This is a genomic window from Pseudomonas zhanjiangensis (assembly GCF_041027545.1).
GTDB lineage: Bacteria > Pseudomonadota > Gammaproteobacteria > Pseudomonadales > Pseudomonadaceae > Aquipseudomonas > Aquipseudomonas zhanjiangensis.
Genome location: NZ_JBFTEG010000001.1, coordinates 336,472 through 394,142, shown reverse-complemented (window position 1 = coordinate 394,142; position 57,671 = coordinate 336,472). Strand labels below are relative to the sequence as shown.

The following is a 57,671-nucleotide window of genomic DNA, read 5'->3' as shown; positions in this document are numbered from 1 at the left end:
CCCATCTCGGCGGTGCCACGGGAGACCGCATCGAACACTTCCAGCGCCGGCACCAACTCGCCAGCGGCATAGATCTTGACCTTCAGGCGGCCATTGCTCATTTCCTCGACCAGCTTGGCGAAACGCTCGGCACCGACCCCGACGCCGGGGAAGTTCTTCGGCCAGGAGGTCACCATTTTCCAGTTGAAGGTCTCTGCACCCGCGCCTTCTTGAGGCTTGGCAGCGGTCTCGGCCTCCTTGTTGCAGCCGGCCAGTGCGGTGGCGGCCAGGCCTACCCCCGCTGCTGCGAGAATTTGACGACGTTTCATGCAATGACTCCTTGTTGTTTTACTTAGTGAACTGAACCTCGGGATCGCCGGCATTCAGCCAGTCCTGACTATCATAGGGTTTAGCATCCCTCAAGCGCGCTGACTACGTACGTAGTGCTGTCGGTTGCGACGCCTTCGCCCGGCCACCTAGAATCACGCGCCTTGCTGGCCATAACAATAAGGAACCGCCATGACCCATCGCCCGCCTCCCTTACTCGGCCTAGCGCGGCTGATCGACACGCTCAACACCCGCTTCGGCCAGGCCTGCGCATGGCTGACCCTGCTGCTGGTCGTCGGCACCGCCATCGTGGTGGTCTTGCGCTATGGTTTCGGCATCGGCGCCATCGCCCTGCAGGAGGCCGTGCTCTATGCCCACGCCCTGGTGTTCATGGGCGCCTCGGCCTGGACCTTGCAGCGCAACGCCCACGTGCGCGTGGATATCTTCTATCAGAAGTTCAGCGGCCGCCGCCAAGCGCTGGTCGAGCTGCTCGGCAACCTGCTGCTGCTGTTGCCGCTGTGCCTGTTCCTCGGCTGGAGCAGCTGGGACTACGTGGCCAACTCCTGGTCGACCCTGGAGGCGTCCAGCGAATCGGGCGGCCTCAAGTTCGTCTACCTGCAGAAGAGCATCATCCTGGTGCTGGTGGTGAGCCTGCTGCTGCAGGGCATCGCCGACCTGATCAAGGCCGCCTACGCCCTTGCCGGTCGCCTGCCGGAGCCGGAGGTGAAGCATCATGGCTGAGCTAATGGCGATCGTTCTGTTCATCAGCATCTGCCTGGCCCTGATGGCCGGCTACCCGGTGGCCTTCACCCTCGGCGGCGTGTCCCTGCTGTTCGCCGGCATAGGCGCACTCACCGGCACCTTCGACTCGGGCTATCTCAGCGCCCTGCCCAATCGCCTGTTCGGCATCATGAACAACCAGACCATGCTGGCGGTGCCGCTGTTCGTGTTCATGGGCGTGATGCTGGAGAAGTCGCGGGTCGCCGAAGACCTGCTGGAGTCGATGTCGCGGCTGTTCGGCACCCTGCGCGGCGGCCTGGCGATCTCGGTGTGCGTGGTGGGCGCGCTGCTCGCGGCCAGCACCGGCATCGTCGGCGCCACCGTGGTGACCATGGGCCTGATGGCCCTGCCGACCATGCTCCGGCGCGGCTACGACCCGGCCATTTCGACCGGAACCCTGGCGGCCACCGGCACCCTCGGACAGATCATTCCGCCGTCGATCGTGCTGGTGCTGCTGGGCGATGTGATGTCCAGCGCCTATCAGCAGGCACAGCTGCGCATGGGCATCTTCTCGCCGAAGACGGTATCGGTCGGCGACCTGTTCGTCGGCGCCTTCCTGCCCGGCATGCTGCTGGTCGGCCTGTACATCCTCTACATCATAGGGGTCGCGGTCTTGCAGCCGAAGAAGCTGCCGGCGCTGCCGCAGGACGAGCTCGGCCCGATCGAATGGGGCAAGCTGTTCAGCGCCCTGCTGCCCCCGCTGCTGCTGATCGCCGCGGTGCTTGGCTCGATCCTCGCCGGCTATGCGACGCCGACCGAGGCGGCGGCGCTCGGTGCCCTGGGCGCCATGCTGCTGGCCTTCGGCAAGCGCCAGCTGAGCTTCGCCCAGCTACGCGAAGTGGCCTTCGGCACCACCGAAATCAGCGCCATGGTGTTCATGATCCTGATCGGCGCCTCGCTGTTCTCCCTGGTGTTCCGCGGCTTCGGCGGTGAAGTGCTGATCGAGGACGTGTTCGCCCAGCTGCCGGGCGGGGTGCTCGGCGCATTCTTCGTGGTCATGCTGGTGATCTTCCTGCTGGGCTTCATCCTCGACTTCATCGAGATCACCTTCGTGGTGGTGCCGATCGTCGGGCCGGTTCTGCTGGCCATGGGGCTGGACCCGATCTGGCTGGGGGTGATGATCGCCCTGAACCTGCAGACCTCCTTCCTCACCCCGCCATTCGGCTTCGCCCTGTTCTACCTGCGCGGCGTAACGCCCTCGAGCGTGGCGACCAGCACCATCTACAGGGGCGTGCTGCCCTTTATCCTGATCCAGCTGGTGCTGCTGGTGCTCGCCTACCAGTTCCCTGGCCTGATCACCTGGCTGCCGGAACAGGTCTACGGCAAGTAAGCGAACGGCTGCGCCCCGCCCGGTTCACCGGGCGGGGCGGCACAAGGCCTTCGACATCTCAGTTGAAGCCGAACCAGTATTGCTCCCCGCCATGGGAGAACACGATGCCGTCGCGGGTGATCTGCCGCAGCGTCAGGCCAGTGGCGAGCTGATCGCCCTCGTGCAGGGTGCGGCCGCTCACGCGAATGAACCGCGCATCCGCCTTGCTCGAATAGATATGCGCGGTGAAGGCCAGCTCGCGCAACTGCTTCTGCACATCGCCCGGCAGGGTCTTCCAGTGGCTGACGCCAGTGAGGTCCTCGGCCGGCGGTGTTTCATCCACTGCCGGGGCGCGAACGGGCGCAGGCGCTAGCGCGGCCTGCACTTTCGGCGCCGGCGCGGGGACCACACCGCGGCTGACTGGCAGTTCCAGCACCACCTTGGGTGGCGCCGGCGCGGATACCGCGGCATCGCCCGACTCCTCTTCCCCCAGACTGACACGCACCCCCGCCATTTCCGCCAGGGCCGGTAGCCCCGGCGCGGGTTCCGGTGCCGGCGACGCGGCCTCGGCGGACGGCTGGACAGCCGCGATCCCGGCGGCAGGCTCGACGCTGGGCGGCACTGCCACTTGCTCGGGCCCGGACTCGCTGGCGAAGCGCATCCACGCCAAGCTCAACAGCAAGCCGAGCACCGCCGCCAGCGCCAGCCACTTCCACAGCCGCTCGCCCCATCGGCTCGGTGCGATCTTGACGAACTCAGGCTGCGAGTCGATGTGCGGAATTTCTCCGCGGTTGCGCTGACTTTCCGAGTGCTTGAGCGCGTTGAGAATGTAGGACATGGACTCACTCCGGCTCTGTGGGCGTCAGCAACGGAATGTCCGACTCGGTCAGGCTGCTGAGCTGGATCAGGGTTTGCGGCCCGACCACCGCGTCGGTCACCAGACGGTAGTGATGCTGGAAGGCCAGGACCTCCAGCTGCAGGTCCTGGTCGTAGTGCTCGCCGCGGCCGCTCGCCGGCGCGCGGCCCTGCAGCCAGGCCAGCTTGGCATCCAGCCAGGGCACCAGGGCACTGCGCGCCTCCGGCCGCAGCGGCACCTGGTAACCGGGTGGCATGCGCCAGAGCACCAGCTGGTTGTCCTGCAGCCAGCGACGCAGCTCGGCCAGTTCGACCGCACGCACTTCGCCGGCGATGTTCAGTCGCGCAAAACCCTGTTCGGGCTCCACGCCGACCAGGGTGGCATGGAACCTCTGCCCGGCGGCGTTGGACAGGCTGATCACCGCGGGCTGGTTCAGCTTCAACAGCTCGTCGAGATCGACCGGCTGGAGCAGACAGCCGAGGTTGTGCAGACGGGCGAACTGGCAGACCACCGGAGCACCAGCCGGGTTGTATTCGATGCCCCACTGGCGGAACAGCTCCTGGTAGGCCAGGGGTTCGGTGGCGTCCAGGTCGGTGCCCTCCGGCCATTGCCAGTCGGCCGGGCTGGACAGCGGCGTACGCGGCGGGATCAGGGCCTCCAGGCTCTCCGGCGCAACGCTGTCGAGCACCGGCGCGGCCTCTGCGACGGCCGTCGTCGGCTCGCCCGAGGCCGAGGCCTGTACCTCACCCGGCACGGCCGGCAGCAGGCCGGCCAGCTCCGGCAGCGGCAACGGCGGAGACCAGATCGCCCAGCCCAGCAGCAGACCGAGCAAGGTCAAGCCGAGCAGCCCCAGGCGCCAGCGCGGCGCCGTCCCCTTCGCCTGGCCACGCACCTCGCGTGCGGCACGGTTGAGTACGCCCCAGCCAACCGTCCGGCGGCGCTCGACGAAGGCGCCGAGCAAGGCGCGGTCACAGATGATATTGACCTTGCGCGGCACCCCGCCGGTCAGCCGGTGCAGGCGCCATAGCGCCAGGCGGCTGAACAGCGGCGCCTCGCTGCCGCCCACGGCGAGGCGATGGCTGACGTAGGCGGCCAGCTCGCTGCGCGACAGCGCATTGAGGTGATAGCGTGCGGTGATCCGCTGGTCGAGCTGGCGCAGCTCGGGGCGCGCCAGCTTGTCGAGCAGCTCCGGCTGGCCGATCAGAATGATCTGCAGGAGTTTCTGGCTGCTGGTCTCCAGGTTGGTCAGCAGGCGGATCTGCTCCAGCACATCGAGACTAAGGTTCTGCGCCTCGTCGATGATCAGCACGGTATTCACGCCCCTGGCGTGCGCCTCCAGCAGGTGCGCGTTGATCGCATCGATATAGCCCTTGATCTGGCTGCGGCTGTGTTGATAGGCGATCTTCAGTTCGTCGCAGATCGCCTCGAGCAATTCGGTGATGCTGTACTTGGGATTGAGGATGAAGGCCACCTCGGCGCTGGCCGGCAACTGCTCGAGCAGGCAGCGGCAGACGGTGGTCTTGCCCGTGCCGACATCGCCGGTCAGGAGGACGAAGCCGCCGTTGCAGTTGATGCCATACAACAGGCTGGCCAATGCCTCGCGATGCTGCGCGCTGAGGTAGAGGTAACGCGGGTCAGGCGCGATGGTGAAGGGCAGATCTGAGAAGCCGAAATACTTGCTGTACATGGTTCATCGAACCTCGCCAAGCGCAATGGATTCGGCCCGCGACACAGCCGTAGCCCGGATCAAGCCGGAGCCGGCGATGCGCCGGATGGCCTCCGGTTTGCCACGCCAGTCCGTCAGGCTCATAGGAGACTATAGAGGCCTGGGCGCCAGTTTCCAGTGCGTGGCGGGCGCGGATGGGGGTAGTAGCCGAGCGCCAGCCTTTCGTCGCCTGGCCTGAAAAACATCAACGCTGAAACTATGCTTGTAACGTGTAGTAACGGTAGGGAAGTGCTGTAACGGAAATGTGTATTAGGGGCTTAACAGATGCCTGCCACCGCCCGTCAATTGCCCGAAGAACCACGCCGCGCCCTGCTTTTCGACCCCTCCAACGACGAGCGCCTGTACGCCAGCCTGCACGTCGACGACTGGGTGTTCGACAGGATCACCTCGTCGAGTAACAATCTGGCGCTGCTGAAACAGCGACCCTATAGCGTCGGGGTCGCCCTGCTGCCCAGTGGCCTGAGCGAAGAACAGCGCGAACGGGTCGAAACCCTGCTCGGCGTCGATGAGCACCTGTCCTGGGTCGCCCTGACCAACCCGGCCAACCTCGACGACCTGGAGTTTCGCCGACTGATCTACGAACACTTCTACGACTATTTCTCCTTGCCGCTGAACAACAGCGACCACCTCCGGTTCGCCCTCGGCCACCTCGACGGCATGTCCAAGCTGCGTGGTGTCGAAGACCAGCTGCAGCCGGTCGAAGAGTTTCACATGGTCGGCGCCAGCAAACAGTTCCTGGCCATTTTCGAGCAGATCCGCCGGGTCGCCACGGTCGACGCGCCCGTGCTGATCCGCGGCGAAACCGGGGTCGGCAAGGAGATGATCGCCCGCGCCATCCACCAGCGCTCGCAACACCGCGGTGGCCCCTTCGTCGCGGTGAACTGCGGCGCGCTGCCGGAAACCCTGATCCACGCCGAACTGTTCGGCTACGAGAAGGGTGCCTTCACCGGCGCCTACAAGCGCAAGATCGGCCGGATCGAATCGGCCCAGAACGGCACCATCTTCCTCGACGAAATCGGCGACCTGCCACAGCAGCTGCAGGTCTATCTGCTGCGCTTTCTCGAACAGAAGACCATCGAACGACTGGGCGGCAACCAGAGCCTGACCAGCAACGCGCGGGTGATCGCCGCCACCCACGTCAACCTGGAGGAGGCCGTCAGCGAGGGCCGCTTCCGCGAGGACCTCTACTATCGCCTCAACGTCCTCAACATCGATGTGCCGCGGCTGTCCGAGCGCGAGCATGACATCGAGCTGCTGGCGCGCTTCTTCCTGCACAAGTTCGCCAAGGAACAGGGCAGCTCGGTGCGCGGCTTCACCCGCCAGGCCATCACCGCCATGCAGCATTACGACTGGCCCGGCAATGTACGCGAAATGATCAACCGCATTCGCCGCGCCCTGGTGATGAGCGAGAACCGCATGATCACCCCGCGCGACCTGGGCCTGTCGGACATCGACACCAGCATGGAGATCGAGCCCCTGGAACAGGTGCGCGCCCATGCCGAGGAGGTCGCCGTGCGCAGCTGCCTGAGCCAGTCGGGCAACAACGTGTCGCAGGCCGCCAAACTGCTCGGGGTGTCCCGCGTAACCCTGTATCGGATGATGGATAAGTACGGCATCCGCTAAGCACGCTGTAATGCCGGCTTAACAGTCGGCTATCGGCGTACGCCGCACCTCACCCGCAATCCCTTGATTTTCAACATATCAGCCCGCTTGGCGGGCTGTTTGCATCTCTGTTTCCATGCGGGGAGGAAACGACCATGCACGAGCGCCGCTCGACCGACCGCGAAACAGCACTGAGCATCCGCAGGGATGCCTCCGCCTCAGACCAGGAAATGGGTCAGAGCGCCTTTCCTGTATTCGCCGATCCGCCCTTCCTCGCCTGGCAGGCCTTGCACCGCAAGCAGGAGCTGTTCCAGCGCATTCACCCCAGCAGCCAGCCGGTCATCCTGCTATGGGACGAAGTCGACGACTACGAGCTGCTTTCCTGACCCCTGATGGCACTGTGACACAGCTCTATTTCCGCGAAAAACACCGATAGACGGTCGATTTACCCCCTCCGCCCTCAACTCCCTCCGAATACCTCTATTCCGGGCCTCACGGCCAGTCCGGCAAAAGTTCCAGATCATTTTTCAACCAAACTGCACGATAGTTATGCCTCAACTGTATAAAAAACGCACAGTCAGCGTGCTAGATTTCGCTCCCATTACGCATGTACAGAAACTGAACAGTAGTTGATGCGTAACTGAAACAGGAAACACCCCCGCTGCCCAGGCAGTGAACAGTGAGGTTTTCAAGATCGACCGGCTGACATTACAGCTGGACCTGATCGAGGGGCTTAACCGGGTAGCTCGCTACCCCGTGTAACAGCGATACAGAAAGCTCCTCTCCCGACAAAGGCAAAGCCAGGGCAACTTGGCGACGCAAAGTCACGGGCCCCCCAACGGGGGTCGCCGGACTGCCGAAGGAGAACCTCCCTCATGGACAGCCGTGAAGAGGATCTTTTCTGACTCGAATCAGGAGAGACCATGCGCACGTCCATGCCCTACGCCACATCCCTGCTCTGCATCCTGGCCCTCAATGCCGGCTTGACCTTCGCCGCCCAGCCGCATAGCCATGGCTCCAGTGAAGTCCGCCCAGCGATAGAGGCTCGCGACGCTGCGATAGCACGCACCAACGAACTGATCAGCTTGAACAAGCGCTTGCGCACCGCCGCAGCCGGCGAGCGCGCGCAGTTGCGCGAACAACTGATCGGCAAGGCCGAGCAACGTCGCCAGTTGCTTGCCGAACTGGCCCAGAGCAACCCGGCCGAGGTGCTGCGCGTCGCCATCCCGGACGACAAGCAGAGCGGCCTGCCGGCCGAGGTGCTGGCCAAGCTGGAACAGAACGTCGAGCTCGATGGCGAGTTGCAGGTGGTCTACGAAGACTACGAGAACGGCGATCACAAGCTGCGTCACTTCCTCAAGACCCCCTTTGGCGAGCGCTTCGAACTGCGCCTGGCAGGCGCCAAGCGTGAATGGCGCAGCGGTCTGAGCGTACGCGCCCAGGGCGTGCTGCTGGAAAAGGCCAACGGCCTGAATGCCCCGGTCCAGGGTGATCTGGTGGTCAATGACGACGACAGCGGCCTGCTCCTGCTGGCCGACGGCGCCACCACCAGCGCCAGCGGTGAACTGGCCTACGACCTGCCCAACACCACCGGCGCCCAGCGCACCCTGGCGATCCTGGTCAACTTCCAGGACAAGCCGGCAGACAAGCCCTGGACCACCAGCCAGGCCAACAGCCTGGTATTCGGCGACGTCAGCAACTTCTTCCGCGAGAACTCCAACCAGCAGACCTGGCTGACCGGCGACGTGGCCGGCTGGTACACCATCGCGGTCAACAGCAACCAGTGCGACGGTTTCGCCATCGAGCAGAAAGCCAAGGCCGCGGCCCAGGCCGCCGGCTACAACCTCGCCAACTACGAGCGCTTCCTGATGATCTTCCCGCAGAACAGCGCCTGCGGTTACAGCGGCATGGGCCAGGTCGGCGCCATGCCATCCAGCGCCTGGATTCACAACAGCCTGACCCTGCGCACCGTGGGCCACGAGATGGGCCATAACCTGGGCCTCTACCATGCCCATGCCATGGACTGCGGCGATACCACCCTGGGCAGCAGCTGCAGCAACCAGGAGTATGGCGACACCGTCGACATCATGGGCTACACCGGCACCGTCGGCCATTTCAACGGCTTCGCCAAGGAACGCCTGGGCTGGCTGAGCGGCGGCAACGTCGTCAACGTCAACAGCGCCGGCAGCTTCAGCCTCAAGCCGAGCAGTGCGACCAGCACCGGCGCCAAGGTGCTGAAGATCGCCAATGGCGTGACCAGCACGGGCGCCCCGCGCTATTACTATGTCGAATACCGTCAGCCCCAGGGCTTCGACGCGCAGATCAGCGACCGTGGCGTAATCGATGCCAGCAACATCTTCAACGGTGTGACCGTGCGCCAGGCCGCCCCGAGCGACGGCAACAGCGGCTACCTGCTGGACATGACCCCGGGCAGCAACTTCATCGACATGAAGGACGCCGCCCTCACCGGTGGCCGCAGCTTCAGCGACAGCGGCATGACCCTGACCACCCAGGCGACCGACGCCAGCCAGGCCCTGGTCACCGTCGACTTCGGCGGTAACGGTGGCGGCAGCACGCCGACCTGCACCCGCAATGCGCCTACCGTCAGCATGACCCCGGGCCAGAGCACCTGGCTGGCCGCCGGCAGCAGCTTCGACTACAGCGTGACAGTCACCAACAACGACAGCTCGGCCTGCGCCAGCAGCAGCTTCAGCCTCAGCGCCGGCAAGCCCAGCGGCTGGAGCACCAGCCTGCCCAGCAGCCTGAGCCTGGCACCCGGGGCCAACGCCAGCGTGAGCCTGCGCGCCACCTCGCCAAGCAGCGCCGCCGATGGCTTCTACAGCATCAGCGCCACCGCCAGCGCCAATGCCAAGAGCGCCAGTGGCAGCGCCAGCTATGTGGTCAGCAACCCGACCACCTCGACCAACAGCGCTCCGGTAGCGGCCAACGACGGCGTGACCCTGGCCAGCAAGTCGGCGGTGACCATCAATGTGCTGGCCAATGATCGCGATCCGGACGGCGATACCCTGAACATTGTCGCCTTCACCCAGGGCAGCAAGGGCACGGTCAAGCTCAACAGCAACGGCACCCTGACCTACACCCCGGCCAAGTCGTTCAAGAGCAGTGACCAGTTCAGCTACACCATCAGCGACGGCAAGATCAGCGCCTCGGCGACGGTGAGCATCGCTCTGCAGGCTGCCAGCGGCGACAGCGGCACTGGCGGCAAGGGCAACGGCAAGGGCAAGCCGTAAGGCGCAAAAAAAGCGCGGGGCCAAAGCCCCGCGCCATGCGGTTTATTTAGCGCCCGGGGTCTCCAGCCCCGGGCGTTGTGGCGTTAGAACGAGTTATCGTTCGGCAGGTCGCAGCCCAGGTTGTTGTCGGCATCCAGTGCCGAGTGCAACGCCAGGATGATGGCCCGATCCTTGGTGGCCAGCGCCGCGTTGACGTCGGCGATCACATCGGCCGTCATCCGCGGGAAGTCCACTTCCGGATGGGCGCTGTTGATCAGCGAGGCCACTGCCGAGCGCAGCAGGTTCTGCGCCGCACCGAGCAGGTTATCGCCACCGCCGTAGTTCAGCGCATCCATCAGGCTGTCGCCGCCCAGGTTGTTGTTGATCACGCCGTTCGGCAGGCTGAACACCGAGGTGATCAGCTGATTCGGGCTGTAACCGCTTGGCGGCCAGCTTCCCGGGCTGTTTTTCCAGAAGCCCGGAGTGCAGCCTTCGAAGTCAGGCGGCGGCGGTACATCGCAAGTCGCCTGAGCCGGTACGCTTTCCACCGGACCACTGGTCACGGCGTCGGTGGCACTGGCCACAACGGTATTGGTGTAGGTGCCAGCCAGGGCTGGCGTGTAGCTACCGTTGTAGTTGGCCGAAGCACCCGGGGCCAGATCGCCGATGTTGAAGGTCACATCGTCCGAGGTATCGCCCGGGGTGGCGTTGTCATCCACGATGATCACGCCAAGCAGCGCCACGTTGCCGTTGTTGGTCACGCTGCCGTCGAACAGGATCGCCTGGCCGAAGGCCGGGGCGTCTGTGCACTGCTTGGTGACCAGCAGGTCCGGACTCACATCGGCCAGACAGGTGGCATTGGCAGTTGCCTGCACCGGACTGCTGGTAATGGCATCGGTACCCGATGCGACCACCACGTCGGTGGAGCTGTTGGTGGCCAGAACGCCGAAGCCGCCGTTGTACGGAGCCGAAGCTCCCGGCGCCAGGCTGATCGGGCCGAGCACGGTGACGTCGTCAGCCAGGTTGCCTGGCGTGCCGTTGTCATCCACCACGGTGACATTGTTCAGCAACACGTTACCGGTGTTGGTCACCATGCCGTTGAACAGCACGTCGATACCGGTACCGGCGCCGTTGATGCTCGCGGTGCAGAACTTGTCGACCGCGATATTCGGCAGTACATCGGCCAGGCAAGTAGCTTGTGCTTTGGCCTGTACCGCATCGCCGCCGAGCACGGCCGTACCGCTGGCGACCACATGGTCGGTGGACGTGTTGCTGCCGCTGACGCTGAAGCTGCCGTTGTAAGGTGCCGAGGCACCGGCGTTCAGCTTGCCGATATTGATGGTGACGTCGTCAGCCAGGTTGCCCGGGGTGCCGTTGTCATCCACCACTGTGACGTTCTCCAGCGCCACATTACCGGTGTTGGTCACCATACCGTTGAACAGCACGTCGATGGCGTCACCACTGCCGTTGATGCTGGCGGTGCAGAACTTGTCGACCGTGATTGCCGGGTTGAGATCAGGCGCGCAACTGGCATCGGCCGTGGCCGTGACAGTGGTGTTGGCCCGATGGCCTTCGGCGGTCACCCGGTCCTCGGCCGGAATGGCCATGGTGCTGTAGCTGTCGCTGTATGGCTTCGACTCACCTGGAAGCAGGGTCGCCGGACCGAACACCAGGACGTCGTCGCCGGTGTCGCCCGGGGTGCCCATGTCATCGGTGACGGTGACATTGTTCAGGGTCAGGCCGCCGTCGTTGGTGACCATGCCGCTGAAGTTGACCAGGATGCTGTTACCGCCGTCATTGGCGTCAACCTCAGCCACGCAGTTCTTGGTCACCGCGATGCTGCACAGGTCAAAGTCACCCAGCACGAAGTCCTTCAGCTGCGCGGTTTCCGAGCGCGAGGAACGAGTTTCGGCGAGGAAGCTGCTGAAGCAGGGCACATCGCCCCCCAGCAGCGCGGACACGTTGATGCCGCCCTCGAAGAAGCTCTCGAAGGGGATCCCGGCGTAGCCGTTCTTCGGCGTGTAGCTCCAGGCCGGCTCACCCGGCAGGTTGCCGACGTTGGTGATGGCGCAGGCCAGCTTGTTGCCCGTGCCATCGCACTTGGCGTTGCTGGAGCTGTAGAGCTCGTCCAGGTTGTCGGCCACGTTGTCGTTGTCCGCATCCAGCGGGTCCCATTCGTAGACCTTGATCTCCGGCTGGGCGTTGGCGCCCTGGGGATATTCCACCAGCACCAGCAGGTCGCCCCGTTGGTTGCCATTACGCCCCACGTGCTTGCCGATGAACTTCTTGTCCGGCCCCAGGCCGACGTTGTCCTGGAAGAACCAGAAGCCGGCGAAGGCGTCACCGTTGTTGGCGAAGCGGTCGAGGCCGAAGTAGATGATCAGGTCGCCGGCCTTGTGCACCGCCGTGGCTTGCCCGGCTTGCACCGTGTAGCCGGCCGCATAGGCGTTGGTGATGTCGTCCTTGTCCGGTACAGAGCCATTGGTATGGCGCCACTCCGTGACGTCGCGGATGTCCTTGGAACCGCCCTGGGTGAAGATCGTCAGCGGCGCCTTATCGGCGAGGATGCCGGTGAAGGCGGCCGAGCCACCCGGGAGGCTATCCCAGTCGTCGCCGGCCGCTAGCGAGTTGACCGTGTTGCCGTCGAGTTCGAAGAGTCCTGGCGGGTTTCCGTCCACGGCAAACACCCCGGCCGTGGTCGTTATCCCCGCCACCAAGGCCGCGCCGAGCAAGCAGCGCGGTAGTGATCGCAGAAAATTATGCGTTTGCATAGCCGTACTCCCACGCCTCCGCTCTGCGAACCCTGCCGGCGAGAGGCATTGAGGCCTTGCCGCGGCGAACCCGATATCCGAACCGGGAGTGGCTTGATCTTGCAAAGCCGGACGCTACGAAAGGCATGCGTACCCTCGGCTTCCCTATGTCGCAACCACTGCATGGCCAGGGGGAGCCGAACCGGAGACTCTCGTCTCCTCGACAAGAACCATTCAATTACCAGGCCATAACTTCAAGCAATTGATTTATAAGCAGATAATTCACGAATCTAGGAAGAACCGCCCTCGGCCGAAGCCTGGCCAGCCAAAGCCGAGGCGATTTTTGTCCAGCTCACGAAACAGCTGGGAGAGTGGTTCACCAGGCAATTCCCGTCTGGGCCACTGGTCATGGGGCCTTGCGCCCGAAACAGAATCGGCACACTTGTTCAGACGTGGATACAGAAACGCCCGCACAGCCGCGAACGAATACCGACAGAACCTCAGTCAACCGCCGAAAGCCTCGATTTAGAGCGTTAGAGTTCGGTCTTATGCAAATCGACCCATCTTTAACATGGCAATCTGCCAGCGTTGCCGCGGCTTAAACCGTCATGCCGATCTGTATGGCTGGCGAACGCTGATCAGGCCTTTTTTTCAGACTTTTGACAGGCGCATCAAAAGCGAACGGCAGTTATGCAACATTGATACAGCGGCTGCCAGAGTGTTAGGGCATATCGCCGGCCTGGCGCGTCGCACCCCATCCCCTCCAGCCGGCGCGAGAGTGTGCGTCGCGGGACAGGAAGCCTGCACAGGAAGGCGGCAATGCGATCAACCGCCGCCCGACACAGCGGCAGTGCCACCAGGCCGCTGCCCTGGAGCAGCCTCGAGGTGGCTCGGGCTCAGCGCCCGAAAAGCCCGATTGCCCGCTGCGATGAATGTGCAGCGAGGGCCGATCACAACCTGTGCCGCTACTATTTCGGCGGCCATTGGCGACGCACTCACTCCATCACCCGCGCGGCCTTTCCCGCCAGCGCCACGGGGCCCGTGCACACAAAAAAGGGGCGCTGCTGTCAGCAGCGCCCCTTTGGGTCTTGCGAATGGCGGCCCTTTCCAGGGGGCCGCACGATTCAGGACTCCCTAGGGAGTCGGGCACAGTGGGCAATCGGCATCATCCGAATCCGAGGATGCCCCACCACTGAACACGCCATTGGCAGTCACGCTGGCCAGATCGCTGAACTCCAGCGGAGTCAGGTTGGTCAGGTCGACATCCGAGGACGGATAGTAGTAGCCATTGACGGTGAACGAGGCGTTCGAACCACCTGCCAGGGTGGCCGAATAACTGTCGAATACCACGGCCGGATCGTCGCTGAGGACGATACCGCTCAGGTCTTCATCACCGATATTGGTCACTTTGGCAGTGACCTGCACCTTGACTACCAGCTTGCCGTTTTCGGGCTCGAGGATCACCTTGTCGCAGTCCTTCTCGACCAAGATGCCGCGGGTGAAGCTGCCGGGGCAGTTGGCGGTCCAGGACTCGTTCACAGCGCCAAGCTCGACATTGTTATCACCCAGCGCCTTGGCCGTTACCGTGGCCTTGTTGGAATGCTGCAGGCTCACGGTCACGACACCATTCGCATCCGGCGCCGACTCGCTCACTCCCAACGAACTCTTAGGCACGCTGACCGTATCGCCGAACGCCACTTCACCACTGCCTACGGCAAGCGTGGTTGGGAACGTCAGGGTACCGAAGTCGCTGTCGACCAGTTTCACCTGGCTCAGCGGCACGTTGCCGGTGTTCTTCACATAACCGCTGTAGGTCACCTTGACGGTGTCGCCCTCGACGAAGGCTACGCTGCACTCCTTGAAGATCTCCGCCGAAACGGTGACGTCGAATGGGCAGGTTGCGGTATCCGAATCGTCGACAATGACCAGCGCCGGATTGGGCTGCTGTCCGGAGGCCGGCACATCCGCCACCTTGGCGAAAGCCAGGGCTTTGACTGTGTCACTCGTGGTGCCGCCGCCAGGAATGCCGCTCGTCCCATAGTGGCCCTCGTAGAACACGGTCGCCCCGCCAGCCAGCGGGAAGTAGGCGCTGCCATCGGCCTGCTTGACCAGGCCGGTCACATCCGGATCGTCGCTGCAACCGATGTCGCCGGTGTCGATGCAGACATGGTCGATGCTGGCACCGGCCACGCTGTCCTTGAGGTAGGCGATGTAGGCGCCGGCCCCTTCGTTTTCCAGCGTACCGTTGAAGCTGACATCGAGCCCGTTGCCGCTGCTATTCACCTTGGCCGCGCAGAACTTCTCGACGTCGATACCGCAAACCGGGAAGCTCGCCAGCACGAAGTCTTTCAACTGTGCGGTCTGCGACTCGGAGGAACGGGTCTCGGCGAGGAAGGAAGCGAAGCAGGGGCTGGTACCCAGCAGGTTGCTGATGTTGATGCCGCCCTCGAATACGCTCTCGAATGGCAGGCCGGTACCGGACTTGGGCGTATAACCCCAGCTCGGCGCCGGCAGGTCGATCAGGTTGGAGATGGCGCAGGCCACCTTGCCGCCGCTCTGATCGCACTCGGCGTGGTCGGAGGACAACAGCAGGTCCAGCGGACTGAACTTGCCACCCTTCTCGGCCGGGTCCTTGTTGCCATCTTTGTCCGCATCATTCGGGTCCCACTCGTAGACCTTGATGATCGGAAACGCATCGCTGGCTTGCGGATACTTGACGATCACGAAGACATCGCCGGGGAGGAACTTGCCGGGATTACCCGGGTCCGCACGCATGGCCACGTGCTTGGCCGGATTGCCGGCACTGTCGACAAAGGTGCCGCCGGGCCCTGCCTTGACCTCGTTCTGGAAGAACCAGAAGCCGGCGTTGGCGTCACCGTTGTTGGCGTAGCGGTCCAGGCCGAAGTAGATGATCAGGTCGCCGACCTTGTGTGGCCCGGTAGCGGTCGGGTTGATATAGGCCGCCGCATAGGCGTGGGTGATGTCGTCCTTGTCCGGCACCGAGCCGTCTGTGTGCTTCCAGTTGCTCACGTCGAGCACGTCCTTGGAGCCGCCCTGGGTGAAGATCGACTTGGGCGCCGGGTCGGACACGATCAGGGTGCCGAAGGTGCTGCTGCCTGCATTTTCATCTTCGGTGGTGGCGATGGGGGCGCCGTTGACGCTCTTGGCAGTGCCGTCGAACAGCGATTCCCAGTCATCACCGATCGTGTAAAGGGCATTGGGTAACACCCCCTTGGCCTCATCGGTCACGTTGCCTTCCAGTTCGAACAGGCCCGGTGGATTGCCGTCCACGGCGTTGACCATGGTCGTGCTGGCGACGCCAGCCACGAAGATAGCGCCGAGTAGACAACTCGGCAGCTTCCTCAACAAATGTTTCGTTTTCATCAGTCTGCTCCTTCACCACCGGCCGTAGCCTGTGATGTGCAGCCGTCCATTCATTCCGTCTGGAATGGCGCCGGCGCCGGGACTACCCGTGGACCGACTGGATGACTGTGCCTATGTGCAGGGTGCTAGCGGACTCCGACAGGTCTTGACTCACAACCAACAACAACCACACCACCGTCGAAATCCCTCTCCGGAGGACTACCGACTCTCCTCGCCACATAAGCAGTCAATTCCCGTGCCATAACGTTAAGCCATTGTTTTAATTGCTGTTTTTCTACAGTAAGAGGCGCAAAGCGCCGCCACAATAGCTTCCGGTAAACAATTGCACGCAATACTGTTAAGCCTGCCTGACAGAGGCTTTTCGACAGAATCGCGAGAGATGCACGGAACCCTTGTTAATTCATGGACTTGGCCATAGCTGGAGCCTGCACAGGCTGTTCCGATGCTGAGACAGGAGGCACGCAAGGCGGGGGCTGGAGGGGGGGCGGCGTCCATTGCGACGCCATCGATGATACGACCGGTTGGTGCAGGCCGGTGCCGCAGCGGACGCGCCGGGCCAGCGGCGCCATCTTCCCGCGGCAGGCTGGCGCTGCCGATGCCGCGCAGCCTGCCGACCAGGCGCGCCTAGAGCTGGCGGCCCTGGCCTTGCCAGGCGTCCTGGGGCAGGGTCACATCCTTGAGCTTGTTGCGGTATTCCTGAGTGACGTCGCGGGCCTCGTTGAGGCTGGTCACCGCCGTCGGGGTGATCATCACCACCAGCTCGGTGCGGCTGGTGCTCTTGCCCTGGCTGCCGAACAGCCAGCCCAGCACCGGCACGTGGCGCAGGTAGGGCAGGCCCTCGTTGGTACGGCCGTTGTTCTCCTTGATCAGGCCACCGAGGACCAGGGTCTCGCCGCTCTGGATCGCCACATTGGTGGTGATCCGCCGCTGGTTGATGGTCGGCGAGTCGATGCCCGAGGTGGCGTTGGCGGTGACGTCGTTCACTTCCTGGGTGATCTCCAGCACGATCAGGCCACCGGAGTTGACCCGCGGCTTCACCTCCAGCAGCACGCCGGTATCGCGGTATTGAATGGTGCTGGTGACCAGGGCCGACGGGTCATCGGGTTGGTTGATGATGCCGCTGGTGTTGGTGGTCTCCGAGGTGCGCACCGGCACCTGGTCGCCGACGCGGATGGTCGCGGTGTGGTTGTCCAGCACCATCAGGGTCGGCGAGGACACCACGTTGATCTTCGAGTCCGAGGCCAGCAGATCGAGCAGCACGCGGGTGCCCGCCGCATCGAACACGTTCAATGAACCGGTGGGGTTCAGGTCGGTCGGGGTGACGATGGGGAACTGGCCGAGGGTGCCGCGCGCGGTCTTGCCGCCGATGCTGCTCTTGAAGAACCACTGCAGGCCGTAGCGCAGCTCATCCTCGAGGGTGACCTCGACGATGGTGGCTTCCACCAGCACCTGCAGCGCCAGCACGTCGAGCTTCTGGATGGCCTGCAGGACCTTGTCGTAGTCGCTCGGCGTGGCCATCACCAGCAACGCGTTATTCTCCTCGTCGGCGATGATGCTGACCTTGCCGACGTCCAGGCTCGAGCCCTCGCCGCTCGGCGCGATCAGTTGCGGCGAGCGCACCGGCGCGGGCGCGGCCTCGCCGTCGGTGGCCGTCGCGGCCGGCGCGGCGGTCTGGCGTTGCGCCCGCGGCTGCTGCTCGCCCTCGGCGGCGCCCTGCCCCTCGAACAACTGGGTGAGGATCTCCGCCATGTGTTCGGCCTTGCCATTCTGCACGTGATAGATGTGCATGTTCGGCCCCTGGCCGCCCTCGGCCCGGTCCAGGCGCACGACCCAGTCGCGCGCGTCGTCCAGGTACTTGGCCTGGGGGGTGATCACCAGCAGCGCGTTGAGCCGCTCTATCGGCAGAAAGCGCACCATGCCGGCCAGCGGGCCGCTGGCCGCATCACCGAAGATCGCCTCCAGCTCCTTGAGCACCACCTGCGCGTCCACTTGTTGCAGGCGGAACAGACCGACCGACATGCCGCGCAACTGGTCGACATCGAATACCCGCACGGTATCGCGAATGTTGTTCAGCTCCTCCGGGGTCCCGGCCACCAGCAACAGGTTGCGCGTCTCGTCGACCCGCATCAGGCCCTTGACCGGCTTGAGCGGCTCGAGAATCTTCTGCAGTTCGCTGGCGGATATATAGCGCAGCGGGATCACCAGCAACTGGTAGCCGCGCAGTTCGATCGGGTTGAGCCGCGGCACCAGCGCCCCGGAGGGCGCCGAGTCGACGGGCACCACCTCGTAGAAGTTCTGCGACTTGACCAGCACCGCGCCATTGACCTGCAGCAGCGCCTCCAGGGTCGGCAACAGCGCCGCGCGGGTCAGCGGCCGGCTGGTCTGCAGGCTCACCGTGCCACTGACGTTCGGGTCCAGCACATAGTTCTTGCCGAGTATCTCGCCGAGGATGATCTTGACCACCTCGGCAATTTCCATCTGCTGGAAGTTCAGGGTGATCTCGCCCTCCTCGTCCACCGGCTGGCGCGGTGCGGTGCCGAGGTCGACCATGCTGCCGGAGCCGCGGTAGATCTCCGCGCGCGGCCCGGTGCTGGCAACGCTCGATGCGTTGCTCGGTGCCGGGCGCAGCGGTTGGCCCTCCGGGCGCGGCCGACGCACGCCACTGGTCGGCGCCGGCGCGGCCTGCTCGGCCTTGTGCCCCCAGGGGTTGTCGAAGGTGGCTCGGTCGCCACCTGGAATCGCCGCGCAGGCGGCCAGCAGCAGGAAGCTGCCGAACTGCAGGGGACGGGCCACGATCCTGAATATAGTCATCGAGATTCTCCTCTACCCTACGGGGCCGGCACGGCGGCGGCCGGCGTGTCCTTAGGCGGGGTTGTGTTGTCCGTCGGTGTTGCCGATCCGTTGCTGGCTTGTGCTTGCTTGCGCTTCTTGCGCTTGACCGGCTCGGCGCCGGGCTCGCCCTGGTCGTCGCGGACCACCGGCTCGCGCAGCGGCATGCGCACCTCGCTGGCGCCATTGCTGAGCAGCACATGGTCGCTGCCGATCTGTTCCAGCCGCCATTCATCGGCGAGCACCATGCCGATCTCCAGCAGCAGCCGCCCCTCGCCCTGGCGCTCGCTGAAGCTGGCCAGCTGACGCCCCTGCTCCAGAGCAATGCCGCTCAACCGCCAGGCCTCGCGCAACTGCTGCCCATCGAGGTTTTCCTGGGGCGCATCCCTGAGCACCGGCGGCCTGCGGGTACTGCTGAACAGCGGGCGCTCGATCATCTCCCGGTATTCGGCGAAGGGCCGGGTGACACCTGCGGCCTCTACTGGGGGTGGGCTCGGCTCCTCCGTCTCCGGCAGGGCGGGAGACTCCACGGCTGTGGGCTCGGCCGGGACCGTGCTTGGCGCCTGCTCGTCCTCGGCGGCCATCAGGGCGGCAACCACCGCCGGCAGCAGCAACAGCACTATCAGTACCAGCAGCACCGGCTTCCAGTGCGTGCGTAGCAGCTGTAGCAGATCCTTCATGGCGTCGCCCCCTGGGCGATGAAGCCCTTGAGATCGAAGGTCACGTCCAGCGACGGCACGGCCTTGAGGTCGGCGGCACGGCGCAGGCGCTGCATGTCGACCCGCGGGTTGCTCAGCACCACGATGTTTTCCACCAGCAGCAGCGGCTCATGGTTGGCCAGTTCGTAGAGCAGGCGCACCAATTGCTCGGTTTCACCGCGCAGGTGCACCTTGATGCCCACCGCCGGCACGGGCGCCTCGGCATCTTCGCGGCTGAGAATCTGGGTGCTGACGATCTGCGCGTCGACCTGGCCGACCAGCTGGCCGATCTGCTGCTGCAGTTCGGCACCGGCCAGGGCCGGGCGCGGCTCGGCGATGACCAGGCGCGACATCGGGTTGTCCTGCTTGAGCTCGGCCAGGCGCGCCTCCTGGGCCGGCAGTTCGGCGACCAGGCGCTGATAGACCTCCAGGCGTTGCTGCAGGTCGGCGATGATTTCTTCGTCGGACTGGAAGCGGCTGAGCAATGGGCCGACCACCAGCCAGAGCAGCAGGCTGATCAGCGCCAGCAGGATCAGCACGGCGAGCAACTGGCGCAAACGCAGGGGAATCATGGCGCCTCCTGTTGCGGTCGCCGCTCGGCTACCAGGCTGAAGCGGTCCTTCTGGGTACGCGGATTACTGGTGATCGGCGAGGCATAGCTGACATTCTGCAGAGTCTGGGATTGCTCGAGCATGCCGATCAGCGCCGAGGCCTCGGCCGACTCGCCGTCCATACGGACCCGCTCGCCGATAAGCTCGAAGCGGCTGAGCCAGGTGCTGTCCGGAAGCAGGCGGGTCAGTTCGTCGAGGGTGGCCAGTACATCATCGGCCTTGAGCTGCTGTTCACGCAGATAGGCGCGCCCGGCTTCCAGCCGCTGCAGCTCATCGCGCACCGCCGCTGCACGCTCGGCCGCCGCCTTGGGCCCATCCAGCTGGTTGGCCAGACGCTCGGCGCGCTGCTGCTGCTGCCACAATGGCAGCAACGCCAGCAGCACCAGCGCCACCACCGCGGCCACCTGCAGACGGCGATTGCCGCGCCAGCCGCCGCGCTTGCGCGCCATGCCGGCGGGCGACAGGTTGATCGGCTGGGCCTGCTGGTCCTCGGCCCGGGTCACCAGAACCGGGTGCACGGCCAGGCGGTCCAGACGCTTGAGCAACTGGTCGAGGTATTCGCGCAACACCACCAGCAGTTCCACCTGCAGACGCTGGCGGCGACGGTCGCGCTCGACGATGCGAAAGCCGAAGTAGACCTGCTCGGCGCTGAATGGGGTGTGCCGGTCCATCTCGAAGCGCAGCACGTTGCCCAGCCCCGCTTCGGTCGCGGCCGGCAGGCTCAGCACCTTGTGCAGCAGTTGCCGCTCGGGCAGCAGGAGGATCACTTGAGCGGCCTTGGCCGCGCGATTGAGCAGCACCTCGACCACCGCCGGCGGCAACTCGCCGCCCTCGCCGAGAGGCGCGCTGACCAGGGTCTCACGCTGGCCGAAGCTGCCGAACTCGAGGCTGCATTTGTCGTCCTGCAGGACGATGAACAGCAGGTTGCCGCGGCGCCGCAGGCGCTCGCGCCAGCGCTCGGGGACCAGGCCGAGCAGCTCGCCGCTCCACCACTGCCAAAAGCGCCTGGCCATGGCGATCAGGGCGTCTGCCGCCATCTGTAATCGGTCGTTCATTGGCTGTCCCTTCGTCCAAGGACGTTTCAATCTCGACAAACCATTACTGCTGGATGCTGTTGTGCAGGATCTCGACACCTTGCCGGCGACCCAGGCCCTGCAGGTGAATCACCACCTGTTGCCGAACCTTTACACCCGGGCTCAACGCTGTATCCGTAACGATAGAGTAGTTGACACCTGGCGCATTGGGCGCGAGCAAGAGCGGATCCACCCCGCTCAGTAACGGGGGGCGCTGGCCCGTTTCATAGTTGCGCCGACGCTGCTCGATAAAGCGATCGATGCTGTCGGCGCTGATCCCCGGCAGTGCCAGCAGCACCTCGCGGGGCGCCACCAGCGGGTTGACCTCGGCCTTGTTCGAGTACAGGGTCAACGCCGGCAGCACCCGCTGGTAGAGTGCCTCGTCGATGCCCAGCACGCGGCGCAGCTCCTCCAGCCGTTGGAAGGGTCGATTGGCCGGCGGGGGCAGGCCCAGGGCCCGGTACTGCTCCTCTTCGGCACCGGCCGGATGCAGCAGATCATCCTCGTCACGCCAGTCGAGAATCGCATCGACCTGGGCCAGCGCGGCCCGCTCGTCCAGCCCCACCGACTCGAACAGGCCTACCAGCAGCTGCGGGTCGGCTTCGTTCAGGTCGATCTTGCCCTGCTCGTCGAACAACGCCACCTCGACACTGATGCCATCGAGTTCCAGGCTGCGCGAGCTGCCATCGGCCAGCCAGCCGGAGGTGTTGGCCTGCAGCAGGCTCCATATGCCCCAATTGACCCCGGCCTCGGCGACATGCCGGGCACTCGCCGCCAGCCGTGCATTGCCGGCCAGCTGCAGTTCGGTACGGCTGCCGGCCGACAGGTTGAGGGCGATCAGCGACAGCAGCACCAGCAACCAGAGCACCCCGACCAGGGCCACCCCGCGCACGCTGCGGTTGCGCTCAACGGCTCTGGAAGATGGCATAGGCCACGTCCCTCGGTGCGACCAGCAATTCGGCAGCCGCGGCTCGACGCGGCGGGCTCAGCCGCAGCAGCACCGGCAAGGCCGCACGCTGGCGCCATTGCCGCTGCCAGTCATCCTCGACATCGCCGCGCCGCTCCAGGTAGCCGAACTCCCAGGGTTTGCTCAGCCCTTCGATCAGCACCTCGCGCTCACCGTCGCTGGCCAGGCTCTCGGCCAGCAATGCCCAGTTGAGCTCCTCGGGCTGGATGAAGGGCAGATAGCGCAGCTCCAGCTGCCAGCTCAGGCCCTCCTCGCCGAGCTGTTTTTCCTGCAGCAACTGCACCCAATAGAGCTGCTCGCTGTCATCCAGGGCCGGCAGATTGGCGACGAAGATCAGCTGTTGCGACTCACCGAAGAAGGCCATCTGCTGAATACCCTCGTCATCGCGCAGCGAGACCGCTTGCGGGCTCTCTAGCAGGCGGCGCAGCAGGGCCTGGGTCAGGGTGCTCAGTTCCATCTGCTGCTGGCGCAGCTCGGCCGCCTGCCAGCTGCGCAGGGCCACGTGCAGGCCGCCGTAGGCGAGCATCGCCACCAGGCTGGCGAGGGTCAGTGCCACCAGCAACTCGACCAGGGTAAAGCCGCCCTGTGCGCGTCTCATGGCCGCGGCCGCAGCAGGCGGATGGTGCTCAGGCTGACCCGCTCGCCCGGGCGCTTGCCCCAGCTGACCGAGACGCGCACCAGCCAGGGGGTGACGCTGTAGCGCTCGCCGGGCTCCTGATTCTCGAACTCGTAGGGCTCGACCTCGCTCTGCCAGCGGAAACGCTGATCCAGGCGCCCCTGCTGCTTACCGCGGCTGCTCTCGTCGAGGCCGACCAGCACCTCGGCCAGCTTGGACTCGGCCAACTGCACGGCCACCTGGTGGCGCTCGGCGGCGCTCAGGGCATTGAGCGACTGCGAGACGATGCGCATCAGCACGCTCATGCTCAGGCTGAGAATGAGAAAGGCCACCAGCACCTCCAGCAGGGTAAAGCCGCGTGCTCTATTCATCCGCCTCACCCTCGTCCTCCTGCTGGCGTGCCCGCTGGCGCGGCGGGTCTTCGCTTTCGTCCGGGGAAACGCGGCGCACCCGCCCGCTCAGCCAGTCGACCGCGATGTCCTCGCTACGCCCCAGCTCCAGCGACAGGCTGAGGCTGCCGCCTGAGGAGTCGCCGCGCGGGTAGAAAAGGATCTGCGCCCCGCTCACGAACGGCTCGCCGCCACCTGGCCCACCCTGCAGCTGCAGGCTGAAACGCTCGGGCAGGCGGTAGGGCTCGTCCCGGTAGCTGAGCAGCAGGCCGCCGCTGTCGACATCCTGGCTGATCGCCACCCGCGTGCCGCTAAGAATCGCCTGGCTGCGCGCATGGCGCAGCAGCGATTCCAGCTTGCGGCTCTCGACCTCCAGGGTCAGGCCCGGCAGGAAGCGCTGGAACGCCGGCCCGACCAGGCTCACCGCCAGGCTGGCGATGACCAGCACCACCAGCAGCTCCAGCAGGGTGAAACCGCGGCGGCGGTCAATCCCAGCTGTGCACATCGCGGTCCTCTCCGTCGCCCCCCTCGCGGTTGTCGGCGCCCAGGCTCCACAGGTCGAAATCGCCATTCTGGCCCGGCGCGCGGTAGTGGAATTCGTTGCCCCAGGGATCCTTGCGAATCACCTTCTTCTTCAGGTACGGGCCATTCCAGCTCTCGGCGTCGCGCGGCTTGGTGATCAGCGCCTCGAGGCCCTGGTCGCTGCTCGGATAGCGCCCCAGTTCCAGGCGGTAGAGGTCCAAAGCCGAACTCAGCTCCTGGATCTGCAGGGCGGCCGCCTTGGTCTTCGAACCACTCAACTGCTTGAATACCTGCGGCCCCACCAGGCTGGCCATCAGGCCGAGAATCACCAGCACCACGAGGATTTCCAGCAGGGTGAAGCCCGCGACTCGCCGCGCTGCTGGCCTGATCATCGAGATGCCGCGGTTGTGTCTGTCGTGCATGATGCCTCCCCAATCAGATTGGTATTTCGGTGATGCTCATGATGGCCACCAGCACCGAGAGAATGATGCCGGCGATCAGCAGGCCCAAGCCGACGATCAGCATCGGTTCCAGCACCGCCAGCAGGCGCTGGATGGACACCTCGACCTCGCGGTCGTAGGTGTCCGCCACTTTCAGCAGCATCTCGTCGAGGTGGCCGGTCTCCTCGCCCACCTGGATCATCTGCAGGGCCAGCACCGGAAACACCCCCGACGCCAGCAGCGGCGCCGCCAGTTGCCGGCCCTGTTTCAGGCTCTCGGCGGCGACGCCCACCTGCTCCACCAGCAACTGGTTGCTCAGGGTCTGGCGGGCGATGTTCAGCGCCTGCAGCAATGCCACCCCGCCGGTCAGCAGGGTGCCCAGGCTACGGGCGAAACGGGCGGTCTCGATCCGCTGACGGAGGGCGCCGAACAGCGGCAGGCGCAGCATCCAGCCATCCCAGCGCAGGCGATAGGCCGGCTGCTTGAGCAGCTGGCGCCACACCCAGAACGCCGCCAGCACCAGCAGCAGCAACCAGATGGCCGAGCCGCGCAGCACCTCGGCCACGCCGATGACGACCTGGGTCGACAGCGGCAGCGCCGCGCCCATGTCGTCGAACAGCTGGCGGAACTGCGGGATCACGTAGGTGAGGATCACCAGCAGCGAGGTCACCGACACCCCGAGCAGGATCACCGGGTAGATCAATGCCGACACCAGGCGGTCGCGCAGCGACTTGCTGCGCTCCAGGTAATAGGCCAGGTTGTTCAGGCCCTCGGCCAGGTCGCCCGCCACCTCCGAAGCCTGCACCATGCTGATGTAGAAACCGGAGAACAGTTCGGGGCGCTCGGCGAGGATGCGCGACAGGCTGACGCCACGCCGCACGCCTTCCTGGATCGGGCCGATCAGCTGCTGCATCGGCGCGTCGCTGCTGACCCGCTGCATGATCTCCAGCGAGCGATCCAGCGGTACCCCCGACTGCAGCAGCGAGGCCAGGTGCTGGGTGAACAGGATCACCAGGCGCTTGCTCCGCGAGGCCTGCAGCAGGTCGTTGAGATCGAGCTGCAGCCAGGACTGCCAGCCACGCCGGGTGCCGATCTCGATGGGAATCAGGCCGCGCATGCGCAGTTGCTCGAGCACCGCATGCTCGTCGGCCACCTCCAGCTGCCCCTGCTGAATTTCGCCGTCGTCGCTCACCGCCCGGTAGTGAAAAAGTGCCACGCTCAGCCCTCCTGCGTGACGCGCAGCACTTCTTCGATATTGGTGGTGCCGTCGAGCGCCTTCAGGCAGCCATCCTCGTACATGCTCAGCATGCCCTCCTCGCGTGCCTTCTGCCGCAGGGCACTGGCATCGGCATGCTCGAGTACCAGGCGACGCAGCGCATCGCTGAGGGTCAGCACCTCGATGATGGCGATGCGGCCGTGGTAGCCGGTGCCGTTGCAGGCGCTGCAGCCCTTGGACCGGTACAGGGTCACCGGGCGGTCGCCGGCCAGGCGGTCCAGGCGCAGCTCGCGGAGCATTTCCGCCAGCGGCTGGTAGGGCTCGCGGCACTCCAGGCACAGCTTGCGCACCAGGCGCTGGGCCAGCACCGCGTTCAGGGTCGAGGTCAGCAGGTAGTCCTCCACCCCCATTTCCAGCAGACGGGTGACACTGCTCGGCGCATCGTTGGTGTGCAGGGTCGAGAGCACCAGATGGCCGGTCAGGGCCGACTGGATGCAGATGCGCGCGGTCTCCAGGTCGCGCATCTCGCCGACCATGATCACGTCCGGGTCCTGGCGCACGATCGAGCGCAGGGCGCTGGCGAAGGTCAGGCCGATGGTCGGCTTGACCTGGATCTGGTTGACCCCCTCGAGCTGGTATTCGACCGGGTCTTCCACGGTGATCAGCTTGCTCTCGCTGGTATTCAGGCTGTTCAGCGCGGTGTACAGGGTGGTGGTCTTGCCGCTACCGGTGGGGCCGGTGACCAGCAGCACGCCATGGGGGATCTTCAGCACGTTCTGCAGGCGCTGCAACGGCTGCTCACTGAAGCCCAGGGCGGCGAAATCGAGCACCACGCTCTCGCGGTTGAGCAGCCGCAGGACCACGCTCTCGCCGTGCATGGTCGGCACTGTGGAGACGCGGATGTCGAGGTCGTTGCCCTGCACGCGCATCTCGATCCGGCCATCCTGCGGCAGGCGCCGCTCGGCGATGTTCAGCCGTGCCATCAGCTTGATCCGCGAGATCACTGCCGGTGACAACTGCACCGGTGGCGCCTCGGTTTCCTGCAGCACGCCATCGACCCGGTAGCGCACCTTGAGGCGGCTCTCGAAGGGCTCGACGTGGATGTCCGAGGCGCGCAGTTCCACCGCGCGCTGGATGATCAGGTTGACCAGGCGGATCACCGGCGCCTCGCTGGCACGGTCGCGCAGCTGCTCGACATCCTCCACCGACTCCTGCTCGGACGGCTCGACCCGCGAGAGGATGTCGCCCATCTGGCTCTGGCCCTGGCCGTGCATGCGCTCGATGGCGGCGTCGATCTCCGAGCCCAGCGCCACCCGCGGGGCGATCGGACAGCCGGCCGCCAGGGTCAAGGCCTCCAGCACGAAGTGGTCCTGCGGGTCGGCCATGGCCACCAGCAACTCGCCGTCGTCGAACTCCAGGGGCAGCGCCCGACATTCCTTGAGGAAGCGGTAGGACAGGCGCTCGGCCAGCAGCGGCGCGCTGGGAAAATCCGCGGCGGCGACCCGCGGCAGGTCCAGCAGCTGGGACAGCTGCTGGGCGATATCCTGCTCGGAAACCAGCCCCAGGCGATTGAGCAGGGTCGCCAGCGGCGTGCTCTCGACCTGCCCGGCCTGCATGCGCAGCACCCGGTTGTAGTCGGCTTCATCCAGGCGCCCGGCCTTGACCAGGGCCTGGCCGAGATCCGGTGACGAGTCGGCGACTGTGTCGCCTTGTGCGGCAAGCATAGTGCTCCAGCCTCAGGCCCGACCTACGGCACGCGGTTCCCTCGCGATCGGTCGGCGCCCGGCATGATCCGGTTCGAATTGGCGGCACGTTTCACTATAGCCGCTGGCGTGCGGCCCTACCGACCTGCGCCGACTATTCGCTCCTCAGCGCCTCCACCGGATGCAGGCGCACGGCACGGCGCGCCGGGGCGATGCCGGCCAGCAGACCGATGGCCCCGGCCAGTAGCAGCGCCAGCAGCAGGAAACCGGGAGCCAGGCTCAGCGGCAGGGCCGGTACACCCAGGTGCAGGCCGAGCAGCAGCAGGCCCATCAGCAGCAAGCCAAGCAGGCCGCCGGCCAGCGACAACAGCGCCGCTTCGGCGAGAAACAGCCCGAGCACCTGCCGATCGCTGGCGCCCAGGGCGCGCAGCAGGCCGATCTCGGCGGTGCGCTCGGCCACCGTGGTGGTCATGATGGTGAGGATGCCCACCGCGCCGACCAGCAGGGAAATGCCGCCGAGGGCACCGATGGCGATCGTCAGGGTGGCGAGGATGCGGTCCAGGCTGGCAAGCATGTCGTCCTGGGTGATCAGGCTGAAATCCTCCTCGCCGTGGCGCTCGATCAGCAGGCGACGAATGCGCTCGGCCAGCGCTGGCGAGCCGATGCCGGCATTGAACACCACGTCGACCTCCATCAGGCCCTCGCGGTTGAACAGGCGCTGGGCCCAGTCCACCGGGATATAGGCGATATCGTCCAGGTCGAAGCCGAGCAGCTGACCCTTCTCCTCCATCACCCCGATCACCCGGAAGCGCGTGCCGCCGACGCGAATGCGCTCGCCCAACGGGTTGGCCGCGCCGAACAGCTCGCGGCGCAGCTTGTGGCCGAGCACCGCGTAGGGCGGCGAACGGCCAGCGCGCGCCGGCGGCAGGAACTGGCCGAGGGCCAGGCGAAAACGCCAGGCCTCGGCCAACTGGTGGCCGCCGCCAATGATGTCGCTGCGCCGGCTCATGACGCCGAACTGGATGTCGCCGGTGCCCTGGATCAACGGCACCACCGCCTCGACATGGGCCAGCGTGCCCAGGGCCTCGGCATCGGCCAGGCTCAACGGGCGCACGCTGCTGAGAATGCCGCCGATGCCGCCTGTCTGGGTCTTGCCCGGAAAGACCGCAACTATGCGCGTGCCGAACTGCGAGAAGTTGTCCAGCACATAGACCCGCAGGCCCTCACCGATGGCGGTGAGCAGGGCCACCGCGGCGATGCCGATGGCCACCCCGAGCAGGGTCAGCAGGCTGCGCAGCGGCCGGCTGGTCAGGGCCGAGGCGGTCAGTTTGAAACCATCTTCGAAGCGCATCATGTCCGCGCTCCCGGCGGACGCAGCGCCTCCAGCGGCTCCAGCCGCGCCGCCTGGCCCGCCGGCAACCAGGCGAACAGCAGCGCCGCCAGCAATGCCAGCAGCAGCGAGCCGGCGCGGGCCCAGGCCGGCGTCTGCAGGGGGATGTCCCACAGCTGGCGCGCCAACCACAGCAACGCCTCGCTCAGGCCCAGCCCGGCCAGGCCGCCGGCCAGGGCCAGCAACCCGGCCTCGCCGACGAACAGCAGACGCACCTGCGCCGGCCGCGCGCCCAGGGCCTTGAGCAGGCCGATCTCAGCGGTACGCTGGTTCACCGCGATCCAGGTCACGTTCATGATCAGGATGCCGGCCACCAGCAGGCTGATCGCGGCGATCCCGGCCAGGGCCAGGCCCAGAGCCCCGAGGATGTCATCGAAGGCGGCGAGCAGGCTGTCCTGGCTGATCACGGTGACATCCTCCTTGCCTTCGTGGCGCGCGGCGATGGTCGCCAGGATCTGCCGCTTGCCGCTGTCGACGAGCTGCGGCCCGCGCATCTCGGCGAACACCCGGAACAGCCCCTCGCGGTTGAACAGCGCCTGGGCGCTGGCCACCGGAATGATCAGCATCTCGCTGATGTCCATGCCCAGCGACTCGCCACGGTCGGCGAGGATGCCGATCACCCGGAAGCGCCGGTCGCCGGCCCGCAGCCACTGGCCGAGGGCCGGGCGGCTGCCGAACAGCTCGTACCTGAGCGTCGCCCCGATCACGCAGACCGCCTCGGCCTGGTGCAGCGGCAAGGCCGGCAAAATCTGCCCCTGGAGTACCTCGAGCCGGCGGATGGCGAAGAATTCCCGGCTGGTGCCCAGGATCAGCGCCTCTCGCGAGCGGTTGCCGGCGTTGACCTCGACCTGGCCGGCCTGCAGCGGCGCGACCCGGCGCACGCTGGGCAGGCGGGCGACCGCCTCGGCATCGCCCAGAGTCAGGTCGCGGGTGGCCAGGCCGGTGATCGGCGGCATGCCGCCGGTGGTCTCCTTGCGCCCCGGCAGGACGATCAGGGTGTTGCGCCCGAGCAGGGAAAACTCGCCTATGACGAACTGCCGGGCACCCTCGGCCAGGCCGGTGAGCAGGTTCACCGCGACCACGCCGATGGCGATCGCCAGCAGCAGCATCAGGCTGCGCGAACCGTGCCCGCGCAGGGCGCCGAGCATCAGGCCGATGCCATCAGCGCTGCGCATCGCCCGGCTCCTGACGAATATCGTCGATGATGCGCCCATCGAGCATGCTCAGGCGCCGTCGTGCCCGCCCGCCGATACTGGGGTCGTGGGTCACCACCAGCAGGGTCAGGCCGTCCGCGTTGAGTTCCTCGAGCAGGGCCACCACCTCGGCGCCGGAATGGCTGTCGAGGTTGCCGGTGGGCTCATCGGCCAACAGCAGGCCCGGCTGCATGACCATTGCCCGGGCGATGGCCACCCGCTGGCGCTGGCCGCCGGACAGTTCGGCCGGCCTGTGGCGCACCCGGTCGCCGAGGTTCAACCGCTCGACCAGCCGCTCGCTGCGCCGGCGCCGCTCGGCCGGCTCGATGCCGGCCAGGACCATCGGCAGCTCGATGTTCTCCAGGGCGGTCAGACGGGGGATCAGGTGATAGGACTGGAACACGAAGCCGATATGCCGGCTGCGCAGCTCGGCGCGGCGGTTCTCGTCGAGCGCCGCGGTGGCCTCGCCGTTCAGCCAGTACTCGCCGCTGTCCGGCGCATCGAGCAGGCCGAGGATGTTGAGCAGGGTCGACTTGCCCGAACCGGACGGCCCCATCACCGCCAGGTACTCGCCGGCCGCCACCTCCAGGTCGACCGCATCCAGGCCCATGACCCGCTGATCACCGAGGACGAAGCAGCGCGTCACCTCGCGCAGGCGGATCATTGCGCCTCCCGCTCCTGGGGCGTCACCGCGACACCGTCGGCCAGGCCCTCCTGCTCCAGGCTGGCGAGAATTCGCTGGCCCTCGTCCAGGCCCTCGAGCACCTCGGTCCAGCGCCAGTTGCCCAGCCCGGTGCGCACCGGCGCCTCACGCAGCACACCTTCAGCGGCGTCATAGCGCAGCACCCGGCGCCCCTCCAGCAGGGTCTCGGTGGGGATGCGCAGGGCATTGGCGTGCTGCTCGATGAGGATCTCGACATCGGCGCTGTAACCGGTCAGCAGCGCCACATCGGCCGGCGGCGCATCGAAACGCACCTCGACGTCGACGGTGCGCGCCTGCTTCTCCAGATCGCGGACGAAGGGCGCGATACGGCTCACCGTGCCGGCGAAGCGGCGCTCGCGAAAGGCGTCCAGGCTCACCCGTACCGGCATGCCGAGGGCCACCCGGGAGGCATCCACCTCGTCGATCGGCGCCTCGACGTAGAGGCAGCTGTCGTCGATCAGGTCGACCGCCGGCGGGGTCGGGATGCCCGGCGGCGAGGGCGTGACGAACTCGCCGACCTCTCCATTGATCTCGGCGACTATGCCGGCAAAGGGCGCGCGCAGGGTCGCCTGGTCGAGCAGGGCGCGCTGCAGCGCCAGGCTCGCCTCGGTCTCGCGGATGGCCACCGCCGCCGCGCTGCAGGCCAGTTCGGCCAGACGCGCGCGCGTCGCGCTCTGGTCGACCCGGTCCTCGGCCACCAGCTGACGCGCCTGCAACTGGGCCAGGCGGCGGTGGTCACGGCGATCCAGGCCCGCTTGCAGGCAGCGCTGCTGACGCCGGTTGCGCAGGCCGTCGAGACGCGCCTCGACCTCGCGCACCCGCGCCTGCTGTTCGTCCTGGCGCAGGCGCATCAGCACCTGGCCAGCCTCCACCCGCTGGCCCTCCTCGACCAGGCGCTCGGTCACCTGAGCGCCCAGGTTGAACGACAGATGGGTGCGCCGACAGGCCTTGAGCGTACCGGCACGGGTATTGGCCACCAGGGTTTCCACCGGGCCGCGCTGTACCGCGACCAGGTCCACCGGCAGCGGCTGCGGCCGGCTCCACCACCAGATGGCCAGCGCCCCGGCCGCCAGCAGCAACAGGCTCATCAGGATCTTGCGCATAGGCTCTCCCCTCACAGGCATTGAGCCTAGGCCAGGGCAGCGGCGGCAACAATGCGCCCGGTCAAGCGCGGGCTAGCGCCTGGCTATTGGCCGATTCGCGGTTCACACTTCTAATTAGACGAAGGACGAGGAAGACCCCATGACAGACAGCAAACAGGGCCCGCAGGTCGAGCGCCTGGAGTTGGGCAAGCTGGCCTGCTGGCGAGTACGCACGGCCCAGGCGGAACTGCTGGTGGCCCAGCAGGGCGCGCAGATCCTCAGCTACCAGCGCTTCGGCGAGCCGCCACTGATCTGGCTGAGCGAGCAGGCCGAGTACCTGCCGGGCCAGAGCGTGCGCGGTGGCATACCGGTGTGCTGGCCCTGGTTCGGCGACCTCAAGCGCAACCCCCAGGCCGTCCAGGCCATGCATCAGGGCGGCCCGCTGACCCCGGCCCACGGCCTGGTACGCGGGCTCGATTGGGAGCTGCAGACGGTCGACCGCCAGGCCCAGGGCGTGCACCTGGCGCTGCGCTGCGCCGAGGCCGAACAGGGGCTGCCCGGCTGGCCGCACAGCGTCGCCCTGAGCCTGGATATCCGCCTCGGCGACACCCTGCAGGTGCAACTGTGCAGCCGCAATCTGGGCGAGCAGCCGGTGAGCATCAGCCAGGCGCTGCACAGCTATTTCGCCGTCAGCGACGTACGCCAGGTCAGCGTCGAGGGGCTCGACCAGTGCCGTTACGTCGATGCCCTGGAGGATGACTGGCGCGCCCAACGGCACAGCGGCGAACTGCATATCGACGGCGAGACCGACCGCCTCTACCTGGGCCTGCCATCGCGCCTGGCGATCCTCGACCCACACTGGCAGCGGCGGATCGTCCTCGAGAGCAGCGGCTCGCACTCGGCGGTGGTGTGGAACCCCTGGATCGACAAGGCCAGGCGTCTATCGCAGTTCGCCGAGGATGCCTGGCAAGGCATGCTCTGCATCGAAACGGCCAACGTCCTCGACGACCTGGTGATTCTCGCCCCCGGCGAACAACGCCAGCTCGGCTTCAGCCTGCGCAGCGAGCCCCTGCCCGAGTGAATGCCATGCGCGGTGCAGGCGCAGCTGCACCGCCTGCTCCCGCGCGTGACACAAAGCGCTCACTTGTAAACAGACAGACATCACATTGCCATCACTCAGGCAGAGCAACTTTTGTGATGCGCCACTAATTTGCCAGTAAGTTATTTCCTACACGACAAAAGCCGACAAACGCACAATCAGGAGATGCTTTTAAACTTGCGCGTTAGTTCGCAAAAGCAAGTGGAACTGGCGTTCTTATAAATGATCGGCAAATACCATCGACTGTTATCCACTTCACACTTCCAACAGTTGCCGACTCTCGCCCATGCCGCTAGGATGCCCAGCCCATAAGGATCCTGTGCAACTTGTTGCACATTGATGTGCGCAAGAAGTTGCGCAGCCCAGCTAATTCAAACGCACGTTTATATATAACCGCGCGAACAGCCGAGTTAGTTGCATCAACTCATTGAGTCATGGAATGACCTATTCAAACTCGCTAACCGCGCATTATCTGCAGCTGGCCAAAACCCCTATCGAACAAGGGAATTTCGCCGGCGCCGACGTCCGTTACTCCAGCGAATACGAAGTGCTGGAAAACGAACTGGGCAAGGCCAGCGCGCTGCATGAAACCGGCGCCATCGACTGGCAGAAGGTGCGCGAGAACAGCGAAGTCCTGCTCAGCGCCCAGTCCAAGGACCTGCGGGTCGCCGCCTGGCTGATCTGGGGCCTGTACCAGCGCGAATCCTTCGCCGGCCTGCAGGCCGGCCTGAGCCTGCTGCACTACCTGTGCCTGAATCACTGGAACGACCTGCACCCGCGCAAACCGCGCACCCGCGCCGCCGCCATCGGCTGGCTGCTGCCACGGCTGGAGCAGGCCCTGGCCGAACATGTGCCGATCGGCGAGCAGCTGGCGCTGTTCCGCAGCCTGGCCGAACAGCTGCGTGCCCTCGAGGCCTGCCTGGCCGAGCACCTCGGCGAGGACGCGCCACTGCTGCTTCCGCTGTGCCGACGCCTGGACGAACTGGTCAGCCGCGCCAGCCAGGGCCAGCCAGGCCCGGGCTCGGTCGGCGCGGCGATCGCCCAGGTCAAGCAAGTCGCCAGCCAGTTGCTCACCCCCGGCGCGCCGGTGGAGAACGAGAAGGAGGCGCACAAGAGCCTGCGCAGCCTGCAGGACCAGGCCCGCCCCCTGTGCGCCTATTGGCTCAAGCAGAAGGCCAGCGATCTGCGCGCCCTGCGCCTGGCCCGCACCCTCCTGTGGCTGCCGATCGACAGCCTGCCGGAGCGCAACGCCGAGCAGATCACCGCCCTGCGCGGCCTGCCGGCGGACAAGCTGGCCAGCTACCAGGAGCGCTACCAGCAGGGCCAGTACGCCGACCTGCTGGTCGACCTGGAAGCCAGCATCGCCCGCGCCCCCTTCTGGCTCGACGGCCAGCACCTGGTCTGGCAATGCCTGCAGGGCCTGGATGCCGAACAGGCAATGCGCGAGGTGGAGATCCAGCTGGCGCTGTTCCTCCAGCGCATGAGCGGCCTGGAAGAGCTGCGCTTCCACGACGGCAGTGCCTTCGCCGATGCCCAGACCCGCGCCTGGCTCAGCTCCCACGTCATGCCCCACGTGCAGCCGCCGGTCGCCCAGAGCGCCCCCCAGGCCAACGAGAGCGGCAGTCAACCGGTCTGGGAGCTGGCCCTGCAGGAGACCCTTCCGCACCTGCGCAAGGACGGCCTGAAATGCGCCGTGCAGCAACTCAAGCAAGGCCTGGCCAAGGCGCGCGGCGGCCGCGAGCGCTTCTACTGGCAGCTGACCCTGGCCCGCCTGTGCTTCGCCGCCAAGAAATACGAACTGGCCAAGACCCAGCTCGATTCGCTCGACCAACTGCTGCAGGCCTCGGGCCTGGGCGACTGGGAACCCGATCTCGCCCTCGAGGTACTGCGCATGTTGCACAGCTGCTGCGAGCTGTTGCCGCAGAACCACGCGGTACGCGAATACAAGGAAGAGATCTACCGCAGGTTGTGCCACCTCGACCTCGAAGTGGTACTGGACTAGGCCCTCGGGCCATAACCGCAACGGAGAATGACCATGGCCAAAGAAGGCTCGGTAGCCCCCAAGGAACGCATCAACGTCACCTTCAAACCCGCCACCGGCGGCGCCCAGGAAGAGATCGAACTGCCGCTGAAACTGATGGTGCTCGGCGATTTCACCCAGCGCGCCGACGAGCGCAAGATCGAAGATCGCAAGCCGATCAGCATCGACAAGAACAGCTTCGACGAGGTCCTGGCCAAGCAGGAACTGAACCTGACCTTCGGCGTGCCCAACCGTCTGCAGGACGAAGCCAGCGACGACGAACTGGCCGTGCAGCTGCGCATCAACTCGATGAAGGACTTCAACCCGGCCAACCTGGTCGAGCAGGTGCCCGAGCTGAAGAAGCTGATGGAACTGCGCGACGCCCTGGTCGCCCTGAAAGGCCCGCTGGGCAATGCCCCGGCCTTCCGCAAGGCGATCGAGAGCGTGCTCGCCGACGACGACTCGCGTGACCGCGTGCTCGGTGAACTCGGCCTGGCCGCCAAAGACACCCTGGACTCCTGATTCCCACTGACAAGGACGCTGATCAATGAGCACTAGCGCAGCAGTAGAGAGCGGCCACAGCGCCGCCGAACTCGGCATTCTCGACCGCATCATCGCCGAGACCAAGCTGACCCCGGACGACGAGGCCTATGACATCGCCAAGCGCGGCGTGTCGGCCTTCATCGAAGAATTGTTGAAACCGCAGAACGAAAACGAGCCGGTCAAGAAGGCCATGGTCGATCGCATGATCGCCGAGATCGACGCCAAGCTCAGCCGGCAGATGGACGAGATCCTGCACAACGCCGAGTTCCAGGCCCTGGAATCCTCCTGGCGCGGCCTCAAGTTGCTGGTGGACCGCACCAACTTCCGCGAGAACATCAAGCTGGAGATCCTCAACGCCTCCAAGCAGGACCTGCTCGATGACTTCGAGGACAGCCCGGAGATCGTCCAGTCCGGCCTGTACAAGCACATCTACACCGCCGAGTACGGCCAGTTCGGTGGCCAGCCGGTCGGCGCCCTGATCGCCAACTACTTCTTCGACCCGAGCGCGCCGGACGTCAAGACCCTGCAGTACGTCGCCAGCGTCGCCAGCATGTCCCACGCGCCCTTCATCGCCGCGGCCGGGCCGAAGTTCTTCGGCCTGGAAAGCTTCACCGGCCTGCCGGACCTGAAGGACCTCAAGGATCACTTCGAAGGCCCGCAGTTCACCAAGTGGCAGAGCTTCCGCGAACAGGAAGACGCCCGCTACGTCGGCCTGACCGTGCCGCGCTTCCTGCTGCGCAACCCCTACGACCCGGAAGACAACCCGGTCAAGAGCTTCGTCTACAAGGAAAACGTCGCCGGCAGCCACGAGCACTACCTGTGGGGCAACACCGCCTACACCTTCGCCAGCCGCCTGACCGACAGCTTCGCCAAGTTCCGCTGGTGCCCGAACATCATCGGCCCGCAGAGCGGCGGCGCGGTGGAAGACCTGCCGCTGCACCACTTCGAGAGCATGGGCGAGATCGAGACCAAGATCCCCACCGAGGTGCTGGTCTCCGACCGTCGTGAATACGAACTGGCCGAAGAAGGCTTCATCGCCCTGACCATGCGCAAGGGCAGCGACAACGCCGCGTTCTTCTCCGCCAACTCGGCGCAGAAGCCGAAGTTCTTCGGCATCAGCGAGGAAGGCAAGACCGCCGAACTGAACTACAAGCTCGGCACCCAGCTGCCCTACATGTTCATCATCAACCGCCTGGCCCACTACCTGAAGGTGCTGCAGCGCGAGCAGATCGGCGCCTGGAAGGAGCGCACCGACCTCGAGCTGGAGCTCAACAAGTGGATTCGCCAGTACGTCGCCGACCAGGAGAACCCCAGCTCCGAAGTCCGCAGCCGCCGTCCGCTGCGCGCCGCCCAGGTGATCGTCAGCGATGTCGACGGTGAGCCGGGCTGGTACCGCGTCAGCCTCAACGTGCGCCCGCACTTCAAGTACATGGGGGCCGACTTCACCCTGTCCCTGGTTGGCAAGCTGGACAAGGAGTAAGCAGCGATGGCCTACGGCAGCCTGTTCGAACGCCTCGGTGGCGAGGCCGGCCAACGCGCCGGCTGGGACCGCGAGGTCGCCGCCCTGGCATCGGTGGCTGCCCACCTGGCCAAGATGCTCAGCACCCGGGCGGGCAGCGTGCAGACGCTGCCCGACTACGGGTTGCCCGATCTCAACGATATGCGCCTGTCGCTGCACGATTCGCTGCAGCAGGCGCGTATCGCCATCGAACGCTTTATCGAGGCGTACGAACCGCGTTTGCGCCAGGTGCGGGTGATATCCCTGCCGCGCAGCCACGACCCGCTGAGCCTGTCCTTCGCCATCGAAGGCCTGCTGCAGGTCGAAGGCATCAAACGCCACGTGAGTTTCTCCGCGAGCCTGGATGGCAGCGGACAGGTCAAGGTCCAGTAAGGAGAGCCCCATGTCCGGCAAACCCGCCGCCCGCTTGAACGATCCCACTGCCTGCCCGATCCCCGGCCACGGCAGCAACCCGATCGCCGCCGGCTCGCCCGACGTGCTGTTCGACAGCCTGCCCGCCGCTCGCATGGGCGATGCCTCCGCCTGCGGCGGCGCCCTGGCCAGTGCGGTGATCCCGACCGTGCTGATCAACGGCAAGCCGGCGACAGTCGTCGGCACCGTGGGCAGTCATGGCAATGTGGTTACCGCAGGTTCCGGCACCGTTCTCATCGGCGGCTGAGCCGAACCAGCACAGGGATGACCCGCTGAATGTCTTTTAACCACTATTACCAGAGCGAACTGACCGCCCTGCGCCAACTGGGCAAGCGTTTTGCCGAGCGCAGCCCGGCGTTGGCGCCCTATCTTGGCCAGGCCGGGCGCGACCCGGATGTCGAGCGCCTGCTGGAGGGTTTCGCCTTCCTCACCGGGCGCCTGCGGCAGAAGCTCGATGACGAGCTGCCGGAGCTGACCCACTCGCTGATGCACCTGCTGTGGCCGAACTACATGCGCCCGCTGCCGGCCTTCAGCATGCTCCAGTTCGACCCGCTCAAGCGTCCCGGTCCGGCCCTGCCGGTGCCGCGCCACACGCCGGTGGAGTCCAGGCCGATCCAGGGCGTGACCTGTCGCTTCCGCACCTGCTACGCCACCGAGGTGCTACCGCTGGCGCTGAGCGGCCTGGACTATTCGGTCAAGGGCGATGGCGCGCTGCTCAGCCTGCGCCTGTCGATGAGCGCCGACGGCCACCTCGGCGAACTCGAGCTCAAGCAATTGCGCCTGCATCTGGCCGGCGAGCGCTATATCGGCCAGCTGCTCTACCTCGGCCTGTTGCGCCATCTCGGTGGCGTCCAGCTGGTACTGCTCGGCGAGGACGGTCAGGCGCTGGTCAAGGACGCCAACGGCCAGGCCGTGGCCAACCTGAACCTGGGCGCCGACCAGCTGCAGCCGGTGGGCTTCGCCGAGGACGAGGCGCTGATCCCCTACCCGCTGAACACCTTCCGCGGCTACCGCTACCTGCAGGAATACTTCGCCTTCCAGGAGAAGTTCCTGTTCGTCGACCTCAAGGGCCTGGACGCCCTCAAGCGCCTGCCGCCGGAACTGCTGGAACGGGCCCGCGGCATGGAGCTGCGCTTCGACATCCACAAGGCCGGGGTGCAGCGCATCCGCCCGACCCTGGACAACGTGCGCCTGTACTGTACGCCGGTGGTCAACCTGTTCGCCCACGACGCCATCCCGATCCGCCTGGACGGCAAGCAGGACCAGTACCTGCTGCTGCCGGCCGAGTTCGACGCCCAGCATTGCGGGGTGTTCTCGGTGGACCGGGTCACTGGCTGGAAACCCGGCGGCCAGGGCTACGAGGAGTACGTGCCGTTCGAATCCTTCGAGCACGACCCGAGCTTCGACGTGCCCCTGGCGCGCCCGCACTACAGCGTGCGCCAGCAGCCCTCGCTGCTCGGCGATGGCCTGGAGACCTACCTGAGCTTCGGCCTGCGCAACCTCGACCAGCACGAGACGCTGTCGATCGAGCTGACCTGTACCAACCAGAATCTGCCGCGCCAGCTCGGCCTGGGCGACATCTGCCTGCCCAGCGAGGACACCCCGGAGTTCCTGACCTTCCGCAACATCAGCGCGGTGACGCCGAGCTACGCACCGCCGCTGCACCGCGATTTCTTGTGGAAGCTGATTTCCAACATGTCGTTGAACTACCTGTCGCTGGCCAATGTCGAGGCACTCAAGGTGATCCTCGAAACCTACGACCTGCCGCGCTACTACGACCAGCACGCCGAGAAAGTCAGCAAGCGCCTGCTCGATGGTCTCAAGAGCATCGGCCACCGTCACGTCGACCGCCTGCACCGCGGCCTGCCGGTACGCGGGGTGCGCACCGAGCTGACGATCAACCCCGAAGGCTACCTGGGCGAGGGCGACCTGTTCCTCTTCGCCTCGGTGCTCAATGAATTTTTCGCCCTGTACGCCAGCCTCAACTCGTACCACGAGCTGCGCGTACAGAGCACACAGGGAGAGGTGTACCAATGGACGCCGCGCATGGGGCAACAGCCCCTGCTATGAGCCCCAGCGCAAAGGCATGCGAGCTAGCGCCAGGCAAGGCGAAGACGGGCGAAGAAGCGCAGTCTACGAGGTGTAGATGAGCATTCTGAGCCCGGCTTCAACGCCGCCTGGCCGACGCGCAGCAGACTTTGAGCCGGGTCTCAGCCGGCTCAGCCGAGGCATCCGCGAATACAGCCTGTTCCAGGGTGTGCAGCTGGTGCTGGAACGCCTGCGCGAGGCTCATCCGCACCTGGATGACGAGGCGCTGCAGCAGCGCCTGGAGCTGCAGGCCAACCCGAGCCTGGGCTTCCCCGGCAGCGATATCGATCGCGTGCAATTCTTCGAGGAACACGGCGAGCTGCGTGCGCGCCTGCGCATCAACCTGGTCAGCCTGTTCGGCGCCGGCTCGCCGCTGCCGGCCTTCTATGGCGAGCAGGCCCTGGGCGACAGCGAGGACGGCAACCCGACCCGGGACTTCCTCGACCTGTTCAACAACCGCCTGCAGCGCCTGCTGCTGCCGATCTGGCAGAAGTACCGCTACCACGCGCGCTTTCACAGCGGCGCCCTGGACCCCTTCTCCGAGCAGCTGTTCGCCCTGATCGGCCTGGGCGGCGCGCAGATCCGCGCCGCCTCGGAACTGAACTGGAAACGCCTGCTGCCCTACCTCGGCCTGCTCAGCCTGCGTGCCCACTCGGCGGCGCTGATCGAGTCGGTGCTGCGCTACTACTTCAAGCACGCCGAGCTGCATATCGAGCAATGCCTGGAGCGCCAGGTGGAGATCCTCGGCGAGCAGCGCAACCGCCTCGGCCTGGCCAACAGCCGCCTCGGCGAGGACCTGGTGCTGGGCGAATCGGTGCGCGACCGCGGCGGCAAGTTCCGCATCCACATCCGCCAGCTCGGCTGGCAGCGCTTCCACGAGTTCCTGCCGATCGGCAGCGGCTACCAGCCGCTCTGCGCGCTGGTGCGTTTCACCCTGCGCGACCCACTGGACTATGACATCCGCCTGGAACTGCGCCAGGACGAGATCCGCGACCTGCGCATCGGCGCCGACAACCCCTGCCGCCTCGGCTGGACCAGCTGGCTCGGCCGTGACCACGCCGACGGCGTGGTCACCCTCGGCAGCAAAGCTCATTAAGGATTGATGAAATGATCAACGTCGACTTGCAACAACTGGTACAGGCCCTGGACGCCGCGACCAAGCGCGACCTGGAAAGCGCCGCCGAGCGCTGCGTGGTGCGTGGCGGCAGCAAGATCCTGGTCGAGGACCTGCTGCTCGGCCTGCTCGAGCGCCCCGACGGTCTGCTCGGTCGTGCCCTTCAGGATGCCGAGGTGGACCCCGGCGAGCTTGCCAGCGCCCTGCAGCCGCGCGGCGAGCACAGCGAATCGCGCAACCCGGTGTTCTCCGCCGAGCTGGTGCAGTGGCTGCAGGACGCCCTGCTGGTGGCCAACCTCGAACTGGGCCAGAGCCAGGTCGAGCAGGCCGCGCTGATCCTCGCCCTGCTGCGCAACCCCCTGCGCTACGCCGGCAGTCACTACCAAGCGCTGCTGACCAAGCTGAATGCCGAGCGCCTGCGCGAGTTCGCCCTGGCCCAGCAACCGCAGCAAGCGGCAGGCAAACCAGCGGGGGGCGGCGAGTCGAACCTGGCGCGCTTCACCCACAACTTCACCCAGCAGGCCCGCGACGGCAAGCTCGACCCGGTGCTGTGCCGCGACGGGGCGATCCGCCAGATGATCGACATCCTCGCCCGCCGGCGTAAGAGCAACCCGATCGTGGTCGGCGAGGCCGGCGTCGGCAAGACCGCCATAGTCGAAGGCCTGGCCCTGCGCATCGCCGCCGGCGAGGTGCCGGAGGCGCTCAAGGGCGTCGAGCTGCTGTGCCTGGACCTTGGCCTGCTGCAGGCCGGCGCCAGCATCAAGGGTGAGTTCGAGCGGCGCCTGCAGGGGGTGATCGACGAGGTCAAGGCCTCGCCCAAGCCGGTCATCCTGTTCATTGACGAGGCGCATACCTTGATCGGCGCCGGCGGCCAGGCCGGCAGCGGCGACGCCGCCAACCTGCTCAAGCCGGCCCTGGCCCGCGGCGAGCTGCGCACCATCGCCGCCACCACTTGGAGCGAATACAAGAAGTACTTCGAGAAGGACCCGGCCCTGGCCAGGCGCTTCCAACCGGTGCAACTGCACGAGCCGAGCGTCGAGGAGGCGGTGACCATCCTCCGCGGCCTGGCTCCGGTGTACGAGAAGAGCCACGGCATCTACCTGCGCGACGACGCCGTGGTCGCCGCCGCCGAGTTGTCGGCCCGCTACCTGGCCGGCCGCCAGCTGCCGGACAAGGCCGTGGACGTGCTGGATACCGCCTGCGCCCGAGTGCGCATCAGCCTGGCCGCCGCACCGGAAGCGCTGGAGCGCCTGCGCGGCGAGATCGCCGAGGGCGAGCGCCAGGGCGAAGCGTTGCGCCGTGACCTGGATGCCGGCCTGGCGATCGACGGCGACGGCCTCGACCAGCTGGAAAACCGCCTGCTCAGTGCCCGCGCCGAGCTGGAGCAGATCGAGACCCGCTGGAGCGAACAGCGCGGGCTGGCCGAGCGCCTGCTCGACTTGCGCAAGCAGTGCGCCCACGCGCGCCAAGCGCCTAGCGCTACCAGCGAGCCGCAAGACCCGGCGGAGGGCGAAGCGCCGCCGGCGCTGGAGCAGCTGGAAGCCCAGCTGCGCGAGGTCCAGCAGGAACTGGCCGCAGCCCAGGCCGACGAGCGCCTGGTCAGCTTCGAGGTGTGCCCGCGTCTGGTCGCCGAAGTGATCAGCCACTGGACCGGCGTGCCGCTGAGTCAGCTGGCCCGCGAACACAACAGCAAGGTGCTGAGTTTCGCCGGCGACCTGCGCCAGCGTCTGCGTGGCCAGGAGCAGGCGATCGAGTCGCTGGACCGCGCCATGCGCGCCACCGCCGCCGGCCTCAACCGCGCCGACGCGCCGGTCGGGGTGTTCCTGCTGGTCGGCCCCAGCGGCGTCGGCAAGACCGAGACCGCCCTGGCCCTGGCCGACCTGCTGTACGGCGGCGAACGCTTCCTCACCACCATCAACATGTCCGAGTTCCAGGAGAAGCACACGGTCTCGCGGCTGATCGGCGCACCGCCCGGCTACGTCGGCTACGGCGAGGGCGGCATGCTCACCGAAGCGGTGCGCCAGAAGCCCTACTCGGTGGTACTGCTCGACGAGGTGGAGAAGGCCGACCCGGAGGTGATGAACGTCTTCTACCAGATCTTCGACAAGGGCGTGGCCAACGACGGCGAGGGCCGTGAGATCAACTTCCGCAATACGTTGATCCTGATGACCAGCAACCTGGCCAGCGAGCGCATCGCCGGCCTCTGCCAGGACGGCCGGCGCCCGGCGGCCGAAGACCTGGAGCAGGCCATCCGCCCGACCCTGAGCCAGCATTTCAAGCCGGCGCTGCTCGGGCGCATGCGCGTGGTGCCCTACTACCCGGTGGACGGCGCGGTGCTCGGCGAGCTGGTCGCGCTCAAGCTGGCGCGCTTCGCCGAGCGCCTGGCCCACCGCCAGCTGCAGTTCAGCCACTGCGCCGCCCTGGTCGACAACCTGGCCGAGCGCTGCAGCCACGGCGACAGCGGCGCGCGGCTGATCGATCACCTGATCGACCGGCACCTGCAGCCGCAAGTGGTCGACCGCCTGCTCGACGCCATGGCCCGTGGCGAACAGCTGCAGCGCGTACACGCCACCCTCGACGGCGAAGGAGCGGTGATCTGTGAGTTCGCTTAAGGTGCCGGCGCTGTTCAACCAGGTGCCGCAGCCGCTGCGCTATGCCGAGGCGCTGCTGCAGCGCTTCGCCGGCCTGTCCCGCGCGGCCGACGCCGACAGCCTGCTGGGCGGCCTGGTCGAGGCGGCCGCGCAACTGTGTAATTGCGAGCTAAGCCAGCTGTACCTGCTGGACAGCACCCACACCCGCCTGACCCTGTCCGCCGAGTGGCAGGACGGCCTGCTACAGCCGCGCCTGGCCGACAGCCTGCCGAGCGACTACGACGGCGAGCAGCTGCTGCAGTACTGCCTGTGCCAGAACCAGGTGCTCAGCCTCGGCGAACTGGACAGCAGCCTGCACCGCACCGACTTCCTCCCCGGCGCCGCCCAGCCCTGGCGCAGCCTGCTGTGCCTGCCGCTGCTCGACGAGCACAAGCGCGTCAGCGGCTTGCTGCTGACCGCCAGCCAGCTGTCACGCGACCTGCTGGGCTTCGCCGGCTCGCTCGGCCATCTAGGCAGCTTTGTCATCGCCCAGCTGCACCTGCTGCAGCGCCTGCGCGCGCCCAGCGCCGACAAGCACCTGGCCAGCGTCGCCGCACCCTGCGCCAGCGGCTACGGCCTGATCGGCGACAGCCCGCGCATGCGCGACGTCTACCGGCTGATCGGCAAGGTCCTGCACAACCCGGTCAGCGTGCTGCTGACCGGCGAGACCGGCACCGGCAAGGAGCTGGTGGCGCGCGCCATTCATGACTGCGGCTTGCGCCGGAGCAAGGCCTTCATCGTGCAGAACTGCGCCTCGCTGCCGGAGAGCCTGCTGGAAAGCGAGTTGTTCGGCTACCGCAAGGGCGCCTTCACCGGTGCCGACCGCGACCGCCAGGGCCTGTTCGACGCCGCCGATGGCGGCACCCTGTTCCTCGACGAGATCGGCGACATGCCCCTGAGCCTGCAGGCCAAGCTGCTGCGCGTGCTGCAGGAAGGCGAAGTGCGGCCGCTGGGCTCGACCGCCACGCACAAGGTCGACGTGCGCATCGTCGCCGCCACCCACCGCGACCTGCGCAGCCTGGTCGAGGAGGGGCGCTTTCGCGAAGACCTGTTCTATCGCCTGTCGCACTTCCCCATCGAGTTGCCGCCGCTGCGCGAACGCGACGAGGACATCCTGCACCTGGCACGCAACTTCGCCGACAAGGCCAGCGCCTTCCTCCAGCGCGACACCTGTCGCTGGTCCGACAGTGCCCTGGAGCACCTGGCCAGCTATGCCTTCCCCGGCAACGTGCGCGAGCTCAAGGGCCTGGTCGAACGCGCCGTGCTGCTGTGCGAGAGCGGCGAACTGCTGCCCGAGCACTTCAACCTGCGCCAGGCGGAGCCCGAGGCTGCAGGCGGCATGAACCTGCGCGAGCGCCTGGAACGGGTCGAGCGCAACCTGCTGCTCGACTGCCTGCGCAAGAACCGCGGCAACCAGAGCCAGGCCGCCCGCGAACTGGGGCTGCCGCGACGCACCCTGCTGTACCGCATGGAACGGCTGAGCATCAGCCCGGCGGACGTTTAAGGCTTAAGGAGACGAACATGTTCGATGCAGCCCAGCAGACCCATTGCAGCCGCGCAGACGCAGCAGCGGCTCAGCACGCCCCCAGCCGAGCAGGAGTTCGCCCATGAAGCCCACACCGGCCAACGCGACGGCACTCGGCGAACACTTCTACCTGTTCCAGAAAACCCCCGGGCAGCCCAGCAGGAAACTGATCATCACCAGCCACGGCGCCTTCGTGCCGGGCATGCACCTGGCCGTACCGGCCGATAGCGCGTTGGTGTTCTACGGCCCGGACGGCAAGACCCTGAGCGACCCTGGCTTGGGCAACGTCATGCGCGGCGAAGTGCAGCCTTACGAACGTAAGGAAGCCGGCAGCCAAACCCGCAACTACCTGCTCTCCAAGTACAGCGATGACCAGTATGGTTCGATCGCCTACGGGGCGAAGCTGGAAGGGGTCGACGTGCTGACCGTGCGCAACCGCAAGACTCCGGCACTACTCTTGGCCAACAGCAAGATCGCCCTGAGCGATGTCTTCGGCGAATTGGCCAAGCACGGGCTGCAGTACGACGAGGTCCACTGCGTCTTCTGCCGCAACTTCCTGCTGCACCCCAAGCCCGCGACCCACGTCGCCGCCACTGCGCTGCAGCCCCAAGCCGCCATCGTGACTCCGGCACAGCCCAAGAGTGCCGTGTCGGCTGCTGCGGTCACCACGGCCTTGATCGGCCGGGCGGCAGTCGCCGCGGCTAACCTGTGGTCACACCGCTTCAGCCTGGACGTCAGCGGCACCGAGCACGACCTGCAGGTCCTCGAATTCAGCGGCCGTGAGGCCATCAGTCAGCCCTTCGCCTTCGAGGTCGAGCTGGTCAGCGAGCGCCCCGACCTTGACCTGGAAGCCCTGCTGCACCGGCCAGCCTTCCTCGCCTTCACCCCGGGCGGCGGCGGCATCCATGGCCTGGTTTATCGCGTGGCTCAGGGCGAATCCGGCAAACGTCTGCATCGTTACCACGTCACCCTGCGCCCGCAGCTGGCCTACCTGGCGCACCGCGTGAATCAGCGCATCTTCCAGCACCTGACGGTGGAAAAGATCATCGGCCAGGTCCTCGAAGAACACGGCATTCAAGGCGACGCCTACCGCTTCCGGCTCGGCGCGGTCTACCCCGAGCGTGAGTATTGCGTGCAATACGACGAGTCCGATCTGCACTTCATCCAGCGCCTGTGCGAAGAGGAAGGCATCCACTACCACTTCCAGCACAGCGCAGACGGCCATGTACTGGTGTTCGGCGACGACCAGACGGTATTTCCCAAGCTGGCACCAACCGCCTACCAGCAGGACAGCGGCCTGGTGGCCGACGAGCCGGTGATCAAGCACTTCGGCCTGCGCCTGGAGACCCGCACCAGCCGCGTGAGCCGGCGTGACTACGACTTCGAGAAGCCACGGCTGCTGATGGAAGCCGCCTTCACCAGCGAATTCAGCCCGGACCTAGAAGACTACGACTACCCCGGCCACTTCGTTGAACGCGCCCGCGGCAAGCACCTCAGCCAGCGCGCCCTGGAACGCCACCGCAGCGACTACGAACTAGCCAGCGGCGAAAGCGACCAGCCACGCCTGGTCAGTGGCCACTTCCTCGACCTCGGCGACCATCCACGCAGCGACTGGAACCAGTTGTGGCTGCTCACCGAGCTCATTCATGAAGGCAAGCAGCCCCAGGTACTGGAAGAGTCGGTGACCAGCGACGTGCATGCCGCCGATGGCTTTACCCAGGGCTATCGCAACCGCTTCAGCGCCACGCCCTGGGACGTGATCCACCGCCCCGCCCTGCGCCACCCGAAGCCCAAGGTGCTGGGCAGCCAGACCGCCGTGGTCACAGGGTCGGCCGGCGAAGAGATCCACTGCGATCAGTACGGCCGGGTCAAGGTGCAGTTCCACTGGGGCCGCGAGGGCCAGGCCGACGACAGCACCAGTTGCTGGCTGCGCGTCTCCTCCAGCTGGGCCGGCGACCGCTACGGCGCCATCGCCATCCCGCGCATCGGCATGGAAGTGCTGGTGACCTTCCTCGAAGGCGACCCCGACCAGCCGCTGGTCACCGGCTGCCTGTACCACGCCGAGCACCTGGTGCCCTACGCGCTGCCGGCGAACAAGACCCGCAGCGTCTTCAAGACCCTGAGCAGCCCCGGCGGTGGCGGCTACAACGAGCTGCGCATCGAGGACCGCGCCGGCCAGGAACAGATCTACCTGCATGCGCAGAAGGACTGGGACGAAAACATCGAGCACGACCAGAAGATCCGCGTCGGCAATGAGCGCCACGACACGGTCGAAGCCAACAGCCACAGCGAGTTCAAGGCCGAGGAGCACCGCACCACCCACCTCGACCGCAAGGTCGAAGCCCGCAGCGACGACCACCTGAGCGTCGGCCAGAAGCAGCATGTGACGGTCGGCAGCGGCCAGTACGTCGAGGCCGGCAACGAGATCCACTACTACGCCGGCAGCAAAGTGGTAATCGACGCCGGTATGGAACTCACCGCCGCAGGCGGCGGCAGCTTCCTCAAGCTCGACCCCGGCGGCGTCACCCTGAGCGGCGCGACCATCAAGCTGAATTCCGGCGGCAGCCCCGGTAAAGGCTCGGGCATCAAGATCAAGCCACCGGTCATTCCCAACGTGGCGGACAAGGATAAAGCAGGGGAAAAGCCTCAGCTCGCACTAGCCAACGCCCAACTGCAAATGGCCCGCAAGGCACGTCAGATCGGCGCCAGCCGCTGCCCGATTTGCGAGGCCTGCCGTGATGGCCTTTGTGAAACAGGACTCCGCGCATGATCGAAGTAGCTCAAGACTGGCTCGCCGACCAGCTCGCCCAGCAGCGCGACCTGGTACTGATCATCGACCGACTGGCCGAACCGGACCCGATCCAAGCCCTGTTCGGCGCGGACCTGATGCAGGACTACGTCAACCTCTATCAAGGCACCGAGTTCGCCGATATGGCGGATGTCGGCCCCTGGCTGGTTCGTTTGAACAACCCCGATGCAGAGCTTATTCAGACGCTACTTAGTACACCTGAGCGCGACTGGGGCTGGTTGGGCAGCGCAGAACATATCGATCTCGCCGACCTTGCCCAGCACTGGCGTGAACGCCTGTTGGTCGATGAGCAAGAGCAACGCGCGCTCTACCGCTTTCAGGACAACCGCGTGATCGCCCGCCATCTCGGCGAGTTCAGCGAGGCCCAACGCCCCTTGCTGCTAGGGCCGTTAAACAATGCGTTATGTTGGGACGGCCAAACTTGGCAAAGCATCCATAACCCGCGTCCAGGCCTGTACCCAGCGCCATTCGACAAGCCCTGGCAAGAAATTGCCGAGCCAGAAGCCGTCAGCCAGGAAATTCTGCGCCATAACCTAGAGCAGTGGCTGTGGCAGAACCATTCAGCCGCAACCGCTCAGCTGGCAGAGACACAACCCTTGAGCGGCTGGCTAGACGCGCAACTTGGCAAAGCCAAAAGCTGGCATTGGCAGTCGTTGGAGCGCATTCAGTTTCTCCTTCAACATCAACTCCAACCCGAACTTGTCGAGCATTCCGCATGGACCATCTTGGAGAGCGAAACACCAGACGCGCACTTTGCGCGCTGCAGTCGTGAGCTGACCGCCATCGAAAATTTACAACACGCAGATACTGTGCAACCAAATGCCAAACAGCACTAATACTCAAAAGGATTTTAGTGTGAGCGCTGCAATACGCATTGGACTCCTGGCGGTCACTTTACTTTGCCTGACGGCCTGCGGAACCTTAATTGGAAGATCCGCCCATAGCCCAGTGGAGGGCAATTACTATAAAGGCACCCAAGGCAATTTCTTGTTGCTAGGGATAGCTGACACCAGCAAAGAAACCAACGGCGCAACTGTGGCTTGCTGGATTATGGTGGTATGCCCCGTAATCACATTGGTTTCACTGCCAGTAGACATTTCAATCGATACCCTATTAGCTCCTTATGACGCCTTTAATTAATATTAACGTCTACCTAACCTCGGAGTGATCAGGAATGGACCTCCCCATTAAGACAAGGCTTTTCCGCACACTCTTTTGGCCCAGCTTGCTTGGCCTCTCGCTAAGCGCGTGCAGTTCATTCAGTTCGATGGCTGGCGAGAACTTCACCTTGGAAGGCGAACTGCCGGCCAACTTCTCACTCAAGGCCCAGGCCCACTATGGCGTGGCCAATGGTTGTGACGGACGTCGGCAGGCAAAGTCATTCAAGAGCGGCTTCCAGAGCGATCCGCAGCAATACCGCTTCCGCATCCCGGTCAGCTATCGCGAAGGGCTGTGTGAAATGCGCTTGGCTAGGGTCGGACTGTTTATCCATGGCCGCTATGGCAACAAGGACTGGCAACAGACCTACGACAACGGCAGTTTGGTGATAGTCGACAAGCTCCCAGAGGGTGCGCCGGTTTTTCAGGCCAGCGGCACGCTCACCAAGCAGGCGGAATGTACTTGGTGGTTCCAACAAAGCACCGCCAAATCACGCCTAGGTGAGATCAGCAAACTACTGAACTGCAAAGGTGCTGGTGCTCATTTGGTAGGCAACGAGCTACCGGATAAAACCGTCAGGTTGGAGTTCCGGGTGAACCTCGAAGAAGAGCCGTCTCACGATGACACATGGGTCAAGTTCCCTGAAGGCTGGAAACCTTGCCTACCCAAACCTGGCTGGCCAAATTGCCAAAATCCTCCAGTTTTCAAGACTTTCAAGATGAACGGCCGCGAATGCACCGTCTACCCCAACTGTACGGAGTAATCAGGGATGAATGACCCGGCTAAAACCAACAAGGTTGAAACACTAGACTGCCCACTGCGGGGACATTGGATCAGCTTTCGTCTGGTTGACGAACATGGCGATGGCACCCCTTATGCTGGCCTTACTTTTACATTGCACGATAACCAAGGCCAACAGATTGAAGGAGTGCTCGATAGTGATGGCTTTGCGCGAGTAGAGAGCTTTCATTGCGGCCCTGTGGTCCTCGACTTTTCGGCTCTGGACGCCGGTAATTTAGACCCTTGGTACAAGGTGCTTGCCATCAGAAAGGCCTTCAAGCTTCCGCTAACTGCCCTACAAGTAGCTGCCGAGCAATCCCCCACCGGCCCTCGCCGTGTAGATGGCAGAACCTATCTGGCAGAAGAACGCGCTACGCGAGAAAAGGCCCGCTTCCTTCGGGTCGAAGTCAGTGACTTTGCCGAAGCCACCAAGCACTTACCGGACACTGATAGTGCATGGTACCCACGCCCTTCGGGCGTGCTTAAACAAAGCGCGGGGCTGGCGAAAGAACAGCCAGGTGCTGCCCTGACGCCCAACCTGCACCATGTGCTGGAAGTGAAAGCGCTGCGGGCCTATAGCCCGCTGCTCTCGCGCAGCAAGGACTTCTGCGCGTTAAATGCCTACCACCTGGCGGTGATGAGTGCGTTTGTCTATGCACCCTTCAGTAAGCGCATGCTGCCCGATACGCCCTATGCCTCATCCGCGCCCCCTTACGAGCTGGGTGGCACCATCGGCCATGTGTTGCGCGAGCAGCTGGCGCGCCTGGTCAAGCCGAGCCGCTTCAATGACGCCCAATACCACCTGCTCTGCGAAGAAGTGCCCTACTCCAAGCGCCTGGAGGTAATGCCGCACGACCCAGAGCGTTATGCCGCTGAAGCGGCTGAAGGCTGGAACAATCCCGAAGACGTGCACTTTCTCTATCACGAAGACTCGGAAACCCAGGCTTTTATCACCCATAGCGATAAGGTGATATTGATTACAGTACGCGGCACCCAAGAAACGCCCGACATTTTTCGTGACCTAGATGCCCGCCAGGTACCTTATGCAGAAGGCGACGGCCAGGCGCATCGAGGCTTTTATGAAGCCTTTTACGCTGCTAAAGATTTCACACAACGCTATCTAGATGCCTTCCATCGACCAGAACATAACATTGTGGTTTGCGGCCATAGTCTGGGCGGTGCCATTGCTCTGCTATTGGCAGAATGGCTGCGGCGCGACTGGTCGGACAATATCCAGCTCTACACCTTCGGCTCTCCCCGCACAGGTGACCGCGCTTTTGTGCAAAGCGCAAGTGCTCTAACTCACCACCGCCTGGTCAACCATAACGACCCGGTACCGGGCGTACCTTTCCCCTGGTTGGATACCGACAATAGGCTGCTGTTGTCCGGCACAGTGGCACTGTTTAGCTCACCATTTGTGGGAATCGCCCTGTTGCTGGGCGGGCTGCTGAATCTACGCGGCGATCCTTACGAGCATCACGGTGAGCAACGCCACTTTATGCCGCGCAAACCGGGGGGTGGCAGTGAAGCAGCCATCCTCTGGCAGCCTGGTTGTGCGTTTATCGACGAGCAGGCCTGTGCAAACTATGCCGGCGCAGTCGATCTTGAAAACGATATGCCCAAGCGCAAGTCACTGATCGGCCAAGCACTCTCCGCGGCCGAGCACTCCAGCGACGGCGGTTATAGCCGCTCCATGCTAACCACGCTGCTGCGCTGGAATGCCAGTGTTGAACAGCGCGATGGTGCGCTGTTTACACCAGAAGAGTTGAGAGATATCCAGACCCAGGTAGAGCAAGTCGAGCAGCAACTGGCCAACTGGAAACCCCGCAGCTTTGCCGAATTTCGCCGTGAAACGCGCATACGAAACGACACGCGTTTCTACAACAAGTCGAACTTCGAACTACTAGAGCTCTATCACGAAGGCATCACCCTGGCGCGCCAGCTCAGCAGCGAGCAACGCGAGTCGTTGATACAAGCACGCAAGCGCTTGCTTAACCAAGCGCAACGGCCACTGAGTCGCGAAGATGTTTTCGGCGATCTATGTCAGCGCACAGATCTTGCCGAACTGGTCAACGAGTGGCGCGCGATTGAGGCGAACACAAAGGCCGAGAAGCTGGCCAAGCAGCCGACAGCTGAAACACGGGCCTATGCGTAACAATTACGATGCCATCAACGACGGCGCCGCCTGAAATCTCGAAAATCATATCTTCTCAGCTAGATAAGGATCGCCTTATGCACCGCTATATAACTACAACTGCCCTGCTCGCCTCGCCTCGCCTCGCCTCTAATACTTACTCGCTGATGAGTCAAAGGCCTATATCGAACAGTTTGAAATTCCCTATGGCAGCTGGTAAGGAGCCGCTTCGATGAAAAGGATTATTCCGCTATTTATATGCCTGCTTTTATCCGCTTGCGCCTCTTCAAAAAAGCCAATCAATACGGACTGGGCGGGTCATTATTACTTGCAAGGCGCCATGGAGGTAGGTTCTGAACTCCTACTTATGAAGGATGGCACTTTCGAGGCGATGATAGTCTACGGCAGTGCAAACGGCCATGCAAAAGGCAAGTGGAGCACCACCTCTACCAGCCTGACCCTAGAAACAGACACGCCATCGAAAACCAGAAAAAAAGCAACAAAAAATAAAGTAACACACATTGTAAAAAACCAAATTCGCCTTGCTGAAATTTCAAGTAGATCCTCTTACTCAAAAGGCGACACTTATGAATTACAAATAGTTACCGACGGCAATCCCGGACAATTCATAAACTCAAATGCTGACGCCTACTGGGTCTATGACGACAACAGCGTGCACATATCAAACTTCGACAATGACAGCAGTTTATATGGGGTGACTGCACCTCTGAACCCTGAGCGTACGCTAAACCGCATAGGGATTAACCTACGCAACGAGCTACCTACTCAATGGTTTGATATCACGGACCCGAATGGACTTTCCTTTTATTTCACCGCTCCAGAATCTTATATACGAGAAGCATCGTCGAGACCAGAAGAGGACATCGCTCTCTTTTTCAGCGACTTGACGCTTCATATTCGTCCAGCCTGCGGAGGCCTCGCCCTAAAGGACAGCAACGCCTGCTATATACGAATACCGAATAAAACCAATAATAAAAATTGATTTCTCTTAAATCCAAACAATATAAGGTTTTTATCCAAGCACCTATGCAAAGAGGCCTGTATTAACCCTCGTAGATAGGTAAATGGCATCTCTACCTGAGCACTATCTATCCAACTCATACGGAGATCTACGCGATGCTGCACCGTTATTACCCCGTCGCCCTGCTCACCCTGGCTCTGTGCCTGGCCGGCTGCAGCGGCAACTACAAGTTCAGCGACGACGACTACCGCCCCTTGGGCGACCCGCAAGCCGAAACCCGCGGCAACTGACCGCTAGGAGTACAACACCATGGAACTGGTCTTCGATGTGGTCAGTGCACAGCAGTTCGTGCCAGGTCTATTGACCACCAAAACCTTCAAGCAGGCCGGCGGCATCATCGGCCGGGCCGAGGAGTGCGACTGGGTGATCCCGGATCGCAAGCGCGTGCTGTCCGGGCGGCATGCCGAGGTGAGCTACCGCGACGGCGCCTTCTACCTGACCGACACCAGCAGCAACGGCGTGCAGCTCAAGGACAGCGGCGCCAGCCTGCGCAAGGGCCAGGCGCAGCGCATCGAGCATGGCAGCGTGTACTGCCTGGGCGACTTCGAGATCCGCGCGCGGCTGATTCGCGACCCGGCGCAGTTCGAGGCCGATATCGGCCGCGCCCAACCGGCCGGCAGCATCATTCCCGATGACGCCTTCCTCGACCTCGACCCGCTCACCGCCCTCGACCAGCAGGAGCGGGTGTACGCAGAGGTCGACGACCTCACCGCGATCATCCGCCCGCACCAGGTACAGGCGCAGCAGCGCGACTATGCGCAGATCGACGAGGAAAACCTGCAGGTGCCCGAGCTGGTGATGCCGACCCCGCCGCCGCAGGCCAGGCCGGCGCCCGAGCCGGTACGGCTGCCGCCGTCCTTCTGGGAGAAGTTCGGCGACGCCCTCGGGGTGCGCCTCGACGACCTCGACGACGAGGCCCGCGAGGCCCTGGCGCTAAACGCCGCCAAGCTGCTCAGGCAGAGCGTCGGCGGCCTGCAGCAGAGCCTGCGCACCCGCAGCGAACTGAAGAACGAGCTGCGCCTGGCGCTGACCACGGTGCAGAGCGCCGGCAACAACCCGCTCAAGCACAGCGGCGATACCGGCGAGGCGCTGCAGGCCCTGCTGCGCGGCGGCAAGGCCGGCCAGCTGCCGGCCGAACAGGCGATCAGCCGTGGCTTCCGCGACCTGCAGGCGCACCAGGTGGCGCTGCTCGCCGCCAGCCGCGCGGCGCTCAAGGGCATGTTCGAGCAGCTGTCGCCGGAACAGCTGAACCTGCGCTTCGAGCGTGAGGGGCGCAAGCCGCTGATCGCCACCGCCGGCAGCCGCTGGCGCGCCTATCGCCGCCTGCATGCCGCGCTGGAGCAGAACGACGACTGGAGCGACCGCCTGTTCGCCCGCGACTTCGCCCGCACCTACGAAGAACAGGTCCGCCTGATCGCCACCCTCAACACCGACGTTCAAGGATGATGCCCATGCCCCGCTTTACCCTCCTGGCCCTGTTCGCCACGCTGCTGGCGCTCGGCGGCTGCTCGGCGCTGTCACCCTATTCGCACCTGACCAAGCTCGACCTCAGCCTGAGCGGCAGCGACCAGCTCAACCCGGACCTCAACGGCCGGCCCTCGCCGATCGTCCTGCGCCTGATCGAACTCAAGCACCCGGTGGCCTTCGAGAACGCCGACTTCTTCTCGCTCTACCAGCGCCCCAAGGAGGCCCTGACCCCGGACCTGGTGACCCAGGAGGAACTCGAGCTGCGCCCCGGCGAGACCCGCCAGCTGAAGCTCTCGGTCGAGGACGGCAGCCGCTACGTCGGCGTGCTCGCGGCCTACCGCGACCTGCCGGAAACCAGCTGGCGCTACGTCATCCCGCTGCAGGCGCAGGCACGCAACGAGGTCGCGCTGCAGCTCGATGACCAGGGCATCCGCGCCCTCGACCAGCAGGACGAGGACTAAGCCATGAGCCAGCATAAAGTGGTCTGGCAGGAAGGCATGCTGCTGCGCCCGCAGCACTTCCAGCAGAGCGACCGTTACTACGATTACCAGCTCAAGACCCGCACGCAGAAGCTCGACAGCTATGCCTGGGGCTTCTTCGAGCTGGAGATCGACCGCCAGTTCCTCAACATGGGCAAGCTGGTGGTGAGCAAGGCCAGCGGCGTGCTGCCCGACGGCAGCCTGTTCGACATCGGCGCCGAGCGCGAGCCGCTGGCCCTGGACGTGCCACCGAACACCAACAACGTGCCGGTGTACCTGGCGCTGCCGCTGGTCACCGGCAACCATATCGAGAGCCGCCGCCCCGAACAGCAGGACGTGCTGGCACGCTACACCGCCTTCGACGAGGAAGTCGCCGACTCCAACGCCGGCGACAGCGCCTCCAGCCAGGTCAGCTGCGGCCGCCCGGACTTCCGCCTGCTGCTCGGCGAGCAGCAGAGCGACCAGGCCTACGTCAAGCTGCAGCTGTGCGACGTGCTCGACACCACCCCGGACGGGGTGATCAGCCTCGACCCGGAATTCATCCCCACCTACGTCAACTTCCAGGCCTCCGGCTACCTGCTGAGCTGCCTCAAGGAAGTGATCAGCATGCTCGGCCACCGCGGCGACATCCTCGCCGAGCGCATCCGCGCCACCGGCAAGGTCGGCGGTGCCGAGGTCGGCGACTTCATGATGCTGCAGCTGATCAACCGCTTCGAGCCGGTGCTACGCCACTACCTGGGCATCGAACAGGTGCACCCGGAGCAGATCTACCGCGAGCTGCTGGGCCTGCTCGGCGAACTGGCGACCTTCTCCAGCGAGACCAAGCGCCCGCGCCTGGACAGCCGCTACCAGCACAGCGACCAGGGCCTCTCCTTCCGCAAGCTGATGGACGCGATCCGCCAGGTGCTGTCGATGGTGCTCGAGCAGCATGCCATCGAACTGCTGCTGCAGCAGCGCCAGTACGGCATCCAGGTGTCGCCGCTGCACGACCACAAGCTGCTCGGCAGCTCCAGCTTCGTCCTCGCCGCCAGCGCCCAGTGCGACTCCGAGGAGCTGCGCAACCGCCTGCCGGCGCACCTCAAGGTCGGCCCGGTCGAGCGCATCCGCCAGCTGGTCAACCTGCACCTGCCGGGGATCAAGGTCAAACCGCTGCCGGTGGCGCCGCGGCAGATCCCCTTCCATTCGGGCAAGACCTACTTCGCCTTGGAGCTGGGCTCCGAGGAGCTGGCGCAGCTGGAACGCTCCGGCGGCTTCGCCTTCCACGTGTCCGGCGAGTTCTCCGGGCTTGAGCTGAAATTCTGGGCGATCAGGAACTGATTATGACCACCAAGGAAATGGAATACGGCCAGGACGACAAGACGGTCATCCTCAATCGCCACGGCGATGCCCCGGCCAGCAGCCCGCTGACCGACTTCGCCGCCCCGCCGAAGTTCGAGCAGCTGGAGGAGCGGATGATCTACGCCGCCCGCCTGCGCCCGGCGGAAAGCTTCAACATCAGCCTCAACCCGCTGGTCGCGGCGGCCTCCTCGCTGCTCTCGGAGGTGGTGCGGCTCAAGCACAGCTTCGACGCCGAGGACCTCGACGCCCTGCACCAGCGCCTGTCCGGCGCGATCAAGCTGTTCGAGCACAGCGCCCTGCACGACGGCGCCGAGAGCAGCCAGGTGATGGCCGCACGCTATGTGCTCTGCACCGTGGTCGACGAGGCTGTGGTGACCACACCCTGGGGCAACGAGAGCGAGTGGTCGCAGATGAGCCTGCTGTCGAGCTTCCACAACGAGACCTTCGGCGGCGAGAAGTTCTTCCAGCTGCTCGAGCGGCTGTCGCGCAACCCGGTCAAGCACCTGCCGATGCTCGAGCTGATGTACATCTGCCTGTCGCTCGGCTTCGAGGGCAAGTACCGCGTGCTGCCGCGCGGCATGCTCGAGCTGGAGGCGGTGCGCGACAGCCTGTACCGGCAGATCCGCCAGATGCGTGGCGACGTGCCGCGGGAGATCTCGCCGCACTGGCAGGGTCTCAAGGACACCCGCCGGCGCCTGGTGCGCATCGTCCCCTGGTGGCTGGTGGCACTGTTCACCCTGATGTGCCTGACGGTGATCTACGCCGGTTTCGCCTGGGTGCTGGGCGAACAACGCGACACCGTGCTGCAGCCGTACGAGCAACTCGACCCGTCCGCGGGCGTAATCATGGATGATCTGAAATGAAGAGTTTTTTCGCCAACTTGGCCGCCTTTCTGCGCAAGACCTGGGTCTGGAGCCTGCTGCTGGTACTGCTGCTGGCGCTGCTGGTGTGGTTCGCCGGGCCGCTGCTGGCGGTCGACGACCATAGGTTCTGGGAATCGGCCACCAGCCGCCTGCTGAGCATCAGCGCGCTGTTCCTGCTCTGGGGCCTGGCCATGGTCTTCGCCAGCTGGAAGGCCAGCGCGCGCAAGAAGGCCGAGGAAGACGACGCCGACGCCCAGGAGCGCCTGCGCCGCGAGGGCCTGATCGGCGAGGAGCAGGCCGAATTGCGCCAGCGCTTCAAGGACGCCCTGCGCACCCTCAAGCGCTCCAGCCTGTACCGCGGGCGCAGCGAGAAGTGGCGCAGCGAGCTGCCCTGGTACCTGCTGCTCGGTCCGCAAGGCAGCGGCAAGACCAGCCTGCTGGACTTCTCCGGCCTGGACTTCCCGCTCAACCGCGGCGATAACCAGCGCCTGACCCGCGACGTCTCCGGCACCCGCCACGCCGACTGGTACTTCGCCGACCACGCGGTGCTGATCGACACCGCCGGCCGCTACCTGAGCCAGGGCGATCCGCAGATCGACGCCAGCGCCTGGAACACCCTGCTCGGCCTGCTGCGCAAGCGCCGCGCGCGCCCGCTCAACGGCGTGCTGGTGAACATCCCGGTCGAGCAGCTGCAGGGCGGCAGCGAGGTCGCGCTGGAGACCCTGGCCCGGCAGACCCGCCAGCGCCTGCAGGACATCCACCAGCGCCTGGGCGCCGACGTGCCGGTGTACCTGGTGCTGAGCAAGGCCGACAAGGTGCTCGGCTTCGACGAGTTCTTCGACCAGCTGTCGCGCGAGGAGAGCGACCAGGTACTCGGCGCCAGCTTCCGCAAGGAGCAGAACGGCACCGACGTCCAGGTGCTGCGCCAGGAGTTCGAGGAACTGCTGCGTCGCCTCAACAGCCAGGTGGTGCTGCGCATGCACCAGGAGCGCGATACCCAGCGCCGCGGCCGCATCCTCGATTTCCCCCACCAACTGGGGCAGATTGGCGAGCGCCTGTGCCTGTTCGTCGAGCTGGCCTTCAGCGGCAACCGCTACCAGCGCGCCAGCCAGCTGCGCGGCTTCTACCTGACCAGCGCGCCGCAGCTCGACGAGCAGCTGGACCCGCTGACCGCCGGCATCGGCCGCAACCTCGGCCTGGCCAGCAGTGCCCTGCCGACCTTCCGCAGCGGCCGCGCGCGCTTCATCAACCAGCTGCTCGACCGAGTGATCTTCCCC

45 protein-coding genes, 2 pseudogenes and 1 riboswitch (2 of these 48 only partly in view) are annotated in these 57,671 nt (G+C 65.2%); of the genes and pseudogenes, 27 read left to right on the top strand and 20 right to left on the bottom strand.

Features of this window, described 5'->3' with window-relative positions; all coding sequences use genetic code 11:
* On the bottom strand, positions 1-308 hold the 5' portion of the coding sequence (locus tag AB5S05_RS01765) for a TRAP transporter substrate-binding protein (protein WP_369285694.1). The gene continues 793 nt to the left of window position 1, outside the view; 308 of the gene's 1,101 nt are visible here — the first part of the coding sequence; it begins with the start codon at positions 306-308; its stop codon lies off the left edge, out of view.
* Between the two features lie 190 nt (positions 309-498).
* On the opposite strand from AB5S05_RS01765, the gene AB5S05_RS01760 reads away from it, so the two are divergent.
* Positions 499-1,047 (top strand): TRAP transporter small permease subunit, encoded by a 549-nt coding sequence (locus AB5S05_RS01760; RefSeq protein WP_369285693.1) that lies wholly within the window; start codon positions 499-501, stop codon positions 1,045-1,047.
* On the top strand, positions 1,040-2,416 hold the full coding sequence (locus AB5S05_RS01755; RefSeq protein ID WP_369285691.1) for a TRAP transporter large permease: 1,377 nt from the start codon (positions 1,040-1,042) through the stop codon (positions 2,414-2,416). Before AB5S05_RS01760 ends, AB5S05_RS01755 begins: the two co-directional genes overlap by 8 nt.
* 58 nt (positions 2,417-2,474) lie before the next feature.
* Here the strand turns inward: AB5S05_RS01755 and AB5S05_RS01750 are convergent, their stop codons facing one another.
* Together AB5S05_RS01750 and AB5S05_RS01745 are read right to left on the bottom strand one after the other, a co-directional pair.
* Positions 2,475-3,233, bottom strand: a complete 759-nt coding sequence (locus AB5S05_RS01750; protein WP_369285690.1) for a general secretion pathway protein GspB — start codon at positions 3,231-3,233, stop codon at positions 2,475-2,477.
* A gap of 4 nt (positions 3,234-3,237) precedes the next feature.
* On the bottom strand, positions 3,238-4,938 hold the full coding sequence (locus tag AB5S05_RS01745) for an AAA family ATPase (protein WP_369285689.1): 1,701 nt from the start codon (positions 4,936-4,938) through the stop codon (positions 3,238-3,240).
* A 303-nt stretch (positions 4,939-5,241) separates the two neighbouring features.
* Here AB5S05_RS01745 and AB5S05_RS01740 point away from each other — a divergent pair, with 303 nt between their 5' ends.
* The 3 genes from AB5S05_RS01740 (at position 5,242) to AB5S05_RS01730 (ending at position 9,830) form a co-directional block, all read left to right on the top strand.
* A complete protein-coding gene (locus tag AB5S05_RS01740) occupies positions 5,242-6,600 on the top strand; it encodes a sigma-54 dependent transcriptional regulator (protein WP_369285688.1) in 1,359 nt (452 codons plus the stop codon).
* Between the two features lie 134 nt (positions 6,601-6,734).
* Entirely contained in the window at positions 6,735-6,965 is a 231-nt protein-coding gene (locus AB5S05_RS01735; RefSeq protein WP_369285687.1) for a hypothetical protein, read from the top strand.
* A gap of 397 nt (positions 6,966-7,362) precedes the next feature.
* Positions 7,363-7,440: riboswitch (cyclic di-GMP riboswitch) on the top strand.
* Between the two features lie 62 nt (positions 7,441-7,502).
* On the top strand, positions 7,503-9,830 hold the full coding sequence (locus tag AB5S05_RS01730; protein ID WP_369285686.1) for an Ig-like domain-containing protein: 2,328 nt from the start codon (positions 7,503-7,505) through the stop codon (positions 9,828-9,830).
* A gap of 83 nt (positions 9,831-9,913) precedes the next feature.
* Here AB5S05_RS01730 and AB5S05_RS01725 read toward each other — a convergent pair whose 3' ends face one another.
* The 17 genes from AB5S05_RS01725 to AB5S05_RS01645 form a co-directional block, all read right to left on the bottom strand.
* The gene (locus AB5S05_RS01725; RefSeq protein WP_369285685.1) at positions 9,914-12,580 is read right to left on the bottom strand and encodes a CLIPPER-2 domain-containing protein; all 2,667 of its coding nucleotides are present in this window, start codon (positions 12,578-12,580) and stop codon (positions 9,914-9,916) included.
* 1,113 nt (positions 12,581-13,693) lie between these two features.
* Positions 13,694-15,943: a hypothetical protein gene (locus AB5S05_RS01720; protein ID WP_369285684.1), complete on the bottom strand. Its 2,250-nt coding sequence runs from the start codon at positions 15,941-15,943 to the stop codon at positions 13,694-13,696.
* 624 nt (positions 15,944-16,567) lie between these two features.
* Positions 16,568-18,754, bottom strand: coding sequence for a type II secretion system secretin GspD (gene gspD, locus AB5S05_RS01715; RefSeq protein WP_369285683.1), 2,187 nt, complete (start codon positions 18,752-18,754; stop codon positions 16,568-16,570).
* A 17-nt stretch (positions 18,755-18,771) separates the two neighbouring features.
* Positions 18,772-19,452: a hypothetical protein gene (locus tag AB5S05_RS01710; RefSeq protein WP_369285682.1), complete on the bottom strand. Its 681-nt coding sequence runs from the start codon at positions 19,450-19,452 to the stop codon at positions 18,772-18,774.
* Positions 19,449-20,042 (bottom strand): type II secretion system protein GspM, encoded by a 594-nt coding sequence (gene gspM / locus AB5S05_RS01705; protein ID WP_369285681.1) that lies wholly within the window; start codon positions 20,040-20,042, stop codon positions 19,449-19,451. The genes AB5S05_RS01710 and gspM overlap by 4 nt, the downstream gene beginning before the upstream one ends.
* Entirely contained in the window at positions 20,039-21,136 is a 1,098-nt protein-coding gene (locus AB5S05_RS01700) for a PilN domain-containing protein (RefSeq protein ID WP_369285680.1), read from the bottom strand. The genes gspM and AB5S05_RS01700 overlap by 4 nt, the downstream gene beginning before the upstream one ends.
* Before the next feature lie 43 nt (positions 21,137-21,179).
* A complete protein-coding gene (locus AB5S05_RS01695) occupies positions 21,180-22,082 on the bottom strand; it encodes a type II secretion system minor pseudopilin (RefSeq protein ID WP_369285679.1) in 903 nt (300 codons plus the stop codon).
* A complete protein-coding gene (locus AB5S05_RS01690) occupies positions 22,060-22,719 on the bottom strand; it encodes a prepilin-type N-terminal cleavage/methylation domain-containing protein (protein ID WP_369285678.1) in 660 nt (219 codons plus the stop codon). The genes AB5S05_RS01695 and AB5S05_RS01690 overlap by 23 nt, the downstream gene beginning before the upstream one ends.
* On the bottom strand, positions 22,716-23,108 hold the full coding sequence (locus AB5S05_RS01685) for a type IV pilus modification PilV family protein (RefSeq protein WP_369285677.1): 393 nt from the start codon (positions 23,106-23,108) through the stop codon (positions 22,716-22,718). The genes AB5S05_RS01690 and AB5S05_RS01685 overlap by 4 nt, the downstream gene beginning before the upstream one ends.
* On the bottom strand, positions 23,101-23,631 hold the full coding sequence (locus tag AB5S05_RS01680) for a GspH/FimT family pseudopilin (RefSeq protein WP_369285676.1): 531 nt from the start codon (positions 23,629-23,631) through the stop codon (positions 23,101-23,103). Before AB5S05_RS01680 ends, AB5S05_RS01685 begins: the two co-directional genes overlap by 8 nt.
* On the bottom strand, positions 23,612-24,070 hold the full coding sequence (gene gspG / locus AB5S05_RS01675) for a type II secretion system major pseudopilin GspG (RefSeq protein WP_369285675.1): 459 nt from the start codon (positions 24,068-24,070) through the stop codon (positions 23,612-23,614). The genes AB5S05_RS01680 and gspG overlap by 20 nt, the downstream gene beginning before the upstream one ends.
* 13 nt (positions 24,071-24,083) lie before the next feature.
* Positions 24,084-25,304 (bottom strand): type II secretion system F family protein, encoded by a 1,221-nt coding sequence (locus tag AB5S05_RS01670; protein WP_369285674.1) that lies wholly within the window; start codon positions 25,302-25,304, stop codon positions 24,084-24,086.
* Between the two features lie 2 nt (positions 25,305-25,306).
* Positions 25,307-27,028 (bottom strand): type II secretion system ATPase GspE, encoded by a 1,722-nt coding sequence (gene gspE, locus AB5S05_RS01665; protein ID WP_369285672.1) that lies wholly within the window; start codon positions 27,026-27,028, stop codon positions 25,307-25,309.
* Between the two features lie 133 nt (positions 27,029-27,161).
* Positions 27,162-28,358, bottom strand: coding sequence for an ABC transporter permease (locus AB5S05_RS01660; RefSeq protein ID WP_369285848.1), 1,197 nt, complete (start codon positions 28,356-28,358; stop codon positions 27,162-27,164).
* On the bottom strand, positions 28,358-29,572 hold the full coding sequence (locus AB5S05_RS01655; protein ID WP_369285670.1) for an ABC transporter permease: 1,215 nt from the start codon (positions 29,570-29,572) through the stop codon (positions 28,358-28,360). The genes AB5S05_RS01660 and AB5S05_RS01655 overlap by 1 nt, the downstream gene beginning before the upstream one ends.
* Entirely contained in the window at positions 29,559-30,254 is a 696-nt protein-coding gene (locus AB5S05_RS01650; protein ID WP_369285669.1) for an ABC transporter ATP-binding protein, read from the bottom strand. Before AB5S05_RS01650 ends, AB5S05_RS01655 begins: the two co-directional genes overlap by 14 nt.
* Complete coding sequence (locus AB5S05_RS01645; RefSeq protein WP_369285668.1) at positions 30,251-31,396, bottom strand: efflux RND transporter periplasmic adaptor subunit; 1,146 nt, start codon at positions 31,394-31,396, stop codon at positions 30,251-30,253. The genes AB5S05_RS01650 and AB5S05_RS01645 overlap by 4 nt, the downstream gene beginning before the upstream one ends.
* Before the next feature lie 139 nt (positions 31,397-31,535).
* Between AB5S05_RS01645 and AB5S05_RS01640 the strand changes: the two genes are divergently transcribed.
* From AB5S05_RS01640 to tssM, 22 genes and pseudogenes are all read left to right on the top strand, one after another.
* Positions 31,536-32,456 carry a D-hexose-6-phosphate mutarotase gene (locus AB5S05_RS01640; protein ID WP_369285667.1) on the top strand — a complete coding sequence of 307 codons (921 nt, stop codon included), beginning with the start codon at positions 31,536-31,538 and terminating at the stop codon, positions 32,454-32,456.
* 457 nt (positions 32,457-32,913) lie between these two features.
* Positions 32,914-34,476 carry a type VI secretion system protein TssA gene (gene tssA / locus AB5S05_RS01635; RefSeq protein WP_369285666.1) on the top strand — a complete coding sequence of 521 codons (1,563 nt, stop codon included), beginning with the start codon at positions 32,914-32,916 and terminating at the stop codon, positions 34,474-34,476.
* Positions 34,477-34,509: 33 nt separating this feature from the next.
* Positions 34,510-35,016 (top strand): type VI secretion system contractile sheath small subunit, encoded by a 507-nt coding sequence (gene tssB / locus AB5S05_RS01630; protein WP_369285665.1) that lies wholly within the window; start codon positions 34,510-34,512, stop codon positions 35,014-35,016.
* Positions 35,017-35,041: 25 nt separating this feature from the next.
* The gene (gene tssC / locus AB5S05_RS01625) at positions 35,042-36,517 is read left to right on the top strand and encodes a type VI secretion system contractile sheath large subunit (RefSeq protein WP_369285664.1); all 1,476 of its coding nucleotides are present in this window, start codon (positions 35,042-35,044) and stop codon (positions 36,515-36,517) included.
* A gap of 6 nt (positions 36,518-36,523) precedes the next feature.
* Entirely contained in the window at positions 36,524-36,928 is a 405-nt protein-coding gene (gene tssE, locus AB5S05_RS01620) for a type VI secretion system baseplate subunit TssE (RefSeq protein ID WP_369285663.1), read from the top strand.
* A 10-nt stretch (positions 36,929-36,938) separates the two neighbouring features.
* Positions 36,939-37,208, top strand: a pseudogene (locus tag AB5S05_RS01615) (PAAR domain-containing protein); the annotation flags it as partial.
* 35 nt (positions 37,209-37,243) lie between these two features.
* On the top strand, positions 37,244-39,037 hold the full coding sequence (gene tssF / locus AB5S05_RS01610) for a type VI secretion system baseplate subunit TssF (protein ID WP_369285662.1): 1,794 nt from the start codon (positions 37,244-37,246) through the stop codon (positions 39,035-39,037).
* A gap of 76 nt (positions 39,038-39,113) precedes the next feature.
* Entirely contained in the window at positions 39,114-40,151 is a 1,038-nt protein-coding gene (gene tssG, locus AB5S05_RS01605; protein ID WP_369285660.1) for a type VI secretion system baseplate subunit TssG, read from the top strand.
* Positions 40,152-40,162: 11 nt separating this feature from the next.
* Positions 40,163-42,781, top strand: coding sequence for a type VI secretion system ATPase TssH (gene tssH, locus AB5S05_RS01600; protein ID WP_369285659.1), 2,619 nt, complete (start codon positions 40,163-40,165; stop codon positions 42,779-42,781).
* 10 nt (positions 42,782-42,791) lie between these two features.
* Complete coding sequence (locus tag AB5S05_RS01595) at positions 42,792-44,303, top strand: sigma-54 interaction domain-containing protein (protein ID WP_369285847.1); 1,512 nt, start codon at positions 42,792-42,794, stop codon at positions 44,301-44,303.
* Positions 44,304-44,406: 103 nt separating this feature from the next.
* A pseudogene (locus tag AB5S05_RS01590) lies at positions 44,407-44,865 on the top strand (putative adhesin); the annotation flags it as partial.
* A gap of 165 nt (positions 44,866-45,030) precedes the next feature.
* Entirely contained in the window at positions 45,031-47,094 is a 2,064-nt protein-coding gene (locus AB5S05_RS01585) for a type VI secretion system Vgr family protein (RefSeq protein ID WP_369285846.1), read from the top strand.
* Positions 47,091-47,969: a DUF4123 domain-containing protein gene (locus AB5S05_RS01580; protein WP_369285658.1), complete on the top strand. Its 879-nt coding sequence runs from the start codon at positions 47,091-47,093 to the stop codon at positions 47,967-47,969. The genes AB5S05_RS01585 and AB5S05_RS01580 overlap by 4 nt, the downstream gene beginning before the upstream one ends.
* 338 nt (positions 47,970-48,307) lie before the next feature.
* Entirely contained in the window at positions 48,308-49,054 is a 747-nt protein-coding gene (locus AB5S05_RS01575; RefSeq protein ID WP_369285657.1) for a hypothetical protein, read from the top strand.
* 6 nt (positions 49,055-49,060) lie between these two features.
* Positions 49,061-51,226, top strand: a complete 2,166-nt coding sequence (locus AB5S05_RS01570; RefSeq protein ID WP_369285656.1) for a lipase family protein — start codon at positions 49,061-49,063, stop codon at positions 51,224-51,226.
* Between the two features lie 211 nt (positions 51,227-51,437).
* Positions 51,438-52,208 carry a hypothetical protein gene (locus AB5S05_RS01565; protein ID WP_369285655.1) on the top strand — a complete coding sequence of 257 codons (771 nt, stop codon included), beginning with the start codon at positions 51,438-51,440 and terminating at the stop codon, positions 52,206-52,208.
* A gap of 134 nt (positions 52,209-52,342) precedes the next feature.
* The gene (locus tag AB5S05_RS01560; RefSeq protein WP_369285653.1) at positions 52,343-52,477 is read left to right on the top strand and encodes a type VI secretion protein; all 135 of its coding nucleotides are present in this window, start codon (positions 52,343-52,345) and stop codon (positions 52,475-52,477) included.
* Positions 52,478-52,496: 19 nt separating this feature from the next.
* Positions 52,497-53,693, top strand: coding sequence for a type VI secretion system-associated FHA domain protein TagH (tagH, locus tag AB5S05_RS01555; protein ID WP_369285652.1), 1,197 nt, complete (start codon positions 52,497-52,499; stop codon positions 53,691-53,693).
* Between the two features lie 5 nt (positions 53,694-53,698).
* Complete coding sequence (gene tssJ, locus AB5S05_RS01550; protein ID WP_369285651.1) at positions 53,699-54,175, top strand: type VI secretion system lipoprotein TssJ; 477 nt, start codon at positions 53,699-53,701, stop codon at positions 54,173-54,175.
* A 3-nt stretch (positions 54,176-54,178) separates the two neighbouring features.
* Entirely contained in the window at positions 54,179-55,510 is a 1,332-nt protein-coding gene (gene tssK, locus AB5S05_RS01545; protein WP_369285650.1) for a type VI secretion system baseplate subunit TssK, read from the top strand.
* A 2-nt stretch (positions 55,511-55,512) separates the two neighbouring features.
* Positions 55,513-56,394: a type IVB secretion system protein IcmH/DotU gene (gene icmH, locus AB5S05_RS01540; RefSeq protein WP_369285649.1), complete on the top strand. Its 882-nt coding sequence runs from the start codon at positions 55,513-55,515 to the stop codon at positions 56,392-56,394.
* Positions 56,391-57,671, top strand: partial view of a type VI secretion system membrane subunit TssM gene (gene tssM / locus AB5S05_RS01535; protein ID WP_369285648.1) — the start only. 2,259 nt of this gene lie beyond the right edge of the window; the window shows 1,281 of its 3,540 coding nt (coding positions 1-1,281); its start codon is at positions 56,391-56,393; its stop codon lies off the right edge, out of view. The genes icmH and tssM overlap by 4 nt, the downstream gene beginning before the upstream one ends.

Excerpts from the sequence above, each read along its gene's own strand:
- AB5S05_RS01655 (WP_369285670.1), bottom strand. The coding sequence starts at position 29,572 with ATGCGCAGCGCTGATGGCATCGGCCTGATGCTCGGCGCCCTGCGCGGG.
- AB5S05_RS01645 (WP_369285668.1), bottom strand. The coding sequence starts at position 31,396 with ATGCGCAAGATCCTGATGAGCCTGTTGCTGCTGGCGGCCGGGGCGCTG.
- AB5S05_RS01660 (WP_369285848.1), bottom strand. The coding sequence starts at position 28,358 with ATGCGCTTCGAAGATGGTTTCAAACTGACCGCCTCGGCCCTGACCAGC.
- AB5S05_RS01700 (WP_369285680.1), bottom strand. The coding sequence starts at position 21,136 with ATGAACGACCGATTACAGATGGCGGCAGACGCCCTGATCGCCATGGCC.
- tssF (WP_369285662.1), top strand. The coding sequence starts at position 37,244 with ATGTCTTTTAACCACTATTACCAGAGCGAACTGACCGCCCTGCGCCAA.
- tssC (WP_369285664.1), top strand. The coding sequence starts at position 35,042 with ATGAGCACTAGCGCAGCAGTAGAGAGCGGCCACAGCGCCGCCGAACTC.
- tssK (WP_369285650.1), top strand. The coding sequence starts at position 54,179 with ATGAGCCAGCATAAAGTGGTCTGGCAGGAAGGCATGCTGCTGCGCCCG.
- AB5S05_RS01580 (WP_369285658.1), top strand. The coding sequence starts at position 47,091 with ATGATCGAAGTAGCTCAAGACTGGCTCGCCGACCAGCTCGCCCAGCAG.
- icmH (WP_369285649.1), top strand. The coding sequence starts at position 55,513 with ATGACCACCAAGGAAATGGAATACGGCCAGGACGACAAGACGGTCATC.
- tssE (WP_369285663.1), top strand. The coding sequence starts at position 36,524 with ATGGCCTACGGCAGCCTGTTCGAACGCCTCGGTGGCGAGGCCGGCCAA.
- tssA (WP_369285666.1), top strand. The coding sequence starts at position 32,914 with ATGACCTATTCAAACTCGCTAACCGCGCATTATCTGCAGCTGGCCAAA.
- AB5S05_RS01750 (WP_369285690.1), bottom strand. The coding sequence starts at position 3,233 with ATGTCCTACATTCTCAACGCGCTCAAGCACTCGGAAAGTCAGCGCAAC.
- gspD (WP_369285683.1), bottom strand. The coding sequence starts at position 18,754 with ATGACTATATTCAGGATCGTGGCCCGTCCCCTGCAGTTCGGCAGCTTC.
- AB5S05_RS01720 (WP_369285684.1), bottom strand. The coding sequence starts at position 15,943 with ATGAAAACGAAACATTTGTTGAGGAAGCTGCCGAGTTGTCTACTCGGC.
- AB5S05_RS01650 (WP_369285669.1), bottom strand. The coding sequence starts at position 30,254 with ATGATCCGCCTGCGCGAGGTGACGCGCTGCTTCGTCCTCGGTGATCAG.
- AB5S05_RS01740 (WP_369285688.1), top strand. The coding sequence starts at position 5,242 with ATGCCTGCCACCGCCCGTCAATTGCCCGAAGAACCACGCCGCGCCCTG.
- tssB (WP_369285665.1), top strand. The coding sequence starts at position 34,510 with ATGGCCAAAGAAGGCTCGGTAGCCCCCAAGGAACGCATCAACGTCACC.
- gspE (WP_369285672.1), bottom strand. The coding sequence starts at position 27,028 with ATGCTTGCCGCACAAGGCGACACAGTCGCCGACTCGTCACCGGATCTC.
- AB5S05_RS01575 (WP_369285657.1), top strand. The coding sequence starts at position 48,308 with ATGGACCTCCCCATTAAGACAAGGCTTTTCCGCACACTCTTTTGGCCC.
- AB5S05_RS01560 (WP_369285653.1), top strand. The coding sequence starts at position 52,343 with ATGCTGCACCGTTATTACCCCGTCGCCCTGCTCACCCTGGCTCTGTGC.
- AB5S05_RS01725 (WP_369285685.1), bottom strand. The coding sequence starts at position 12,580 with ATGCAAACGCATAATTTTCTGCGATCACTACCGCGCTGCTTGCTCGGC.
- tssH (WP_369285659.1), top strand. The coding sequence starts at position 40,163 with ATGATCAACGTCGACTTGCAACAACTGGTACAGGCCCTGGACGCCGCG.
- AB5S05_RS01565 (WP_369285655.1), top strand. The coding sequence starts at position 51,438 with ATGAAAAGGATTATTCCGCTATTTATATGCCTGCTTTTATCCGCTTGC.
- tssJ (WP_369285651.1), top strand. The coding sequence starts at position 53,699 with ATGCCCCGCTTTACCCTCCTGGCCCTGTTCGCCACGCTGCTGGCGCTC.
- AB5S05_RS01680 (WP_369285676.1), bottom strand. The coding sequence starts at position 23,631 with ATGTGCACAGCTGGGATTGACCGCCGCCGCGGTTTCACCCTGCTGGAG.
- tssG (WP_369285660.1), top strand. The coding sequence starts at position 39,114 with ATGAGCATTCTGAGCCCGGCTTCAACGCCGCCTGGCCGACGCGCAGCA.
- AB5S05_RS01685 (WP_369285677.1), bottom strand. The coding sequence starts at position 23,108 with ATGAATAGAGCACGCGGCTTTACCCTGCTGGAGGTGCTGGTGGCCTTT.
- AB5S05_RS01690 (WP_369285678.1), bottom strand. The coding sequence starts at position 22,719 with ATGAGACGCGCACAGGGCGGCTTTACCCTGGTCGAGTTGCTGGTGGCA.
- AB5S05_RS01570 (WP_369285656.1), top strand. The coding sequence starts at position 49,061 with ATGAATGACCCGGCTAAAACCAACAAGGTTGAAACACTAGACTGCCCA.
- AB5S05_RS01730 (WP_369285686.1), top strand. The coding sequence starts at position 7,503 with ATGCGCACGTCCATGCCCTACGCCACATCCCTGCTCTGCATCCTGGCC.
- gspM (WP_369285681.1), bottom strand. The coding sequence starts at position 20,042 with ATGATTCCCCTGCGTTTGCGCCAGTTGCTCGCCGTGCTGATCCTGCTG.
- AB5S05_RS01640 (WP_369285667.1), top strand. The coding sequence starts at position 31,536 with ATGACAGACAGCAAACAGGGCCCGCAGGTCGAGCGCCTGGAGTTGGGC.
- AB5S05_RS01760 (WP_369285693.1), top strand. The coding sequence starts at position 499 with ATGACCCATCGCCCGCCTCCCTTACTCGGCCTAGCGCGGCTGATCGAC.
- AB5S05_RS01745 (WP_369285689.1), bottom strand. The coding sequence starts at position 4,938 with ATGTACAGCAAGTATTTCGGCTTCTCAGATCTGCCCTTCACCATCGCG.
- tagH (WP_369285652.1), top strand. The coding sequence starts at position 52,497 with ATGGAACTGGTCTTCGATGTGGTCAGTGCACAGCAGTTCGTGCCAGGT.
- gspG (WP_369285675.1), bottom strand. The coding sequence starts at position 24,070 with ATGCACGACAGACACAACCGCGGCATCTCGATGATCAGGCCAGCAGCG.
- AB5S05_RS01695 (WP_369285679.1), bottom strand. The coding sequence starts at position 22,082 with ATGCCATCTTCCAGAGCCGTTGAGCGCAACCGCAGCGTGCGCGGGGTG.
- AB5S05_RS01710 (WP_369285682.1), bottom strand. The coding sequence starts at position 19,452 with ATGAAGGATCTGCTACAGCTGCTACGCACGCACTGGAAGCCGGTGCTG.
- AB5S05_RS01755 (WP_369285691.1), top strand. The coding sequence starts at position 1,040 with ATGGCTGAGCTAATGGCGATCGTTCTGTTCATCAGCATCTGCCTGGCC.
- AB5S05_RS01735 (WP_369285687.1), top strand. The coding sequence starts at position 6,735 with ATGCACGAGCGCCGCTCGACCGACCGCGAAACAGCACTGAGCATCCGC.